This is a genomic window from Roseimaritima sediminicola, from assembly GCF_009618275.1.
Lineage (GTDB): Bacteria > Planctomycetota > Planctomycetia > Pirellulales > Pirellulaceae > Roseimaritima > Roseimaritima sediminicola.
In genome coordinates this window covers 173,014-230,684 of the sequence record NZ_WIAD01000001.1, presented here as the reverse complement: position 1 = coordinate 230,684, position 57,671 = coordinate 173,014, and the positions used below count along the sequence as shown (strand labels likewise).

Genomic DNA, 57,671 nt, shown 5'->3' with positions numbered 1-57,671 from the left:
GACCTGGCGGGCCGAATCCAGGTATTCGCGAACGCCCTCGATTTGCGAGGACACGATTTGCCGGAGCAGTGCCGGGCCCAGGTCGGCCGGCGATTCGACCGGTTCGGGAACCAACGCCCGGACACGATCCAGGTCGATCTGTTTGGCTTCCTCCAGAGCCACCCAGTCGGCTTGGACCTGCGCTGGCAAAGCGTCCAGTTTGGCGCGCAGGGCGACAAGCTCTTGCCGGATCGCTTCGGCCTGTTCGATGGTGGCTTTCAGCCGCGGCAGATCACGCAGCGGGTTGTCGATGCCTCGGGCTTGATCGCGAACGCTGCGAACCTGTTGCTCGACCGCTTCGGCGCGGGCGGCCAGGGCGGCGTACTCCTGCATCCAGCGCTGGCGGATCTGCTCGCTGCGTTTGACCGTCTCCAGGCTGTTGCCGACCGTTTCCAGTTCGCCCTTGGCGTAACTACCCAGATCGCCTAGCAAACTGGAAACCAGCGACGGCTCGTCCGAGGGCGAAGCCGGTTCGGGCGCTGTCTGCGGCAGGTGACCCGAGGAGGCTCGCCGGCCGCCGATGCGAACCCCCGTGATCCGTCCATCACGAGCGACCAAGCGACGATGCAGCAGGGCCGCGCCATCGATCGTCAATTCGACCCGCTGGGCCGCGAAGGCGTTGACGTGGCTCTTGCCCTCGCGGGGGTCGCCGATCTGAAGGTCCACATACTGCAGACGCGGCGGGAACAGTTCGACGCGGGTTCGCGCGATGTCCACTTTCGCACCCACCGCCGACTCCAGCGTCCACACGCTGGCGTACTGCGCCAGCGGGCCCAGAGACCATCGCAGCAAGGCCAGGATGGCTACGACCAATAGAACACGTTTCAATAAGAATCGCCAACGAATCATGCCGCGTTCTCCTGTTGCGAGGTGCGCAAACGGCGGAGCAGATAGTTCAGTGCTTGATTGATCTGAGCGTTGTCGGTGGCCGAAGCCGGAGGCAAACGCTCGGGTTGCTCGTCACCCAGTGGTCCGGACTGCAACCGAATCACGTCGATCTGGGTTTCCACGAGACTTGTGGATGCCGTGCCGAAGCCGGCCGGATCGGTTTCGTCCGTTTCCTTGCTGGGCGGATCGGCGGCGGTCGCCGCAGCGCTGTGGCCGTGCGCTCGGTCGATCCGCTGGATGCGGTCGCCGGACGCGTGCGAAGCCGCCATGTCGACGCCGGTCGATGCGTTTGGCTGGGATACTTCGGCGCTCTCCGCCGCGGCGGTCGGATCGTTTTCACGGGCCGGAGCAAGCCGACGGAACAGCGGATAACTGATCGCATAGGTGGGCAACAACGCGGCGACGCCGATCAGAAAGCTGCCCATCACGATGGTGTTGTTCAGATTGGTCCAGGGCACCAGCGGCAACTGCCAGGCATTGGCCAGCGGACCGGCAAGGTCTGGATGCCGCAGCACGTACTGGCCGAGTGTGTGGGAGTACCCGTCCAGGTGATGGGCGGTGAAGGAGACCACGACGCCGACCAAGGCGACCATCGCGTGGTTTATGTTCAAACAGATCACCAGGGCCACCAGAGCAAACGTTAGCAGGTTGCCATGGGGGATCACGCCCAGCAGCAGGCCGAAGGCCAGGCCCCAGGCCATTTGGTGCGGGTAGTTGCGTCCGGCAACCACGCGTTTGAAATTCAGAACTTGCTTGAACAGCCAAAGGAACATGATGTAGGGCGCCTCCCGCGCTCCAGAGCGTTGGGGACCGATCCAGCCGCATGGATCGATATCGGCACCGCACGTCCCATACAATGAGCACAACCGGAAAAACCGTTAAACTTTATCGCCGAGCGGCGTTGTTTTCGCATCCGCGATGCGCAGCGGGCCAGCGAGCTGGAACGGTTGCGATTCGTCGACCCGCAGGAGACGGTGTGGCTGCCGACGATCGGGGGCGGCCTGCTGATGTACTTTGGAATGTACGGCTTTATGCTGCTGCGAAGGGTGTATCCCGATCGCTGGCGATTGCCCAAACCCGCAACCTGACGCGAAGCTATTCCGCCGCCGCACCGGACAGTGCAGGCGGGGCCTGCGGGGCGGGTTGGTCGAGTGCCCCGAGGTCTTCAAAGGCGTCGAACCCGAGAAACGCCTCCGGCGGGGACGCGTCAGCCATATCGGCCGGAGTTGCTGTATCGGCCGGCGTTGCCGGTTCGGCGGGCAGCGAACCGGTGGGAAAAGTGATTTGGATGGGCGGAGCATCCTGAGTGGGCGAAGCCGCTTGACCGGGCGCATCGCCGGCAGCGCGTGGGCGGGCCGTGCGGTCGCTGGGCGAAGCCGCCTCGGGCAGGGCGGCCACGCGGTCTTGAGCGTCGACCTGGCCGAGGTGTTCCATCAGAATGCGGCGCACCTCCAGAATCGTCTGACTGTTGGTCTGGATGCTGGTGTGGTCGGCCTGCACGACGATCTCGCTCTCGGCGTCCTCCAGATGCGAACTCTCGTACTCGACGATGCCGTCACCGCTGCGGCTGATCCGACCGAACAGGCTTTCCTGATTGATAACGCCCACGACGTTGTGGTACTTCACGCCCGGCGCACGCTCGGCGCGCAGCATGACGGGAAAGATCGGGGAGTCCGGCGCGAGCGAATCGATGGCGTTGGACACGGTCAACAGTTTGGTGTCTTTGAAGAACCCCGGATTCCGGGCGGCCAGCAGGGTGCCGGTGTTGATCGCGATGCTGGGCAGCCGAATCAGCTTGCGAGCGATCCAGCGGGTGTAGTCGTTGGCGAAATCGCTGCCGCGATGCGGGGTGGCGATGGTGACCACGCGGCGGATCGATTGGTTGGGTTTGAAGAACAGCGCGCTGGCCAGTTTGGCTTTCGCCTCGGGCGGTCCTTCCAGTTGCTCGACCGGTTTATTGCTGACGATGTTCCAGAATTCCTGCTCACTTTCGATCGTCTGCATTTTGCTGACCAAACCGCCCATGCTGTGACCCACCAAGACCATCTGATCCATCATCCGGTCGCGCCGCTGGGGATCAAAGGCGGCGCGGGTCGCCGCCAAGTCCTTTCGCATCTGCGTGGCGCTGACCCAGAACGGTTGCCCCGAGGGGTACATGTAGAACCAAAACTGATAGCGTTCGCGAATCTGCGGAAAGGATCGCAGGTCGTTGAACATGTCCATCCATGTCAGCGGGCTGGACCACAGGCCGTGCACCATCACCACCGGGATGCGGTTCGGGTCGTAGGGTTCCAGCATGTACAGCCCGCGCAGGTCTTGCGACTTGGCTGGATTCAGCAGTCCTTCGGTGGCCCGGTTGCGTTTGCGAAACTGGGGGCTGTCTAGGTAGTAGGCCAGCGGCGTGGTCAGATCGGTTTCCAGCGGAGCCCAGTGGTTGGCCAGTTGGACCTGGTTGTGGCTGAGCGGATCAAAGAATTCCAGCACGCAGTGCTTGGGCGGCTGGCCGGGCTGGCGGTCCTCGTCCACGCAGCGCAACAGCGCCGTGACGGCGTAACTGAGCCCTTCCGGGTAGTACTGTTCACGTGGGTCCTGCTGCGGACCAGGTTTTCGAACGGCCAACAGCGGCACGCCCAGGCCGTAGGTCATGTGGCGATTGTTCAGAGTTTCCACTTTGAAGTCGCTGACGAATTCAAAGCGTTCGAACTCCTCGGCCGGCCATTTGCCCCGCGCTACCGCGTCGATGGTGAAGGTGCGGTTGGGGGTGCGGATCGTGTAACTTTGTCCGGGACGCAGCCTGTTTTCGGTGCACAGCAGCCGTAGCGTGTCTTCGAGAGCTTCGTTGTACAGGTCGCAGGCGCTGCGAAACTGAGGGTCGTAGGGGTTGCGTATCTGGTCCAGTTCCGGCGCGAACAGGTACTCGTAACTGTTCGTGATCGTCATCCCGAAATGATGCAGCGCTGCACTGCTGTCGCCGGCGCGTTCGGCCTTTTTGCCTTCGATGTACGACAGTTCGCTGACGGCGAAGATTAATTCCGCGTCTTCGTCGTTGATGGCAAACTCACGCAGGGTTTCCAGCGTGGACGGCGGGTCACGCTCGTAGGCCTCGTTCAGGCCGAACCGCTGCAGCAGTTGATGGGTCCGTTCGCTGACCGCCGGTCCCTTGCGACGCATCAGTTGCAGCTGCGTCGCCAGGGCGTTCTCGCGAACGTTGCGCTTGGAGATGTAACGCGTCGAAGTACACCCGGTGCTGGTCGAAACCAATACCGCGCACAGCAGCACACTGGTCCAAACCAGGCGGCGAGAATCGCGATGCGGAATCCTTGAAAACGTCATGCGCAGCGCCGAAGGTCATCGCTCCCGAGTTGTAGTAGGCGGTCGGAGGGTAGAGAAGGGCTGCGGAGCGTGTCAATGGAGTTCCGCGTCCGCTAGCACCGCGGATCGCGCCAGCGCTAGGCACATTGGCGGCGGATCGTTAGGCTGCACGCCGTCGCGTCCCTGGACCGCCCTACCGCTTGCCTTAATCGTTCTCAAAGGACCTTGCCGCTTCGATGTTTGGAGTGTCGGATCGAGTCGCCCGGCTGTTGCCGTTTTACTACGGTTATTTGATGGTGCCGATCGCCATGGTGGCCCAAATCTGCACCAGCCCCGGACAAACGTTCGCCGTGTCGGCGTTTATGCCCGCGATTCGCGAGAGTCTCGAAATCAGCGATGGCAAGATGGCCCTGGCCTACATGCTGGGAACCCTGTTGGCCGCGTTGCCGTTGTCGGTGGTGGGGCCGCTGAGCGATCGTTTTGGGCTGCGGATCACGACCGCCGCGGTGGGGTTCGGTCTGGCGATCACGTGTTGGCTGGCCAGCTGCATCCAGGGCTTTGCGACGCTGCTCCTGGCATTCATGCTGCTGCGGTTCCTGGGACAGGGTTCGCTGACGTTGTTAAGCGGCAACATGGTCTCGATGTGGTTCCAGCGCAAACTCGGCACGGTGACCGCGTGCATGAGCGTGGGGATGGCCGCCGCCTTTGCCCTGGTGCCGCCGTCGTTGCTATGGAGCATTGATGCGTACGGTTGGCGGGAAACCTATCTGATGGTCGGCGGGTTGGTGGGAGCCAGCCTGCTGCCGCTGGTCGTATTTCTGTTTCGCAACAGCCCCGAAGAGCTGGGACAGTACCCCGACGGCGCGTCACCGCAGCAAGCCGATGCCCAGTCCATCGCCTCCGACGCCGATGTCCACAATCTACCGGCTCACAGCGTTACGTTGTCCGAGGCCGTGCGGCACCGGACCTTCTGGATCATGGCCGGCAGTCTGGCCGTATGGGCGATGGTCGGAACCGGCGTGGTTTTTTACGCCTTGCAAATCTTTGCCCGTCAGAACATTCCGTCGTCCGAGAGCCAGTTGTTGTTCGCCACGTTCTCGTTGGCCATGTTATCGATGCAGGTGACCGGCGGCGTCTTGGCGGATCGGCTGCAGCTGAATTATTTGATGTCTGCCGCCTTCGTCTCGCTGACCGCCGGCACGGTTGCCATTCCGCTGACCACTTCCGCCGTCCACATGCACTTGTTTGCCGTCTTGTTCGGAGCGGGACAGGGCTTGGCGATGTCCGTTTCGGCGACGATGTGGGTCCGTTACTACGGCCGCAGGCATCTGGGCAAGATTCGCGGGACGGTGTGGTGCCTGACCGTGGCCGGCAGCGGTTGCGGTCCGCTGGTGCTGGGGACGATCTCCGATCTCACGCAGAGCTACCACGGTGGGCTGTGGTTGTTCGTGGCCCTGTTGGCACCGCTCAGTCTGCTGACCCTGCTGGCGACGCCACCGCGTAGCGACGTTTCGCTGGCGGGATGAACCGACGCGCTATTGAGCCGTTTGGGCGATAGCCCGCGGTTGCTGATCCACCGGGCGATGCTGGCGGTGCGTCAGCATTTGACTTTTGACTTTGGGGTCTGGCCGTAGCTGAAGTCGCCAGACTCTGGGGCCTTTCGCCGCTTCGGTTTGATCTCTGGCGAGATCGGCTACCTTAAAGTCAAACCTAGACGCGACACTGGGGCTATTCAGCGCTCAGTTTTCCCCGCTCGCGCAAGTAGTCCAGCACCTGTTGGGCCAGTTGATCGGGCGAGTGGCCATCGCCACCGTGCAGGTGGATTTCGGGGGCTTGCGGGGCTTCGTAAGGATCGCTGATCCCGGTGAAATGAGGAATCTCGCCGGCGCGGGCCTTCTTATACAGCCCCTTGGGATCGCGGCTCTCGCAGATCTCCAGCGGCGTGTCGACGAAAACTTCGATAAAGTCTCCGCTGCGGCCCGCGGCTTCGACCAACTGTCGCACCCGGTCGCGATCGCGGCGGTAGGGGCTGACGAAAGCGGACAGCGTAATTAGTCCGGCCGAGGCGAACAGTTGGGCCACTGAACCGATGCGGCGAATGTTCTCCTCGCGGTCTTCCGGGCCAAACCCCAGCCCAAACCGTTTGGCAAACGCGTCACTGTGATCGGCCGCCAAACGATCCGGCGGAGCGCACAGACCGTGCCGGATGTTGTCGCCATCCAGCAGGAATGTCTTGGCGTCTTGCTGAAGCAGGAGCTGGTCGAGGGCGTTGGCGACAGTGCTCTTGCCACACCCGCTCAAACCCGTAAACCACACCACACAGCCGCGTTGCCCGAGCGTCTGTTCTCGCTGGATTCGCGAAACGCTGTGCTCGTGCCAAACGATGTGCGGTTCTGGTTGAGACTGATTCATGGTGTGCGGCTCTGCGGAGACGAACTCGATTAGGGAGCGGCCGGAGGCGGCGGGTTGTTCGCTGGCGGCGGGTTGTTCGCTGGCGGAGGACCGGGCTGGTGGTGTCCGGGCATCGGTGACGCCATGCCACCTGGGGACGGTAGTGGCGGTGGTGGATACAAACCCGGTCCAAAGATGTCGCGGTACAGGACGAACAGAGCGCCGGTCACCAACGGAAGCACAAAGAAGAACGGGATGTAGCAAGCCAGCAGCGCGAGATAGCTGATCACGCCCAGGACCAGCTGCAGCCAGATGATCCCACCCAGGTTGGCGATGGAGGCCCGCCAGCTGTGCTTGATCGCATCGATCGCTTTGTAGTGCCGATCGGCAATCAATTGAAAGGCAAACAGAAACGGCAGGTAGATGAACAGCATCAAGACAAACAGGATCAGCATGAACACTGCCATGGACACGAACATTCCACCCACCGCAGCCTCGGGGTTGTTCTCCGCCCCGCTCATCATGGCCACCATAACGCCGAACATGACCAGCTGGACGGGCAGCACGACCACCAGGCCCAGCAGGCCGGCGGCCAACACCACCAGAAAAGAATCCAGAAAGAAATCAAAACCTTTGAACAGGGTTCCGAATTCCGTCCGTCCGAACTGTTCACGCTGCAAAAAACACAAGTACACGCCGACCAGCAGCGGCCCCATGATCAAGCCAAAGGGAACCAACGAGCCGACGAACATTGCGACGAGCAGAACCCCTACCATCAACAGGTACTGGTCGCCCAGCAGCGCGTAGGCGCGCTGCATTAATTCGATGGGGCGAACCGACACTTTGCGAATGGTGGGATCACCGGGCACCTGGCCCGTGCCGGAGTCGGCAACGGGTTGATAAGGGTTCGACTCGCTCATAGTTTCTCGATGTCTTGGAAGCCGCGAAGGTCGTACGGGATTTGGACGTAGTCTAACACACGGCAGAGCCCGCGGAGGGCGACACCAAACCCGTCGGGGCCGCTGAAGCCGCCGAACTGGCCGCCGCCTTTGACGTGCGGCTCCAGATCCAAAAAGACGCCCTCGACGCCGCGGTCGGTCATCCGCTTGTGTAGCTCGGGCAGGAAGCCGGCCAGGTCGCGGAGGATGGCTTCGTGTCCCGAATCACCGACATCAGCAGGAACGAAGTTCTTCAGCGACGCTTCGTCGACATGGGTGATGCGACCCGAGGGCGACGGATCGGCGTAGTCCTTGATGTGGAACCAGCCCATGCTGGGCTTCATCGCCAAATACTGCTCGTAGGTTTCGTCGGCGGTGAACCCTTGCGTGACGATGTTGGCGGCATCGAAGATCGTCAGCATGGCCGGGTGATTGACGCGCGAATGAATCTCGGCCAACAGTTGGCCGGTTTGGCCGACCAGGTTCGCTTCGACCTCTAGACCAAACGTCAGTCCGTGCGACTCGCAGACTTCGGCGATCTGTCCCAGTTGGTCGCTGACCTGTTCCAGGTGGTCCTCCGGCGACGTGCCCTTGGGATGATAGAAGGCGAATCCGCGGATCAATTTCGTGTCGAACCGGTTGGCCAGTTGGCAAGCACGGTGGACATCTTCGCGAAGATACTGATCGAAGGGAACGTACTTGTTGCTGGTCCCGTCGTCCACGTCCAGCAATTTGACCTTGCCGATCGGCGAACCGATCGAGCTGACCTTCAAACCGTATTCGGTTTGCAGTTTCAGGATCGTGTCGATTTCCTCGTCGTCCAACTGCATCACGTTCTTGACGCCGTTGCCGGCATCGATGAAACGCAGCGAGTAGTAACGCAGTCCCAGGGCGGCAAACGCACAGAACTGTTGCAGGGCGAGTTTGTCGTTGGCGGCTTCGTCGGCAAAGCCGGTCAGCAGGACGGGCGGGCAAGCGGTCATGTTCGGATCAAGGTGGGTTAAGGGGACACGAAGGGAAAGGTTTCCGGTTGTGCCCACAACTTAACCCAATCCACGGCTCATTGGCTACGGTATGCCGGCCGCAGATCCAAGGCGATCACGAAAGCCAAGACCAACAGGATCAGGCCGATCGCCAGCAACAGCACGCGGGCGGCGGGTAAACCGTATCGCCGCTGTACCGCCGCGATCGAACGCAGCCGATACGGACCCTGCCAACGCTGCGTGGCGGCCAGGCAGGCCAGCACGCCCAGGCCGGCCGAGACGGTTGCAACGAGGATCTGATCGGCACGCATGAGAAGTCGGCTAGCCCTGTCGTTCGGAAATGCCCAGCCGCCGCCGGATCGCGCGGGCCTGCGCTCGCGGGACTTCCAGATCCGGGCAGATCGCCGTCGCACGGTCCAGCGCACGCAACGCCGAGCCCAGCTCGTTCCGCTCCAGCCGACACCGGGCCACGCCGATCCAAGCCGGATAATGGAAACGACACAACCAAAGACAACCGCGATAGGCGGCCTCGGCCTCGTCCGGATTGTTCAAACCTTCCCAGCAAATGCCCATCTGATGCATCGCTTCGGCATAGTGAGGCGCCTGGTTGGCCAGGATCATCGCCGGCGGGAGCCCGGCGGCAAATTCGCCGCCATCGTTCAAGTGCATCACCTGCAGCAATTGCTGCCGATGCGCCGGTGCGGCACCGCGTACCAGCGTCGCACGAAACGCATCGTCGGCCGCCAAGCGAACGCCGCGATCCTCGTCGGACAACGCGCGCCCCAGTGTCTCTACAACCGTTCCATCGCCTACGATCCCCAAGGCCAAAGAAGCCGCCCGACGTTCCTCGATACTGCCCATCTGCAACAATTTGGCCAGCGTGCTGGGAAAGTAGGTTTCCGAAACCTGCTGGGCAAAACGCAACGTGTCGGCACTGGCCAGATAACGTCGGTAGGTGGTCACCAATCGAGAGGTGCGAACAATCGGGTTACTCACGGGATGTACGCCTTGGAGGTTCTTGGGAGACTGTGATGCTTCGCCTGCAGATCCTGCGATCGATCACGTCCTGTGCGATCCGTCAAAGGCATCCTACGCAGCCAACCGGCAGCGACAAGTCGCAAGTTCCGTTTTGCCAGACTTGCAAAGGCCCGCTTCGACAGGTCGCCAGGAGCGACCGTTAACCACGCCGTGAACACTCCCAGGTGAACAGGTACCCCCGTCAAGCATCCACTCCCGTGCGTCGTATGGATGCTGAGTCTAATTCGGATTTTGGCCGGCAGCAACCAAGTGGAACGATTCCCCGATCAAGCGATAATGCGGTGTCTTCATCCATTACGTCGAAGTTGCCGCGAGAAACGGAAGCAAGCTCTGCGGGGACGCGGGCACGGCCAGGGATATCGCGGTCGGGGCGCGCCCAGTGGCGTCTCTGGCTGGCGGCAAGCATTGTCTGCCGCCAGCATTTTTAATCCGTGAGACCACACCCTTCGGACACCACCGCGGGTGCCTAAGATAATCCCGCAGTTGGGCTGAACCCACGAGAATCCCGGATGGACCCAATCATTCCTCCCAACCAGAGGACCAGCCCGCAGGGCGGCACAGCCCTTGCCGGCGGTGTCACGGGCTGTTGATCTAATGCGAAAACGCATTGCCTATGTGAGCCGTTTGGGCGATAGCCCCGGTTCTTTGGTGACGAAACACATGTAGCGGTCCCCGAACGAACCATGCCGCAATCATTCCTCCCAACCACAGGACCAGCCCGCAGGGCGGCACAGCCCTTGCCGGCGGTGTCAACCGCCGGTTCGCGTCCCCCAAACCAACAAAAGCCCCGGAGGGGCGACAGGGGAGCGTATCTGTATGAGGTAGTCCTTCGCGTACGGATCGGTGCGGGGTGCGGTTGGCGACAGCCGTCCCTACCGCGATCCCCGGCGCAACCTTTTCTGTAATCGCGCCGCCAATCATCGACGCTTCGCTCCGGTGCAAGACGCGAAGTGATCATCAAAGAGGCCTTAAACGGTTTGATTGCCTTGACCGGTTTGATTGCCTGACCCGTTCGATTGCTCGCCGACTCAACAAGCAACACACTGCGGCACGCCCCGAAGGGGGCCGTCGTGTACCGGGGCGCACGAATGCAAGAACGCTCCAAATGGTAAAGTCGGTTCGGTCGTTCGTCTTCGCCGGACACCGGGCCCGGCGAGACGTTGTCGCTTGATGTACTGCAAGCAGGTAGACTTTCTGGAATGCTGAGCTTGCGGCGGTCGGCCGCTCGTTTACGTTTTGCATCCTTGGCTCCTTGGTGATTGAATTGGTTTCACGCCCCCGTGTTCGACGCGAATGGCTTCGCGGCGGTCGCAATCCGTTGGTTGCGACGCTGCGTCTTCGAGCTGTCGCAATCATTCGGCTGGGCCTGTTGGCGATGGTGTTTGTCCAGGTCGATCCCGCGGGGGCGCAGAGCGTTTCGACCAGTTTGGAGCGGCGCCTGGCCGCGGCGCATCAAAGTCGCTTTAGTGGCCAGTCGCTGCGGGCCACCCTGCAGACGCTCAGCCAGGCGACGAACGTCGACCACTGGCTGGATCGCCGAGTCGACCCCGAACAGAAAGTGGCCGTGGCCGCGGCGGGGCCAACGGTCGAAGGCGCCTTTGCCAGCGTCGCCGAAAGCGTGGGCCTGAGCAGTTTGCCGATCGATAATCTGGTCCTGGTCGGACGCCGCGAGTGGGTCGATCGCACGGGAGCGTTGATCATGGCCGCGGCGGTTGGTGCTGCGCCGGGGGAGATCGAAGGCCGAGCCGGTGCCGCAGTCAGCATGGCCGCGGGTGCCCCGCCGCAATCGATCGCGTGGCCCTTCCTAACGACGCCGGCGGAAGCCCTGCAGACGGTCGCCGAGAAAATGAATGCGTCCGCCGACGGGGTCGACTTGCCGCACGACCTGTGGCCCGCGTTCGAAAACGATGCGATCCGCCCGGCCACCGTGCTGACGTTGATCGGCGCGGAGTTCGACCAGTGGCTGCGCCGCGTCGACGCAGCGATCGGTGCGGAGCCGATGCCCGAGCACGTTGCCGTGGAACAAGCGTACCCGGCAGCGGCCGTCGAAAAGCTCCGCGATCAACTGCGACGAGTGGACCCCGAGGCGACGATTCAGGTCCGGCAAACCAAGGCGGATGTTCGCGGCGGGGCACTGGTGCATCGCGAAATCCAGCGGTCGATCTATCGGTCAAAGCAACGTCGGCGGCCGGTCGCGGGGCCGCCACCGACGCCCTCGCAAAAACGCTTTACGATCAACTGGCAGAACGCTCCGGCGGACAAGGCGCTGGCGTCGTTGACCGGTGCCGGAGGCTGGACCCTTTCGGTCCAGCCCGAAGCGCAAGAGGCCGTGACCCGGCTGATCAACCTGCAAGCCGACGAGTTACCGCTGGATGAATTGATCCAGCAGGTCGCCCGACAGGTCGGGCTGCGAGCGACCTTCCGCGATGATACGTGGTGGATCGAGACGCCCTGATCCCGGTCGCAACACCCCGGCCGCAACACCCTGGCCGCAACACCCCGGTCGCAACACCTCGGCCGGCTGGTGCCCCTGCAATCGGTACACGCTCACCGATCCGCGTACGTCGTCCGAAAGGTACCGCGGGCGATTGGCTGTGCCCCCGGCCGGGCTGCGGACGATGATGACCCAATACGCCGAGATCCGCCGCGGAGTTGGGGATGTTCGGAGCGTCTTTTTTTTGAGTCGGAGTCGGAAGCGATGCGCACAGCACTGCTGTTAATCGTTCTGGTCGCCGGAGGTTGGTACTTCTTCCGGAACTATGAAATCGGAGGACTGGACGCGGTCGAGCTGCGCCCGCGTCAGGCATCCGGTCCGTCTGAGCGCGACGCGGATGATGACCTTCGCGGTTTTCTGACGACCGACAACGGGGCGGTGCTTGGGAACTGGTCTACCACCGACGGCTGGACCGGGAGCGCAGCGGCCGGCGAGCATCTTGCTGCGGAGTCGTCAGGCGTCGCAGCGGACGGGCCGGCCGCCGGCAGAACCGACGCCCAGGCGGTTTCGTTTTTTCGGTTCGGCGCTTCGGCCCCCGAGCAGGATGCCGACCGCACCGCAGCGCCGGCGCCGGAAGATCCGGCTCTGGTGCATCCGGACCGCCGCATCCGCGTCGCCTCCTGGGCCCTGGGCGGGTTTGGCAAAGACAAATTGGCCAAGTCCCATGTGATGGGATGGTTGGCCAGGGTGGTTCGCACGTTCGACGTGATCGCGATCCAGCAGGTTCACGGCACCCAGCGAGACCTCGTGCCGCGAATCGTCGAACACGTCAATCGGACGGGACGCAAGTACGATTTCCTGCTGGCTCCGCCGCGGCGGATTCCCAGCCGTCTCGGCAGCGATCAGGAGCAGTTGGCGATTCTGTTTGACACCGAGCGGGTGGTCACCGACCGCAGCCAGTTCTACACCGTGGCGGATCCCCAGAACGTCCTGCGGCACGATCCGATCGTGGCTTGGTTTCGCGCGATCGGCCCGAGTCCGGAGCGGGCTTGGACGTTTTCGGTGGTCAATGTCCGCGTGGAGATGGACGCGGCCCGGCAGGAGGTCGCGGCCCTGCGAGGCGTGATGCAGGCGGTGACCGAGGACGGCCGCCACGAAGACGACACGCTGATGGTGGGGTTATTCCAGGCCGATGATGCGTATTTGGTACCCTCTCTGAACGAGGCCCGTACGGTGGCCGCGGTGCAGGCCACGCCTACCGACATCTTCGGGCGCCACCAAGTGTCGAACATCCTGGTCGACGGCGTGGCGACCACGGAGTACCTGGGCAGCGGTGGGGTGCTCAATTACCTGCGAATGCAGAACCTGACCTTGGCCGAATGCGAGGAATTGAGTCCGCATTTCCCTGTCTACGCAGAGTTTTCGCCGCTGGAGGGTTTGTAGGACCCGACCCGCCGGCGATAGAATGACTTGCTTGCCCAGCCGCCACGCCTTGCGTTTTTCAATTTTTTAAGCCTGTTTGAAGTCGTCGATGACCAACGAAGCCCCCGAGTCCGACCATTTGTCCTACCACAGCGTGCCGGAGGCGGTCGATGCGATCCGCAATGGCGAAGTGGTGATCGTGGTGGATGCCGAAGACCGCGAGAACGAGGGCGATTTCATCTGCGCCGCGGAATTGGCCACGGCTGAAAAGATCAACTTCATGTTGACCGGACGCGGGCAGTTGTGCGTTTCGGTTCTGCCGGATGTCTGCCGTCGCTTGGAATTGACGCCGGTCGCGTCGCAGAACGACGCGCCCCTGCACACCGCGTTCATGACGCCGATCGATATCGCCACGGCTCGGACCGGAATTACGGCTGCCGAACGCAGCGAAACGATCCGCAAGATGACCGATCCGGCCGCCAAGACAACGGATTTCGTGCGTCCCGGACATGTGTTTCCGTTGTTGGCCAAGCAGGGCGGCGTGCTGCGTCGCGCCGGACATACCGAAGCGGCGGTGGACCTCGCGCGGATGGCCGGGCTGACCCCGGCGGCGTGTCTGTGCGAGATCCTGGACGAACACGGTGACCGGGCCACGCGATCCACGCTGCACGCGATCGCCAAACGTCACGATTTGAAAATCATCAGTATCGAACAGCTGATCGCCCATCGGCGAGTCAATGAAAAGCTGGTCCAGCGGACGGCCGAAGCCGAACTGCCGACCCGCTTCGGAGATTTCCGGATCGTCGTCTACGGCGTCGATTACGAATCCCAAGAACCCATCGCCCTGGTCACCGGCGACTTGGCCCAGCCCGGGCCCGCGCCCCTGGTGCGGATGCACAGCAGCTGTTTCACCGGCGACTTGGTCGAATCGCTGCGCTGCGATTGCGGCGACCAGCTGGAGATGGCCCTGAAGATGATCAGCGACGAAGGACGCGGAGCACTGATCTATTTGCCGCAGGAAGGACGCGGCATCGGTCTGGCGCAAAAGATCCGCGCCTATGCGCTGCAGGATCAGGGGCTCGATACGGTCGAAGCCAACCACGCCTTGGGTTTTAAGGCCGACATCCGCGACTATGGCGTCGGCCTGCAGATCCTGAAGGATTTGGGACTCTCCGAAGTGCGGCTGTTGACCAACAACCCCAAGAAAACCGAAGCGTTCAATCTGCGTGGGTTTGACGTGCACGTGGTCGATCAAGTGCCGATCATTCCCCCGGCCAACGTGCACAACGTCAAATACCTGCAGACCAAGCGGGAAAAAATGGGCCATCAATTGCCCGAAGCCTGAACCCACGCGGCGACGTTACGGGTGCTAGAGCGTTACGGGTGCTAAGCACGTCGCAACATTTCATTCGGCTTTACCCTCCCTCTGGGAGAGTCGGGCTCTTAGGCCCGGAGAGGGTTTTCATAGGGCCCTCCCCGGGCCTAAGAGCCCGACCCTCCCGCTGCGCGGGAGGGTGTTGTCGCGGGGTTTCACCGAAAGATTTATGCCGACGTGCTTAGAGCGTTACGGGTGCTGGGGCGTTGGGCGGCGGAGCGTGCGGGCGGTGATGGCCACAAAGCACAGGGCGATGGCCACCGGCAGCGGCGCCAGGACGAACCCGACCAGGCCGATCAAAAACAGCCAGAAAGCCGGCGCATCGGTCCAACGCTGCAGACGTTTCCAGAACCGAGCGACGGCCAGCAGGACCAACAGCGCCAGGGTCGCAAGCGCGACCGGTTGTTGCCAGGCTTGCAAGCGGAGGGGATCGGTGCCGAGAAAGGTGGCGCGTAGCGTGGCCGCATCGCCGGCATGTCGATAGACGGCCGCGACGGTCCAGCCGGCGGGAATCAGCGGCGAAGCGTCGCCCGGCGGCGTGTTCCATTCGCTGTTTCCCAGCACCGAATCGAGGTAGTCGGCCAGCCGCTGTTCAAGAGGGTCCTGCGCTTGCGGCTCGGGGACTTGCCGTTGGTCGGGCGCTTGTTCGGTGGCGTCCGGCTCGGCGGACGCGGTGGCCGCGGGGTCGGCCGGGGAATCAACAACGGTGCTGGGGTTCAGCTTTTGAAAACGCGCTACCCAGGGTGTGATCCAAGCGGTGACTTCCTCGGCCGGACGGTTGGCCAAGGCATCACGCGATCGTTCCAGTGAGACCAGCACCGATTTCGAAAGTGCTTCGTAACGCTGGTTCAAGGTCGCGGGCCGCCAGGGCGAACGGAGCCGAGTTTCCGTGCTGCCGGCCCGCGAGTTGAAACGCGTGATCCAGGTGTCGCCAACGGGGATGTCCAACAGCTCCGGCAGGGCGACTCGCCGGCCGTCCTGCATCTGCACGTGTCCCAGCAGGACAATCGACTGGGCCAACTGGCTCAGACTCAGCGGCAGCGTCGCCACGGTACCTTGCGGCGTATCCTCCACCGCGACCGGTACGGCCGCGCCGCCGGACCACTGTCCCACGATCTGAAACCCGCTGGGCAGGCGGATCGAAACTTCGTCCAAGTCGGCCGGATAGAGGTCCCAGCGGCAGATCACCAGGGCGGGGCGGTCCTGTTGCACGAAGAACTGGACATCCAGGACGCTGGCTTCGGGCGGCGGGGGCGTTTGGGCGGTCGCCACCATGGTGGCCGACCAACCGCCGGCTACTTCCACACGCCGGTAGCCGGGACGCGGTTCGAGGAAAGCCGTTTCTGCGGCCTCCTCGGGGCTGCGCCGCGGACCGGTGATTTCCCAGTCGATCGGCGTCTGGTCGATTTGTTCGGGCACGCTGACGACGACTCGCCGCGGTCCCTCGCCCAGGACGCGGACGTGGGGCACCGAAACCTGACTCAGGTCTCCGCCGACCAAGCGGCCGCGCACCCGGATCTCGTGCCGCGCCTTGGCCGAATCGGAAGGAAGGATTCGCAGCAGTCGTTTGGCGGGATCGGCAGCCGGTTGGCTGGACCAGGAGTCGGCGCTGCTGACCGATACGTCTTCGCTCCATCGCGACGGGATTTCGACGGTCAAAAAATCGACGCGGCCGCGCAAGGGACGCAGCTTGATGACCGTTTCCATGGTCCAGCGTCCGCCCTCGAAGGCCAATTCGGTCATCTGGACCGTGGCGGTTTCGGTGGGGTTGGAGGTCACTTCGAAGCGTCCGTTCAAGCGGCCGTTGCGGACGGCGGCAAGGTCGCCGGCGGGAACCTGCCAGGCCCACAGGGGAATGATGCTGCGGGTCAGCCGTTCGCTGTCGGGGACGCTTTGCGGTACGGCCGTCAGGGCCGGTTCCTTCAACTGGGCGACCGCGACATCGGTGCTGCGAGCCATGCTGTAGTTACCGCCCAGCGAGGCGGCGCCTTCGAGCTGGACGAAGGGGGGCGCGAAACGGCCGTTGGCCGGAACATCCATCGCCGCCGTCAGCCGTACCAGGTGCCGCTCGGGCAACGTCCATTCGGGCAGGGAGACCAGGGTTTGCTGGCGGTCATGACGGACCACCGTGTCCACCTCGACACCGGCAACGCGGACCGACTGAATTCGCATCGCTCGGGGGACCACTAATTGCATCGGAGGCGGGGCGCCATCGCCCGGACGGATGACCGCCTGGTATTCCAGGTGCAGTTGCAGGGGATTGTTCGCATCATCGGCTCGGATTAATAACTGTTGGGATTGTTCGCACTGCCAGGAGGCCGGCGCAGCGGTCGACAGCAGCAGGTTCGGCAAGCGGTCCTCCGCGACAACCGCTTGTTCGATGACGTCGACACTGGAATTCCAGCCGGCCAAAAAGCGTTCGATCGGCATCGGCACCACCAACCCCGTGTCGGCGATCCGCAGCGTCTGGTTGGGGGCGTGGTTGATGGCGATGAAGGTCGGGCCCAGCGGCGTGGAACCCACCACTTCGACCGGCGGGAGAGCGTACTGCCGCAGGGAGGCGTCTTCGTCGTAGACCGGCAGATCCGCGGTCTGCTCTTCCCAGGCCAGACGGATCGGCGGTCGCTCGGGATTGCTGGAGCGCAGCCGCAGCCGCCCCGCCTGATCGCCGTCCTCTTCTGTCGAGGGCACCACGGTCCACGAACTCGACAGCAAAGTAGGCACCTTGCGGGAACCGAACTCCAGCAGGATCTCGTCGCTGGTATCTCCCAGAATCGCTTTGACATCCATCAAACATTCGCAGACCACGCGGTCGGCGCTGGCCTGAACCAGGAACCGCCGGACCAGCGGTGGCGAGACCGTATCGGAATCGTTGCCGCTGGGACGCCACCGCAGCGACAGCACGTCGGTCGGCCCCAGTTCCGCCGACAGATCACCCATCATCGGGTCCACGCTCGAAGCGCCCAGAGCCGCCGGGGCGGCCAGGAAGTCGACCATCGCGTCGGCATCGAACGCCAGCCCACTGCTGTGGATCGACGGAATCGACAGCTCGATCTCGTAGACCCCGTAGTCGTCGACCGCGATCGGTGCGTCGAGAACCATCCGCAGCATGGTGCGGCCTGGTTTCGGTAGCTGTAGCGCGACGGCGTTCTCCTGGGCCGACCAGCGGATCGAGCGGGCCAGTCCGTCGCTGAGGATATCGATCTCGCGAACCATCTCGGGGGCGAAGGGCAGGCGGATCGGCCGGCCCACCGAATCGGTTTCCAGTTCCAGACGGACCTCCAGCTTGGCCGCCGAACCGCGCGAGCTGAGGCTGCTGGCACGCACCCGGTAGTCGGCCCGATGGTACCGAACCGCGGGCATGGCGGCCGGGGCGGAGGCGCGGCGGAACAAGCGGCTGTACAGTTGATCGGGAATGTAAACGTGCGTGCCCGCGACTTCCCCTTGCTCATCGACGGGAATCAAGATCGAATAGACCGGTGCGGCCGATGTCGTTTGGCCCGGCGGCGGTGCCCCCGGCGATGGCTCCTCGGCCTCCTGACCGTGTCCGATCACGCCGCCGGCACTGCACAACATCCAGGCCAACAGCAGCGAAGCGGACGTCCGCGGATAGGAGAAATCCAACTCGCCACTGGACCCACTGGGCTCCAAGAACCGATCACTCGGGTCGCGGAGCGAAACGGCCAACAGCGCGGCGACCAGGGCCGGCGTGGTCACAAAGCCGATGATGACCAGGAACCAATCGGGCCAGCCCACGGCCACCGTCAGACTCAACGCGACGACGAGAAACGTCGTGGTCACGGAGCAACGCGACAGCGCCCAGCAGACCGCCAGCACAAACAACGCAATCACCGCCGCGGCGGCCCAGGCCAATTCCGAGGATAACAGCCATTTCTGCTGCGTGCCGTCGACCGACTGGCCGGCTTGAGGCTGCAGGAAAGACCCCAGGGGCGTGGTCGCCTGGGCGGCCAGCGCCGGCATCCGCCAGGGGCGAATGTTGGGAGCGAAAGTATCGACCGCGGGCCACATCCGCCAGTTCTTCTTCAGCACGACTCCGGAAGCCTCCAGCTCGGGCGGCTCGTATCGACGAACCAGGCCACTGGAGGTCGCGGCCGAATCGAACCGCAGTTCGACGTGACTGGGCAGGCCGGACGCTGGAATCGTCAACGATCCGGCCGACGATTCCAGGGCTTCGATGTTCTGCGGTTCATCGTTGACGACGACCTCCAACAACCGCAGGCGAGCCCCGTAACGGATCCGCAGAGGCTGCATCCCGTCGGTGTGATAGCGAGCGATGACCGCATCGCCCCAGCGAACCGAAGCGATGACATCGACATTTTCTTCCCACAGGATGGCCGGCACCAGTTCCGCGGTCGCCGGGGTCACCAGCACGCGAGCCGGATCATTGGGTTGGTAACGCAGGCGTTGGGTTTGCGGCGCGTCCTCGCGGCTGGGAACCCGTTGAACCGGGCCGTCGGAACGTTTGACGTGCAGGCTGGCGTCCACTTCGGCGATCAACGATTGATTGACAGAGATCGAGGCCGCATTTTCGTCTGCCGATACCTGATTGATCGATGGTAGATCAATCGTTTGCACTTGATCGACCGGGTAGTGACGCCGCGCGGTCAATTGCAGGGTGCCACGTTGTTCAGCGGGCAGGGCGACCAGATACGCTTCCTGTTGATCCTCGCTGTCGGGTTGCGGCTGCGGCAGGCTCCAGCCCGATCCGGTGCCTTCGGCCAACGACCAGGTCAGGGGCGGTCGGCCGTGTCGGTCGCCGCAACGAATCAGCAATTGTGTGCTGACTGCGGACGGCGACTTGCACGAAAACGTCAGCACCTCGGTGATTTCATCGCCGTCGCTCGAGACGCTCAGACGCAGGTCGGCATCGATTTCCGGCAACGGCCGTTCCAGTTCCAATCGCGGCGTCGTGCCGTTGGACAAACGAAACAGCAAACTACCGTCGTCCAGGGGGCCGAGCAATTCCTGCAAGTTCGGTGGCAACTCGTTGGCCTGCACCAAGGGGCCGCGCAGCACGGTGCCGGCAGCCCAGCGAAAGCTCTGCGGCGGCACGACCGCCGCCACGCTGCGGGTACGGCAATCGCGAATGCGGGCAAACCAGGTGGCGTGAATCGTGCGCGAATTATTGCCGTCGACCGAACGCATGACGCGTTGGCCGGTCACCTGCAGACGCAACACGTCGTCGCTGATGTCGGCCGCTTCGGGCCAAATGGTGACCACGTCCTGATTGCCGGCGACATCGATAACGCGTCCTGAATCGGCGATCTGCAGCGACTCGACTCGCCAATCGGGTTCGAATTCCAGTTGAATGGGGTCGCGGTTCTGGGCCACGACGATCGCCGCTTTCCAGGTGGCGTGGATCGTTCGGTCCTCCACCGACAAACGCAGCACGGCATCGGCCGAGCAGGCGTCCTGGCCGTGTTGGATTTGAATCGCGGGCGGCTGGAAACTCGCCCCCATGGCGCCGTCCAAAAGCACGGTCCGCGAGCCGTTTTCGCTCATCACCGTGGGGTGCAGATGCCAGGTCGGTGGCGTGTGCAGTTCGGTGATCCGGATTTCCGGCTCGCTGCGAACTTGGACCTGCACCACCGGGGTGGTCACCAGGATGCGACGCTGCAAGAACTCGGGCCACGGCAGACGAAAGGCGGCCCCCGGCAGGTTTTCGGCAACGCCCTCGATCGTCAATTCGATCGGCACCGCGACGTTGGATCGCGGCCCCGGCACCGGATCGGTCCATTGCACCCGCACCTGTTGTTCGTCCACGACCTCGGTGTACGGCAGGGATTGATCCCCCAGCCGCACGGCCGTGGTACGACCGCGGTTAAGCAGCACTGGCGGAAGCCGTTCACCCGGCATCGCTTCGATCGTGAGGTCGGCCGTCCAGCGTGTGCTTTCGGCCGAGACCTGGTAACGCATCGATTGTCGGCGGACCACCAACGGCGGACGCGTCTCGGTAGAGCTTTCCTCGGTGATCGTCAGTTCCACTTCGGCCAACCCGCCCAGTTCCAAGCGGTACCAACGACGCGGCGTGTCGCCGGATAAACTGCCGACTTCGGCCGGCGGACTGGCCAACTCCCTCGCCACCCCGCGGTCGACATGCAACCGGCAGGTCTCGGGCAGGTGCAAGAACATCTGGCTGCGCGAGCAGCGCGGAATCTGCAACAGGAATTTTACCGATTCGTCCGGCAGACGAGTCCCCGCCAGCGACCAAGCCACGTCCAGTTGCGCGCTGCCGGTCAGCGCGATCAGGCTGTGTCCATCGGGGTCGGTCAACCAACGCGTCGGCAGATCCCCGTCGACCGGCAGGGGTTGTCCGTCGGTCAGGGCCCAGTTGACCGTGCCCAGGTCCAGATAGGAAGGTTGGTCGCCGGAGTACTCGATGTCCAGCGTCGTCTGGTCGGAACGCAGGGCCAGGGACTGTGGGTCGTAACCCACGCGGTACAGAACGCGATGGAGATGCGGTTTGGATTCGTTTAATTGTTCGGCTCGCTCGCGGCGCTGCTCGAGCAGGCGTTCCAATTCCTCGGCGACGACCGGCCGGTAGTCGCTGGGCAATAGCGAGGCGGCTTGGTTATCGAGGACAAAAATGCGGCGGTAATGCAGCTCCGGCGCCTGGCTGACCGCCGGCGACTGGGCCCGAGCGGTCGACGGTTTCCACAACGCCAACGGTCCTCCCGCGGCCGACAACATCAGGACGGCAAACAGCACGCGGATCGAGACCCGCTGGCCGAGCGATCGCGGCGACAGGCCTTGGGTATCGCCCCGGCTCACGCGTCGTCTCCACTGTCGATGGCCACTTGCAAGGAACGGGTTTTCGTGGAACCCGACGAGGCCTGCGCCGCGCCGCCGGTCGACAGCGAATGGGTCGAACCTTCGCGCGACGAGCGTTTGCTGCTGTCCAGAATCCGCGCGTGCGGACGACTTCTCAACGCCGCGCGCACGCCCATCATCACGGCTACCAAAGCCATCGCCAGCAACGCCAACTGGCCGACCAGAACCGCTGCATCAGGAGCCAGCAACGTCAATCCGCACAAGCCCACGGCCGCGATCACCACGGCCAACGGATGACGCATCCCTGGAACACTGACCACCAGCGTGCTGATCAACAACACGCTCCCGCCGACGATCGCCCAAATCACCGCGCGGCCGAAGGAAACGGTCCGGAAGGACGTGGCATCGTTGCCGAGGAACAGATAACGATTGCCGATGACGACCTGTTCGCGGATCGTTCCCCCGGCCCAAGCGGCCAGTTTGGCTTCGCTCTGACTGGCGACGCGGCGAATCCGCCAGCGATCGAATTTCCAGCTCATCGAACGCCCCAGTGTGGGCGACGCCCACACCACGTGTTGGTCGGCCGGCACGATCACGTTCCAGTACACCTGACCGACGCCGACGGGCAATTGGATCGCGGGCCGCAAACGATCGCCCAGCGAAGACATGTCGTGGGCGTACCAGATCTGCAGGTCCAGCGTATGTTGCGAGCGATCGGCCGACAGCGGAATATCCAGAGCCCCGTCGATGTTGCCGATCTGTGCCTGGGGCTGGTCGTCGACCTTCAGCACGACGGCCAGGTTGTCGAGATCCTCGGGCAGGCCCAGCCGCAGATTACCGGAACCGGTGACGGTCGCCAGCAGCCGTTCGTAACGGCCCCCGCGACCGCACTGGGTGGTCAGCACCACGCGGTTCATCACCAGTCGCTGTTGCTGCAGCGCCCGCGGCCGCAGGCGGATCAACAGAGGCCGCGAAGGCAACGAATCCAAACTCAACTCCGACGTGGCTCGGCCCGCGATCTCGGTATCGACGTCGATCGTTGGCGAGCCGCGCAGCGAGATCGGCACTTCGCCCAGGGTGGAAACGTCGCTGATCGCCGGCCGCGGCAAACGCAGTTCGACCTCCGTCGGCAACGTCGCTCGCGGATCCAAGGTGCGGACGTGGCGAAAGCGGACGCGGTGTTGGTCGTTGGCCAATTGATCCGACAACAACAGGATTTGACCGTCATCGGTGGGCTGCAGCACGGCCGGTCGGTCGTCGACCGTCACGGTCCAGGCTTCCCAGTCTTCCTCCGGCGACAATTCCAGCGGAATCTGACCGGCCAACCCGCGCTGGGGACGGAGGTCCCACTGAACCAAGGTCACCAAACCGCCCTCTTCCAGCGACACCGAGGCATTGGACTGGAGGGTGATTCGGGGGCGGTCGTTTTCCAGGAATCCGACCAGCCGCGCGTCGGGAGCCAGCGTTTGGACATCGAACCGCAGAGCCGGATCGCTGGCCGTGGCGGCTTGGTAGCCCGGTTGTTGGTCGATGTTCATCGAATCGGCCAAGTCGACGACCAGCGTCAGACCCGGCTCGGTGTTGACCGTTAATTCGCCTCGCTGGATCAGCATCCCGCCGTCTTCGGAAACGATGTGCGGCAAGGGCAGCTCGATCCGGTTCTCGTCGGCCGGGATCGTGCGGACCGCGCGGATCACCAACGCCGCCTCTTCGGTGGTGTTCGCACTGCTGGTCAGAGACGACAGGTCGATCTCCTCCAACGTCCCGTCGGCCGAGGATTCCAGCGGTTCGCCGCTGCCTTCGGTCTCGATCGACTGGACGGTCCAGCCCTGCATCTGGATCGGCATCGAACGACCGTCGGTGGCCGCGCCGCTGATCCGGACCACCGTCGTTAACTCCGCCAACGTCTGCCGGATGCGCACGTCAAACTGGGGTACGACCTGCAGTCGACGCTGCCGGGCGGCCAGCCACAGGGGCAATTCGAAGGGCACGCGATCGAAACTAAAGCGATAGGTGTTGGGCGTTCCAGCCGGCCGGCCCACACCGGGCAAATTGCGCACCCAGGGGCGTCGCAGCCACCGCAGACGGTAATCTTCGTCGCTGCGGACTTCCACTTCGCCGCTTTGAATGATGGCCCCAATCACGTGCAACCCGCGCAGTACCAGCGGGTTTTCCGCGTCGACCTGTCCGGTCGTGAATTCAATTTCGAACTGCAGTTTGATTTCGTCGCTGGGCGAAACGGTCGACGGGATGACCCGGAATCGCTGGCCGTTCTCCAGCACCATCGCTTCGCCCAGCGGCACGATCTCCGAACCCAACTGTTCCAGCAGACGCACGTCCGCGGGCAATTCGAATTCGAAGGGAGCCAGGTCGCCGCGAAGGTTCGTGACCGTCAGGTCAACCGAAGCCGTTGGTTTGTCTTCGATGCTGAGCCAACGCAGGGCCCACATCGATTTGGCTTCCAGCACCTGCCCCACACCACTGGTCTGGTTGGCCGGTCCCCAGTTCAAGCGAAAGTTGCCACCGCTGCTCTCGACCACCAATTCCGTGCGCTGATTCTGCTGTTCGCCGACGCGGACCACTTCATCGCCGCGGCCTTCGGTCGAGGCGGTCAGATCCTCGCCGGGCACATCCAGGTGAATCGTCGCCGGCGCGGCCGGCAGGCGGAACTCGATCGAAGAACGGCCGGCGGAACGGATCCGAGCGGCCACCCGCATCGTAATCTCGACGTCTCGGGGCTTGTCGGTGCTGATCCACAGCACGTGCCCGCTCTGCGGATCATCGAAGTCGATCTGGAACTCCTCGACGCCCGCCACGTCGGCCGGTGCGATCAGATGAAAATTATCCATCCCCAGCGGAATGCCGATGCTCCGCGGCTGCTCGGCATCGACGTGCAGTTTTACCTTGACGGTCAGGTCCGCCCGATTCGCTTCGGTCGAACCGGTGACCTCCAGCGAACGGAAACTGTACGGGCGATCGGGCTGGGCGTAGCCTTCGTCAAGATTCTTCAGCCGCTCCAGTTCCTCGAGCGTCATGCCTGGCATGATCACACGGTTGCCGGCTTCGTCCAGGAAATAATAAGCGTCGGTGCTCAGCGCCGAGCCCAGCAGATCGGGTTTATCGGTCGGCAGCGTCGGTTCGTCGGCGAAAAGCGCACCGGTCACCGCCGCGCATCCGGCCCAGAGGGCGAACGCATACAGAAAAGCGGTAAGAACGCGTCGAGCCGGCATCAGATAAGGAAACAAGATGAGGAGTGCTCGGCGGGCGGTCACGGCGAGCTTGCAGAGAGCCAACACAACTTGGGTCAACTCTCTATCTTACGCAACCAGACAGGTCCGTTACAGCGACCAAGACCGTATGGCGAGAATCCCGTCCCAAAGCGCGTCGCGCAAACGGCCTAAGCCCCAGAACCGGCACGGCGAGCTTCATTGTACCAACGCCCGCAGTGGGCCCGCCGAGCTCATTTAATTTCGCTCGATGGAAAAGAGACGCCAAAATCACAGACCTCGACGGATTTGGTCGTAGCGATAGATTCGCTGACTCTCCTCCACCCCGGAGCCTGGCGAGCCTGAGCGAGTCCGGCTTCGGCGGAGAGTCCCGCCAAAGACCCTTCACCTCCGGTCTCCGCCGGCCTCCTGTCGCCGCCGGCCTGGACAGTCACTACCTGCCCAAACCGGCGGGGAGAGGGGGGCAACGTCAGGATACATTGGATCTGCTTGGAGTCAGCAATTATTCACGATTCTCGGCTGGGACAGCCGAGCTACTTTGGGTCTCGGCTGGGGACAGCCGAGCTAGTATTGCGAACGCTACGTTACGCGACCGGTTTCTGGATCGCTTTCATCTCTTTGGCCACGTCGCTGCCGTCGGGGGTGGCCGGGTTGTCCAGATCGAACCATTCCTTCTGGAACTCGAGGTAGCCGCCCTTGCCTTTGGCTGCGTTTTCGAGGGCCACGTTCGTACCCAGGGCGATCACGGCGTCGCCCATAGCGACTTCCGGATAGCAGCGGGGACGGTTGTCCGGATCGGGGTTGCGGATGCAGTACGCCCAGTGTTCGATCTCTTCGCGGTAGCCGCGGCTGACCGGACCCGATTCGACGCTCTGCGACAGCGGAGCGGCAAAGTCGCCGCTGGCGCTGGTGTCCAGCACCGCTGCGCCGCCGCTGGACTGGGCGACGCCCACCTTGGCCGACGGGTTGCTATCGCGATACAGCAGCACGTCGACTTCCTTGTCCAGGATCAGGGTTCCCTTGGTGCCCAGGACGACTTCGCCCCAGCCGCCAAAGCCGTTGCCGTTGATCGTCGAATAGGAAACCACGACCTTCTTGTTCGGGTCCTGTTCGTAGGGCGGAACCGCACCGGCCGGATAATTCAGAACGCGGTCTTTGTAGCCCACGTCGAACGAGGGAGCGTACTCGGGGCCGGGGAATTCGAACATGCAGTACACATGGTCGTCGGCATCGCGGTCCTGCGGCATCAGGTGGCGGCCGCCGACGGCATGCACGCTCAGCGGATGCACTTTCTTGCCATCATCACGCAGCGAGCTGAGGAAGATGCTGACGGCGTCCAGTTGGTGGCTGCCCAGTTCGGCCATCAAGCCGCCGCCGGTGCGGTTGAATAAACGCCAACGATGCAGCTCTTCCATGGGCGTCACCAGGTAATCGCCGACGTTGTACTGTTCGTAGCCGTAGGGGGCCGGATCGACCAGTTTGTCCATGTCCCAGGCTTGGTAGTACGCGATTTCCTGCCGCAGTTGCTCGATCCGGCCAAAGTCTTGGCGTTTGACATCCGGAGCGGTCAACTTGGCCAATTCGCGTTGGCGGTAGCGCAGATCGCTGGCGATGCGGTCGTACACCTTGCCTTCGACGGTGGTTTCGCCACCGGGCAGAGGCATTTTCCAACTGTCGCCGCCGGGTTTGTTGCCGCGGTGCCACTGAGCCCGGATGTGATGCAATTGGCCCAGCAGGCCCCAACGAATCAGGTTGACCGCGTTGTCGTATTTGATGTTGTAGTGACGTTGGTGACCGGTGGCCAGGTGCAAGGGATTGCCCTGTTTGTCGGTCAACTCGTACGACATCTGGCCCATCGCCTTGCACTGGGCCACGTTGTGGGCCATCAGTTTTTCGGTCAGAACGTGCAGCCCACGGTTCATCGCTTGGGCGGCGACCGGGGCGTGCAACCACAGCGGCAGGGCGATGATGACCGCTTCGATATTCGGGTCATCAAGGCAGGCCTGGATGCCGCCGTTGGTGCTGTCGTAGACCTTGATTTCTTTCTCGGCCTGGGCCTGGCTGTTGTAACCGTAGACGCTCATCAGGCCCGGCCGCCGCTTCAGCGCCGACTGGGTCGACCAATCGCCGTGGAAGGCGCGGTGGATGCTGAAGGGACGGATGTCGCAGATGGCTTTGACGGTCACGTATTCGGGGTTACAGCCGCCGATCAGGACGTTGCCCTCGTCACCGGTACCGATCACCGCGACGCGCACCGGATCCTTGACTTTGCCGTAGCCAAAGTAGGCGGCACCCAGGCCACCGGCGCCGACAACGCCCGCGCCGACGACCCCTTTGAGGAAGTCACGACGATCGACCTCGGGGCCTTTTTGAAAATAAGCGTCGACCGCGCGATAGTAGTTCGCTTTGCCGATATCGCGTTGTTCTTCCGATAGCTTGTCCATTTTATTCCTCCTCAGACGGCCAGAACCGTCGAACCAAGGCGTGGAGAACGAAGTCCAGTCCAGCAAATCGGCCGGCACCAGTGCCCGCCAAAACCAGGCAAGCCATCGCTTCGATCAATTGATAGTACGTCGAACCCGGTCCCGAAGTGGGCGGGTATTGCGAGAGAAACACCGAGAACAGAAAAGCGGCGGCGGCCAGCGACACCGCGGGCGTCAGCAGCCCCAAAATCAAGCAGATCCCGACGACCAAGTCGAAATAGGGGATCCAGCGATTGATCTGTTCCAGTTGCGTGGGCGACACCTGTTGATCGCCGGGTTTGTACAGCCGGAGATAGCCTCGCCTTTCTTGTTGTTCGGTGGCCAGGTCGTTGACCGCCTTTTCGTATTCGGTCCAGATCGTGTCAATACGAACCAGGATCGGAACCGCCAAACGTTTCCATTCCGTTTGAATTGTATCACGCTGGCCAGCCAAACTGCTGACTCCATCGCGTGCGGGGTCCTCGAGTAACTGTTTCACGCGGGCTTGGCCCAGTTTGTATTCTTCGATTTCCGCCGCGTTGGTTTCCAGTTCGTAGGTGATCTGCTTGATCGCCGACACATAGGCTTCCTTGGCGGCCAGTTGCTGGGCTTTGTCGAAACCGTAGTGCCGAATGGCGCGCTCGCGATAAACCGCCAAGTGCGGCTTGGTCACTTCCAGGTCCAACCGAGCCATGCCCTCGCGGTCCGGGACCAGCCGATGGAATTGTTCGGCCAGCGGTCCACTGGCGTTCGCGAAGAAAGGCTCGGCACTCCAGCTGCCGGCGCGTTTGTCGACGCCTTCACTGTAGAAGTGCCAACCGATCGTGACGCGAAGCAGCACGAGCATCAGCACGCCGATCGTGCCCAGAAAGCGGGGGTAAGCTCCCCAGCCGACAGCCAGCCGCAAAGGAGAGAGAATCAGTTTGGTAAACAATCGGGACTCCGCGCAAATTCAGAGGTCAAATTGAGGCAGAGAGGGAGTCTGCGCCGACCAGGCGATCGATCACTGTCGCCGGTACGGACACCCGACCCCCTCGGGCGAGCCTTGATGTTTCCGCTGGTGCGAGCGGAACAAAACGGGGTCGCCGGGCGAGGAAGGGTATAGGAAGGGCCGTGAACCACCGTCGAAGGGCGTTGATCTCATTATGAACTGATCCGGCGATTTCGCCAACCGACAGAACCAGAAAAGATGGCGAAAACTGAGCGTTGCCCCCCGCTTTGGCATCCACTTCGCTACGGGCGCGCATGCCGCCCCAAGCCGCATCCCCGAGCCGCCCCGCATCCGCCCGTTGCCCAACGGCTCACGTCAGCAATGCGTTCTCAAATACATCGACAGACCATCGCCCCGCCCGCTCGGCCGGGCCGCCGAGGGCCGCTTTCTTCCCCCAGCCGGACGGGCTCGGAGGTTTTCATTACAGCGACTGTACCGATTATGCCGATCCTGTGCATTGCAACGAATCTCTCGCCAGTCTCTATCCGTTACCACTACGGGTTTCCTCGATGAATTATGAATCGATTGTGCAGCGGTGCTGTACGGCAGTGATGCTCTGGGCCGCCGCTCTGGGAGTCAGCGCGACGCTGAATCCGGCCCAGGCCCAGCGTCCCCTGGCGGCCCCGGGCGCACAGCCTTTCCCCGCTTCGCCACTGGCCGCGCCCCCGGCGGCGAATTCCCCGGCGGCGAATTCCCCAGTGGCGAATTCCCCGGCGTCGAATCTTTCGGCGGCGAATCTTTCGGCGTTGAATTCCCCGGCGCCGAATTCCCCGGCTGGGGCTGCCGACGAGCAGCCGGTCCTGCGGGTGATTCCGGTGCCGCCGCTGCACGTGCCCACGGTGGGCACGGCCGTGGGCCTGCGTTATCGCAATGCTCCGGGCGTTCAGATCTCGCCCGATCGCCGCGAAGGACATCTGTTGGTCATGGCACCGGAACGCTTGCAGGAGCAGATCGCGGCCGACGTGGCGCGGTTGCTGCCGCCCGATGCCGGTGGAGTCCAGCAAGCGGGCGGACAGCAAGCGAGCGGACCGCAAGCGGGCGGGGTGGCGATGCCGGTCAGTTTCGGACCCGGCAGCGCCAAGATGTCGCTGCACCGCGTGGGCTGGCAACGCTTTGAAGATCACCTGATGGCCGTCGTGGGCCGCCGTCTGCCGGTCACCACCCAGCGAAACGGCGAAGTCGCGACGTTCCGCTTGGTCGACCAACCCTTGCAGGGAACGACCGTCGAAGTGGACCGCCGAGAGAACTCCGTGACCGTGTTCGCGCCGAAACCGGCGATCCCGGGCTGGCAGAAAATGGTCGGCTCGCTGGACCAGACCGACCTGCCGGCCGGCAGCGTCACCGAACTGGTTCGTATCGAGAATGCGGAACCCGGCCCGATCCAACGCGCCGTGCGGTTGTTGGGAAGTTTTAAAGAAGGCGAGACCGCCGGAGTGACCCGTATCGCCGACACGCCCCTGGCCGTAGCGGTCCAGCAATCCGCCCAGCCGCCGGCCGGTGGTGCCGGCGCAGGCAACGCGGGCAACGGCGGAGAGGACGCCGGCGGGGACGATCAAGCGGTGGCCGTAGCGGTTGCCGGCGATGACGAGCAAGCCGGCGTGGGGTTGATCGGTGACGTGCAGATCCAGTTCGTCCCGGAGCTGGGAATCATCGTCGTCAAAGGTTCCAAACGCGATGTGGCACGCGTGATGGATGTGATCAAACAGATTGAAGACAAAGCTCAGGACACGCAGCCCGAGGTGGTCGTGTATCCGCTGGAGCACGTCAACAGCGGAGCGATCGAAGCGTTGCTGAGCCAGTTGTACGAGGAGGTCCTGTCGGCTCGCCAAGGCGACGTCAGTATTACCTCCCTGGATAAACCCAATGCGCTGCTGCTGATCGGACGCCCCGAAGCGGTCAACGCCGCCAAGGAATTGATCGGCAAACTCGACCAACCCGTGCCTCCGGCTACCCAGCTGCGGGTCTTCCGGCTGGAGCACGCTTCGGCGCTGGACGCCGAGGAAAAGGTCACGGAATTCTTCGTCGATTCCCCCGGCAGCGATGAACTGCGTCCCGGCCTCGGCGTGCGAGCTCGTGTGGTTTCCGATTACCGCACCAACTCGTTGATCGTCCAGGCCGCACCACGCGACCTGCTGGAAGTGGCCAAACTGGTTCAAGACCTGGACGTGGCCGACATCCCGGCGCAGAGCGAACTGCGGATCATCCCGCTGCGAAACGCTCTGGCCGAAGACCTGGTCGAAGTGATTCGCGATACGATCTCGGGAACCGAAGAAACGCAAAACGAAAACGTCAACACGGCGTCCACCTCGTTGTCCATGGTCACCCTGGACGCCGAGGGCAATCGCGTGCTGAACTCGGGGATCCTGACCGGCGTGGTCGTTACGGCCGATGCCAACGCCAACGCGATCGTGGTCCGCGGGCCCAGCAACAGTTTGCCGTTGATCGAAGAAATGGTCCGCCAGCTGGACCAAACGCCGGGCACCGAGTCGTTGGTGAAAGTGTTCACGCTGGAAAACGGCGATGCCCAACAATTGACCGCGGCGTTGCAGCAATTGTTCGGCACCGAAGCGACGACCGGCGGCGTGGGCGCGGCCAACCTGATCGGGCTGCCGCAAGCCACGGCCGCAACCGAAAGCTCCTTGGTGCCGCTGCGGTTCTCCTCGGACATTCGAACCAACAGCATCATCGCCACCGGTTCGGCCAGCGACCTGGAGGTGGTCGAGAGCATCCTGTTGCGACTGGACACGACCGGCTTTGCCGACCGGATGTTCGAAGTGGTCTGGCTGCGAAACCAATCCGCGGCGGACGTTGCGGCTGCCCTGCAAGGATTCGTCCAGGGGCGCCAACAAGGCCTGCAGATCATCCAACAAGCCCAGCAGGGTGGCCTGAGTCCCTTCGACGCGCTCGAGCGGGATGTGGTCGTCGTGGCCGAACCGGTCAGCAATAGCCTGGTCATCAGTGTGGCCCCGCGGCTGTACAGCACGATCCGCCGGATGATCGATCAACTCGACCGGCGGGCTCCGATGGTGCTGGTAAAGGTGTTGATCGCCGAGGTGCGGCTGAGCGATGGGTTCGAGTTCGGTACCGAACTGGGCCTGCAGAATTCGCTGCAGTTCGACCGCGGCATCGCGGCGGACAGTCTGCCCGCCGCGAACGCCTCCAACCCGCAAGGAATACCCGTGGGCCCGGCGCCCCCGTCAAACCCCGGCTTTAACTTTAACAACAACGGGGCGGCCAACCAGAACAGCGTCGGCCGCGGCACGCTGGCCGAGCGGGTGGTGACCTCCTTTGCCACGGGAACCAGCAGTTCCGCGTTCGGCTACGGCGGATTCGTGCTCAGCGCCGCCAGTGACTCGGTCAGCCTGTTGATGCGGGCGCTGCAGGACGCGGGCCGACTGCAGATCCTCAGCCGGCCGCAGTTGATGACGATGGACAACACCATCGGCGAAGTCCAAGTCGGTTCGCTGGTGCCGCGAATCACCAACGTCACGACCACCGGTGTCGCCGGCACCACGTTCGCCACCGAGGACTTGCAGGTCGGTTTGATCCTGCGGGTCAGGCCGCGAGTCGGTCGCGATGGCTTGATCGTGATGGAAGTGGACGCGATCCGCTCGGCCTTGGATACCAGTTCACCGGGCATCCCGGTGGGCTTCAGTCCGACCGGCGAAGTGATCACCAGCCCGCAGATCCAGCAGACGCTGGCCCAGTCGGTCGTGACCGCCTACTCCGGGCAAACGGTCGTCTACGGAGGATTGATTCAGAAGGAACGGTCGCAGATCAGCCGCCGCGTGCCCTATCTGTCGAACATTCCGATCCTCGGCCACCTGCTGCGGTTCGACCGTGAAACCGAGGTCCGCAGCGAGTTGTTGGTCGTGTTGACGCCGATGATCATCAGCAGCGAAGAGGACCTGGAATACGTCAAGCAGGTTGAATCGTCGCGGATGAGCTGGTGTCTGGCCGACGTCGTCGAGATGCACGGCGATGAGGGCCTCAGCGGTGGACACGGTCTGTGGGGACCGGCCCTGGCGCCGGTGATCTATCCCGATCTTCATCCCACGATCGACGACATCGAATCGATCTATGTGCCCGGTGACATGCCGGTGGAAGCGTACCCACCGCACCACGGTCTGCCGCATCACGGTCCCGTGCCCGGCCCGACCGAGGCTCCCCTGCCCCCGGTCGTCGACGAGACGCCGCGGATCCAGCCCGCACCGGAATTCGGGCCGGCGGCGCAGATCCAAGCAGCGCCTCAGGGCGGTTTGACGCCGGCCGGAGGCCCTGGCGACGGCAGGCCCGCCGGAACTGCACCGGCGGATGGCGGAGGCGGCGGAGGCGAGATGGAATTGCCGGCCGCCGGCAATTGGCCTCGCGCCGCACCGGGCACACCACCGCAGGCCCAGTCCCTGGTCGCGCCGGCTCAGTACACGGCCGCAGGACCGGCCGGTTATCGCCTGCCCACCCAGCCGGCTCAGTCGGCTCAGTCGGCTCAGTCGGCTCAGGCCGCCCCGACTGCAGCGTCGCCGGCGACCAGCGCTCCGGCGACCAGCGCTCCGGCGAACGGCAACGCCATGTATCCCTATCGCAGCGCTCCCTCGGCGATGCGCCGCTGATCCCTCTTGCTCACGTTGTTTCTCTTCGGCCCGCCACCGCCTTGCCGGTGACGGGCCGGTGCGTCCTGCTGAACTTCGGAAACGGATGTCCGTCACCCATGAATACACGACGAACCTACCGCAGTGCTCTGGCCCTGGTCCTGATCGGATCGGTTGCGATGAGTGGCTGTGCCGCCATCAAAGGCGAAAAATCGCTGAAGGAATCCCTGCCGTTTATCGGCAACAAGGAAAAAAAGCCCGACCCGTATCCCAATCCCTCCAAGATGGCCGTGACCTGGACGCCGGACGTCATCTTCCGCACCGGCGCAACGCCGACCCGCGGTTTCGGTGGCCGCGTGTTTTTCTACGATGAAAAGACACGCCCGGTGCCGGTCGAAGGCGAATTGGCGGTGCAGGCCATCCGAACCGCCGAAGGCCAGGAGCCGGAACTGAAACGCTATGCGTTCACCCCCGAGCAATTCACCCAGCACTACAGCCCCACGGACCTGGGAGCCTCGTACAGTATCTGGATCCCCTGGGACGCGGCCGACGGTGAGGAGACCAAGATTACGCTGGTGCCCTCGTTTAAACCCAAGGAAGGTTCCATCATTCAGGGAACGTCTTCGGTCGTCGCCCTGCCCGGCAAACGCAGCCCGCGCCAGCCAGCGTTTGAAGTGCCTCAGTACGATGCGTTGGCCGGCGCCGATGGACCCTACGGCGGCGGCGCCTGGAGCCTGGGGAATATGAACGGGGCGCCGGGCAATGGTTTGACCACGACCACGATCCCGGTGCACGGTGGGTTGCCGCGGGGCCGCGCGACGCAGCCTCCGCACGGGGCTCTCAAAGCCCAGGAACTGTTGGCCAAACTGCAGGCGGGACGTTTGCAGCCCGAAGACCTACAGCCTCAAACCCCGGCGGATCCGGCGGCCGCTTCGCCCGCGGTCCAGCCCGCGGTGGCCCATCAGATTGGCCCGGTCACCGGCGTCGCGCCCGCTTCGGCCCAACAGTCGGTGACGCCCACCGCGATCCCCACTTCGGCCATCGACCCGGCATCGCGAAAGTATCCGCTGCCGCCACACCCCAGTGCCCGCCGAGGCCAGCGGCGTGCTGATCAGGGCATGCTTCGACGCTAGCAGGCTCCGCCATGCCTGCACCAGCCGCCGGCTGCTTCGGCACCGGCGGCCAATGGCGGGCCGGCCGCCCGCCCGCCGCGCCTGGCTCAGCTGGCTTTCAGCTTGGCCGCTTCGGTTTCCAATTTGGTGATCTCCGATTCCAGTTCTTCGATCTCACTGGGATCATCGGCCTGTTGCTTTGCACCGGTCAAACGCGGACGCAGCGTCTGCAGTTTCTTGTTGATCACATCCAGGCGCTTTTTAGCTTTCTTGTCCATTTGCAGTTTTGTTAGTGGCGAGTGGCGAGTGGCGAGTTTGGTTCGTGCTCGTGCTCGTGCTCGTGCTCGATTTAAGAATTGAGATTTGCTGGCTCCGGGGGATTCTATGGTTGGCGTGCGAAGATTGGGACCCAGCAGCCACGCCAGTGGCAACATGCGGTAGCGATTTCCCCAGGCTCGCGCCTGGGGCTACCACAGACAATCGCTCCGCGATTCGGGAATGCTCGTCTCCGTACATAGATTCCGCCGCAGCCAGGGAATTTGCAATTTGCTCCCCGCCGCTCTTGGACAAGCACTACTTGCCCAAGGCCGACGGGGAGACGCAGGTAGACGTTAAAAGATACGCGGCTGGTGCAGCGGACCTCTAAGCGAACGGCTTGTACTTGCCGGGCACCGGCACGGGGTACTGGCCGTTGTCGTCGGGCTGGACCGGGGCCTGCTGGTCGAAGGACTTCAGCGAGTCGAAGTCGGCCAGCGACTGGTTGCTGTTCATGGCGTCTTCCCACTTGACGACTTTGCCGCTGTAGGTGGCCATGCGTCCCAGGATCGCGGTCATCGTGCTCTTCGCACCGTACTCGCCTTCGTTGGGAATTTCGCCGGCACGCAGGGCGGCGAACAGGTCATGGTGCTCTTCCTGGTGGCCGCCGCCGCCGCCTTTGCTCTGGAAGATCAACTTGCCGTTGTTGTCGTAGATCTTGCCGCCGGAGACGTCGCAGTAGCCCTTGGTGCCGGCAACGTGTTCGGAGACGTTGTTCCAGCAACCGCGGATGTGCCGGCACTGGCTGAACATCTTCGGCTTGTGAGCTCCGTCGTAGGTGAATTCGACCATGTGATGGTCGAAGATCTGGCCGGTATCCGGTCCGGTACGCACTTCGCGTCCGCCCTGACCCTGAGCTTCGATCGGGTAGCCCTGCATGACCCAGTTGATCACGTCCAGGTTATGGATGTGTTGCTCGTTGATGTGGTCTCCGCACAGCCAGTTGAAGTAGTACCAGTTGAAGGTCTGGTAGGCCAATTCGCTCTGCTCGGGTTTGCGGGGACGCACCCACACGCCGCCGCCGTTCCAGTAGCAACGTGCCGAGATGATGTCGCCGATCTCGCCGTCGTGCAGCCGCTGGACGGTTTCACGGTAGCGGTCTTCATGGTGCCGCTGCAGGCCGACCGCGACGGCCAGCCCTTTCTCCTTGGCCAGTTTGTTGACTTCCAGCACACGCTGGACGCCGGCGACGTCGGTCGCGACCGGTTTCTCCATGAACACGTGTTTGCCGGCGTTGATGGCGGCGTCGAAGTGCAGGGGGCGGAAACCGGGGGGCGTCGCCAGAATCACCAGGTCGCAATCCGATTCCATCACGCCTCGATAGGCTTCAAGGCCCGTGAACTGCCGTTCTTTGGGCACGTCGACCTTATCCGGGTGTTCGCCTTTGACGGTTCGCAGCGCGTCTTCCAGCTGGTAGTCGAACGCGTCGGCCATGGCCACCACGCGGGTCTCGCCACCGTCGGTATTCAGCGCCTGGATCGTGGCACCGCGGCCGCGACCGCCGCAGCCCACCAGGCCGACCTTGATCAAATCGCTGCCGTAGGCGTGGGCTCCGCGGGCGACGCTGAGGTTATTGGCCGCGATGGCACCACCGGCCAAGAGGGCGCCGGAGCCTTTGATGAATCGTCGCCGCGAGGGTTCCGAGGTCGATGGTTGGTTCGTATCGGCAGCGGATGGAGTCGGTTTATCCATGATGAGCTTCCACTCTTGGGAGGAACAAAGAACGAATGACGAAATTGGCTAAGTCGTGAAAAAACACACTCGGCGCCGCGTGAAGTCGGCGAGTCAGCCATTGCGGGGCCGCCGTCAGGATAACGGATACGGTCGCCGGCGACAATCAAACCGCCTGACGCCAGGCACGTCGCAACATTTCATTCGGCTTTACTCTCCCACTGGGAGAGTCGGGCCCTCCCCGGGCCTAAGAGCCCGACCCTCCCGCTGCGCGGGAGGGTGTTGTCGCGGGGTTTCACCGAAAGATTCATGCCGACGTGCTTAGTGGATTCTATGGTTGGCGTGCGAAGCTCGGGGCACAGCAGCCACGGCAGTGGCGACATGTGGTAACCCCCAGACGCGAGCCCGGGGTGCCGCCCCCACACCCTCTTCTTCGTCTCGGCTGGGACAGCCGAGCTGCTTTGCCGCAGGTGCTTTAGAGGTCGCCTTCTTCGCGGCGATAGGGTTCCATGACCTTGGTGTTCCGCTCGACGCTGATGATCGTCGTGCGTTGCCGCATCCCATCGCGGCTGGTGGCCACCACCGGCAGGACCTGTCGACGGTCGGGCAGTTCCATGCGAACGGTGAACGTTCCGTCCGGACTTAGCTTGACCGGTTCGCCACCGAGTGAAACGGCGGAGCCCTGGGCGGTGGAGCCGAAGACGATCAGTTCGGCGTCGACTTCGAAGGGCAGTTCGCGTTCGCGGCGCAGAGCCACGTCGGGCGATTCGCCCATCGGGCGGCCGTTGGGCGTTTGCATCGGCCGCTTCAACCGCTCTTCAAAAACGTCTCGCAGATCCTTGGCCGTACCTTCGTTGTGGCCGCCGCTGAGCGAGAACACCCGTTCGTAGTCTTCGGCGATATCCTGCCAGTGGCCATCGATCGGATCGCACGACCCCGGCGCCGGAGTTTCCACAATATTACTGCGGCACAGCGCGTAGAACCGTTGTTCGCTCTGCTCGCGGTCGACCGCGTAACCGACGATCACACGGAACCGTGTCGGTTCGCCGAGGACGTCGATGTACCAGTTGTTAACGCCCCCGTGGATCGGGATGTCGCGAACCTTCTGCTCGGCCGCATTGGCTGAGGCGTCGGTGATCGAGACCAGTCGCAGGACGGGTTTGGCCATGTGCCAGTGTTCACCCAGGGCCGCTTGGGCGCGTTGGACCGAAGCTCGTGTGACTTCCCAGGCGGCCTGTAACCAGAAGGCATCGCGGACCATCAGGATGGCGCGATCCTTGTTGGGCTGGGCCGGGGTGTTGGCGGCGCGATCGCCGGCGGCCGCTTTGCCGCCGACCAGGACGTGTACCGAGAGGTCCTTCAGCCGTTCGCGCATCGCCTGCTTCTCGCGCAGTTTCCGCAGCGACGCGGGCGAGAGCTTGCTGGTCTTCTTGGCGGGTTCTTGGGTGGCCGCACGCTTGGGGGTCGGTTTGCGGCGCGACGATTTCTTGTCGGTCAGGGCCGACGATTTCACCTGCGGTTTACTTTTGGCCGCCGCGCTGCGCTTGCCTCCGGCGGTCTCGCCGGCGCGGCGGCTCTTCGCTCGCGTCGCACTGGCTTTTGGCGCGACCCGGGATTTCGGCGAGACCCGGGATTGTTCGCTGGCCGCGGGCTTGCGGGCCTTGGCGGATTTGCTGGCCGATGCCTTGGGGGCCTTGGAGGTCTTGCCGGCTTTGGCGGTGACGGTTCGGCCACCGGGGGCCGCCTTGCCGGCCCCGCTCTTGCTGGCCGCCTTGCCATTACCGCTGGCTTTGGCCGCCTGCCGCCGCTGGCGCCGCTGGAGTTTTCGCAGGGCGTCGATCAGTTCGGCTTTACGCATCGCGTGCCAGCCGGTGATTTCGTGCTGGCGAGCCAGGTCGGCAAGGTCGCGTCGAGTTTGGGTTTTCAGCTCGGCGGTGGTAATCAAGAGGTCGCTCCCAGTGGCGCTAAAGGTGGGGGTTGAATCCAGGTTCAACGACAGCGCTTTTCAGCATCGGCGAAGGAGAGCCAGCCCCACTGCGAGGAGGCCTTACGGGGCCATGCCTTCCTCAGATATTATGCCAAGGGTGTCAGATTACTTCTAGTCTCTAAGTTTTAAAAACCTGTCAATGTAAGGCTGCATGCCTTTGACCGGCTCAGGCTTCCTATTAATGGATGCCTGTTTTCCGTTCTGGTGGGTGGTGTTCGGGCGTGCACTTGCCGTTTCATTTTGCCTGTTCCGGCTAGGTTGTCACACTGGTCGGGCGGCCGGTTGCCGGCCGGCGCTGCGGCGAAACGTCGCGAAGGCTGGTTTGCGGGCCAGCAGGCAGGCACGGTAGGAGCATCCTTTTCCGGTGGAGGTATGACGGCATGGCGCGAAACGACGACAAGCGAGGGGTGCCGGCCGGGCGCCTGGCTGGGTTGGGGATGGAGTTGGCCGGAGTGATCCTGGTGGGCACGGGGCTGGGCTACGTGGTGGACCGGTTCGTGCTGGGGGCCGCACAGCCCTGGGGTCTGATCGTGGGGTGCCTGCTGGGGTTTGCCGTGGGGATGGCCAATCTGGTCCGCGTCGGTCGCGGCCGTTAGGTGATTTGTTTTGTTATTTGGTTTTTGTTTTTCGGAATGGAATCTGTTCACGAGATGTCGTCTGCGACCAGTCCGATCGAGCCGCTACGGATCGCCGTTGCGATGCTGGTGGTGTGGTGTCTCGTCGCAGGTGGCCTGTTCACGCTAGCATCTGTCTGGCCGGTGGTGCAGGATCTGTGGCTGGCTCAGGCGATCGGCGTGGTTTCGATCGCGATCGCGGGCGGCGCTTTGTGGCCATTGGTCGTGGCGCGTCGGGCGATGCAGTCGCAAGAAGGCGGTGCGGTCCTGGCGGCCATGATGGTCTCGCTGGCTGTACGGAGTTCGCTGACAATTTTATTCGTAATTTTGATGTCAAATTGGGGCACGGCCCCTCGACAAACCGTTGGGCTGTGGACGATCTTCTGGTACGCGACATTGCTTGCAACCGAAGTGATTGTCGTGGCCCGATCTTTAATCGCATTTAATCGCATTCAGTCGCCCTAGTCTGCTGAGCGACACCGATCCCATTTTGGTGGTGTCACGGAGTCAGTTGTTCGATGAGATTCGCGTTGCTTGAAAAAATTTCGCCCCTGTTGGCGGCGTCCGATGGCGGCAGTCACGATCCGGTCGATCACGTTTTGCCGCATCCCTTGCACGGGGATCCGTTTTTCACGGTGAACGTGCCGGGGGTCGAGGGCGACGTGCCTGCGCTGCACGTGTACGACGGTCACTACAGTTTCTACATCACCAATCACATGTTGATGACGCTGGTTTCGGCCGTGGTGGTGGTGTTGGTGTTCTGGTGGGTGTCGCGGCGGGTGCGGCCCAGCGGCGGCGGGATCGACGCGGTGCAGACGCGCGGCCGGGTGGCGCAGTTGTTCGAGACCATGTGCGCGTTTGTGCGTGACGAGGTGGCTCGGCCGAACCTGGGCGAGTTGACCGACAAGTACATCCGCTACATCTGGACGATCTTTTTCTTCATCCTGTTCGCCAATATCCTGGGGCTGGTTCCGTTTGGGCCCTTGGTGCAGGCCGTGGCGGCCCTGGCCGGCGATGGCGAGTACAAGGAATACGCCCACCTGTCCCACTGGGGCGGGACGGCGACCAGCAGCATCGCGTTGAACGCGGTGCTGGCGGGGTTGTCGTTTGTCGCGATCATCGCGATCGGCATTCGCGAGAGCGGTGCCAAGGCTTTCTTCAGCCACTTCAATCCCGTGGGCTGGGATGCCAAGATGTTGCCGATCGGTTTGGCGATGTACGTCTTGGAGTGGATGGGGTTGATCATCAAGTGCGTCGTGTTGTGCATGCGATTGTTTGGCACGATGATGGCGGGTCACTTGGTGATCGCCGCGTTTGTGTTCCTGATCTTCGCGGCGGCCAACGTCAGCACGGGATTGGGCTACGGCGTGGGGCTCGCGGTGCTGCTCGGTTGTACCGCGCTGACGCTGTTGGAGTTGTTTATCTGCTGCTTGCAGGCGTTCATCTTTACGTTCTTGACCGTCCTGTTCATTTCGGCCGGTGCCGTGCATCACGACGAGCATCTGGCCGACGAGGCGGATCCCATGAGCGACGAGTCGCAGATGGATGTCGACAAAGTGATCGACCCGGCGCGGCTTGGGCCGGCGGTGTAGTCGCGCACGTTTAGGTGTAGTCGCGCACGTTTAATCGCACACGTTTCATTTACCTTTTGGCTTCGGCCGTATACCCAGACTGCATCGCTGTCGGTGCAGGCACACAACCAGGAGCGAGTAGAGAGATGTTTGAATTCGCATTGACCATGATGACCTTGGCTCAAGATACCGTCGTCGCCGTGCCCGAATGGGGCAAGGCCGGAGTCGCATTTGGAATGGGATTGATCTTGATCGGTGCCAGCATCGGAATCGGCCGCATCGGTGGTTCGGCGGTGGAAGCGATGTCGCGTCAGCCCGAAGCGACCGGTTCGATCAGCACGAACATGCTGATCGCTGCGGCTCTGATCGAAGGGGTGACCGTGATCGCGTTGATTTTGGCGTACACGCTTTAATCCGCTTGCGCACCCGTTGTACTAAGGTGATCGATATGTCCAAGTTCAAGTGGTTGTTTGGGGTGGTGCTGCTGCCGCTGGCGTTTGCGGCTCTGTGCGCTGTGCCGGCCCGGGCCGCCGACGAGGTGGTCGCGGCGGTGGAGGTCGACGCCGATGGTGTCGCGACCGATGCCGGTGAGGCCTACGAGGACGCGCATGCTCATCCCAAGGCCCCGTTGTTGAATTTCGATATCGGCGCCGCGATTTGGAACCTGTTGATCTTTGGGGTGACGTTTGCCCTGTTGGCGTTTTTCGTCTGGCCGCCGATCCTCAAGGGCTTGCAGGCTCGCGAGGAACAGATCCGTACGGACCTGGAAGGTGCCCAGCAGGCGCGTGTCGCCGCGCAGGCTTCGCAGGCCCAGTTGGATCAACAGATCAGCGACGCCCAAGGCCAGGTGCAGGCGATGTTGGCCGAAGCCCGGCGGGATGCCGAAGTGGCTGGTCAGCGGATCGTCGAAGAGGCCAAGGCCGAGGCGGAGCGTCAGCGGACTCGAGCGATCGCCGATATCGAAACGGCCAAGAAGGTCGCCCTCTCGGAGATGGCCGGGCAGACTTCAGAGATCGCCATGACGCTTGCCAAGCAGGTGGTCGGACGCGAGCTGAAGCCGGATGATCACGCCGAGTTGATTCGGCAGAGTCTGGAGCGTTTGCCCAGCCGCAACTAGCGGTTCGGCCGTCCTTGTTCGTCGGCCCGGCACCGCAGTGGGTGTCGCCGTCGTTTGCAGTCCGTTATCCCTCGCAAGACAGCGAAGCACGAATCGATGCAAGAGTCGATTAAACACGATACCGTCCTCGATACCGGAGCCGAACAGTTGGGCGCGACCTACGCCGCCGCGCTGTTGGGGGCTGCGTCCTCGGCCGGTGCGGTCGATGAGGTGCTGGAACAATTGTCGGAATTGGTCTCGGTGACGCTGCGAGAGCACGCATCGCTGGCCGCCGCATTCCGGTCGCCGCGGGTCAGCATCGAAGAGAAGCAGCGGGTGCTGGATCGCTTGTTCGGCGACCAGATGCATCCGGTGTTGTTGCGGTTTCTGAAAGTCGCGGCGGTGCGTGGTCGGCTGGGATACCTGCCGGCGATTCTCCGTGCGGCCCAGGCCCAGCAGGACGAGCTGTTGGGGCGTGTCGTGGCGGAAGTTCGCTCGGCGGTCGCCTTGACCGACGAGCTGCGTGAACAGATCCGTGCGCGGCTCTCGCAGGTCTTCGCCAAGGATGTCCGGCTGGAAGAACGCGTCGATCCGGAGGTGATCGGAGGCGTCGTGATCCGCGTCGGCGATACCGTCTTTGACTCCAGCGTCTCGGGACAGTTGGAGTCGATGTCCCGGCGTGCCAGTGCCGGTTTCGCCCGGCATTTGCGCGAGCGGTTCGATCAATTCACCACGGCCACGTAATCACCACGAAACACTACGCCACTATCAACCAATCAACCATCTTTCACTTCCGTCTTGACGGTAGGGAAACAGGCCAATGAAATTCAATTCCGATGAAATCGCTTCGGTCCTGCAGCAAGAGATCGAACAGTTCGAAAACAGAATCGATGTCCGTGAGGTCGGGACGGTCTTGGAAGTGGGCGACGGGATCGCCCGCGTGTACGGCTTGTCGGGCGTGATGGCCGGCGAGATGGTGCAGTTTCCCAACGACTCGATCGGCCTGGCGTTCAACCTCGAAGAAAACAGCGTCGGGGTGATCATCCTGGGCGATTACCTGACGATCGAAGAGGGCGACGAAGTGCGCGCTCTCGGGACGCTGTTGAGCGTGCCCGCCGGCGACGCCGTGGTCGGCCGCGTGCTCGATCCCCTGGGCAACCCCCTCGACGGCAAGGGCCCGGTGCAGACCGACGTCACCCGCCCGGTCGAAGTGATCGCCGCCGGGGTGGCCGAACGCCAGCCGGTGACCGAGCCGCTGCAGACCGGCGTCAAAGCCATCGATGCGATGACGCCCATCGGTCGCGGGCAGCGCGAGTTGATCATCGGTGACCGAAAAACCGGTAAGACCGCCGTGGCGATCGATGCGATCCTCAACCAGAAGGATACCGGCGTCAAATGCTTCTACGTCGCCGTGGGCCAAAAGGACAGCTCGGTGGCCGGGATCATCGACGCCCTGCAAAAGCACGGCGCGATGGACTACACCACGGTGATCGTCGCCGGTGCCAGCGCTCCGGCCCCGCTGCAGTACATCGCTCCCTATGCGGGTACGGCGATGGCCGAAGAATTCATGTTCAACGGCCAGCACGCCTTGATCGTCTACGACGACTTGTCCAAGCAGGCGACGGCTTATCGTCAGATGAGTTTGTTGATGCGTCGTCCGCCCGGCCGCGAAGCGTTCCCCGGCGACGTGTTCTACTGCCACAGCCGTTTGCTGGAACGTTCGGCCAAGCTGTCCGATGAACTCGGCGGTGGCTCGCTGACCAGCCTGCCGATCATCGAAACGCTCGAAGGCGAAGTCTCGGCCTACATTCCCACCAACGTGATCTCGATCACCGACGGCCAGATCTACCTCCAACCCGACCTGTTCTTCTCGGGCGTGCGTCCGGCGATGAACGCCGGGATCTCGGTCTCGCGCGTCGGTGGAGCGGCTCAGATCAAAGCCATGAAGAAGGTGGCCGGCGGTCTGCGACTGGACCTCGCCGCGTTCCGTGCTCTGGAAGCCTTTGCCCAGCTGGGGACCGACCTCGACGCCGATACCCAGAAGCAGCTCGACCGCGGCTACCGCATGGTCGAACTGCTCAAACAGCCTCAGTACCAACCGCTCAGCGTTACCGAGCAGGTGTTGGTGCTGTATGCTGGAACGCAAGGTTACATCGACGACGTTCCCGTCAAGGCGGTCCAGCAGTGGGAAGCCGACTTCCTGCAGTTCGCCCATGACAAGCATTCGGGGCTGCTGACGGAGCTGGCCGACAAGGGTGAATTGACCGACGAGATCGTGACCAAGATCAAGGGTCTGATCGCCGAGTTCAAGAAGACCTATAAACCGGTCGTGGAAGAATAGTTTCCACCGTCGCTTCGAATGAAATCGGAACCCCATCCGACCTCCTTTTGGAGCCGAACACGTGAGTAACATCCCGAACGAACCACCGCCCCCCGGGGCGGGATTGCCGCCGGAGGACGCCTTTCTGTCGTCTTCCGGCGCGCCGACCGCCGACGAAAAAAACCTTTCCATGCTGGCGCACCTGAGCGGTTTGCTGGGGATTGTGATCGGCGGGGTGCTGGGGTTTTTGGGTCCACTGATCCTGTGGATCTGGAAGAAAGACGAATCGCCTTACATCGAACGGGAAGCACGCGAAGCCCTGAATTTCCAGTTGACGCTGTTGATTATCTACTGCGTCACGGTCGCGATCGGGATGGTCACCTGCTTTGGCATGGTGTTCATCTTCGTGCCGGTGATCCTGCAATTGGTTTTTGGAATCACCGCGACGATCACCGCCAGCAAGGGAATTCCCTATCGCTATCCCTTTAACATTCGCCTGATCACCTAACCAATCAACGTACCAACACCACCATGGCCAACGCTCGCGCACTGGATAAACGCCGCAAGTCGATCCGCAATATCCGCAAAATTACGCGGACGATGGAGTTGATCGCGACGGCTCGCTACAAGAAAGCCATGGACCGAGCGGCCGCGGCGACCGCCTACACCCGGCAGATCACCGCGATCGTGTCCCGCCTGTCGCAGGCCGGCCTCAGCGTGGAACATCCGTTGCTCGAACCGCGGGAAAACCCCCAGCGGGCCAAGCTGTTGGTCCTGTCCAGCAACCGCGGGTTGTGCGGCGGATACAACGGCGCAATCCTGCGAACGGCCAGTGAACGGCTCGACCACCTGCAGAGCGAGCTGGAAGGCGTCTCGTTGGAGGTCAGCGGCAAACGCGGGATCTCCGGAATGCGCTTTCGCGGCCGGACGGTCGATGCCGAATACACCCAGTTCGACGACCAGCCCAAGTACGACGAAGTCGCGGGAATCGCCGAACGCTACCTGGCCCAGTACATCGCCGGCGAAATCGACCGCCTGGACGTGGCCTACACCAAATTCGTCAGCACCAGCAAGCAGATCCCGGTTATCGAAACCCTGTTGCCGCTGGGAACGCTTGGCGATGACGAGCCGAGCGAAGCGGTCGAGGCGGGCAGCGGCGATTACGAGTTCTTGCCTTCGGCCGAAAGCATCCTCGAAGAAGTCGTTCCGACCAGCTTTAAGGTGCGTTTGTTCAAATGCTTCCTGGACGCAGCGGTCAGTGAACAGATCGCCCGAATGGTCGCCATGAAGAGTGCTACCGAGAGCGCCGGCGAGATGATCAAACAACTGTCGATGACCTACAACCGCGCCCGCCAATCCCAGATCACCGGGGAGATCATGGAGATCATCGGCGGCGTGGAAGCGATGAACAACTAGACGATTTCAGATTTGAGATTATTAGATTTCAGATTTCAAACCCCCCGAACATTCCCTTTTCCGACTCCCGTACCAACAACCAACCAGCTGAACGATGTCTACTGATACCGCACAAAATGTCGGCCGCGTCACGCAGGTGATCGGATCGACGTTTGACGCCGAATTCTCCGAAGGTCACCTGCCGGAGATCTACAACGCCGTGACCGTCCAGTCCGAGCACAAAGGAGTCAAGCTGGACATGACCGGTGAAGTCCAGCAGCACCTGGGCGGCAACCGTGTTCGCTGCATCGCGCTGGGCAGTACGGACGGGATGATGCGTGGCATGGACGTGGTCGACACCGGCAATCCGCTGACCGTGCCGGTCGGCAAGGCCACCCTGGGACGCGTCTTCAACGTGTTGGGCAAACCCATCGACAACCGCGGCGACGTCGACGCCGACGACCACTGGCCGATCCACCGCGAGGCGCCGCCCGTTTCGGAACTGTCGACCAACACCGAAGTCTTTGAAACCGGGATCAAGGTCGTCGACCTGCTGACCCCGTTTGTGCGTGGTGGTAAAGCCGGTTTGTTCGGCGGAGCCGGACTGGGCAAGACGGTGATCCTGACCGAGTTGATCGCTCGGATCGCCAGCAGCCACGGTGGTTACAGCGTGTTCGCCGGCGTCGGCGAGCGGACGCGCGAAGGCACCGACCTGTGGCTGGAAATGCAGGACACGGCCATCGGCGATACCGGACGCAAGGTCATCGAACAGACCTGTATGGTGTTCGGCCAGATGAACGAACCGCCGGGTTCGCGTCTGCGAGTGGCTCTTTCGGCGCTGACCATGGCCGAGTACTTCCGTGACACCACCGGGGCGGACACCCTGCTGTTTGTCGACAACATCTTCCGCTTCTCGCAAGCCGGTTCGGAAGTGTCGGCGTTGCTGGGCCGGATGCCCTCGGCCGTGGGTTACCAGCCCACGCTGGCCACCGAAATGGGGGCTCTGCAGGAACGGATCACCTCGACCAATAAAGGGGCGATCACCTCGGTGCAGGCCGTGTACGTGCCGGCCGACGACCCCACCGACCCGGCTCCGGCCACGGCCTTCAGCCAGTTGGACGCGTTCATTTATCTGGAACGATCGATTTCGGAAAAGGGCATCTACCCGGCCATCGACCCGCTGGCCAGTAACAGCCGTATTCTCGATCCGCAGTACGTCGGCGATCACCACTACACGGTGGCCCGCCGCGTGCAGACGATCCTCCAGCGGTACCGCGAACTGCAGGACATCATCGCGATTCTGGGCGTCGACGAATTGAGCGAAGAGGACAAGATGATCGTCCACCGCGCTCGCCGTCTGGAACGCTTTATGTCCCAGCCCTTCCTGGTGGCCGAAGTGTTCACGGGCAAGCCCGGTGAAATCACCCCCATGGCCGACACGATCCGCAGCTTTGAAGAAATCTGCGACGGCAAGTGGGACCACCTGCCCGAACGTGCTTTCATGTATGTCGGTGCGATCGAGCAAGCCGAAGAGCAAGCCAAGAAGATGGCCCAGGAGGGCAATTAATCCATGGCTATCCGTTGCCTGGTCGTTACGCCAGAACGTACCGAAGTGGATCGCGAAGTCGATTTCATCACGCTGCCCATGTTCGATGGTGAACTGGGCGTGGGAGAGAACCGCGCCGCGATGATCGGACGTTTGGGCTATGGCCGCGTCAAATTAAAAACCGGCGGCGAGACGACCGAGTACTACGTCGACGGCGGGTTTGCCCAGGTCGAACAGAACACGGTATCGATCCTGACCGGTCGCGCCGTGCCGGTCGACCAATTGGATAAGGCCGACGCCGAAAAGGCGCTGAACGAAGCGTTGTCCATGCCCGGCGACAACGTGGACCTGTTGTCGTTGCGAGAAACCGCTGTGCTGCGGGCTCGCGGTATGCTGCGAGCGGCCAAGTAAGGAACCTGCCTCGTGTTTACCGGACTGGTGGAAACGCTCGGCCGCGTCGTCGAGACGATCGATCAAGATCCGGGCCGGCGGCTGCGAATCGATTGCGAACAAGTCGCCGATGGATTGGCCATCGGCGACAGCGTGGCGATCAACGGCTGCTGCCTGACGGTTGTCGCGCACAGCGGCACGATGGCCGATTTCGAAGCCGGCACCGAAACGCTCTCGCGGACCAACCTGGGGCGATTGCAGGCCGGTTCGCCCGTGAATCTGGAACGGGCCCTGGCGGTGGGCGACCGCCTGGGCGGACATTACGTCAGCGGCCACGTCGACGCTCTGGGGTCCTTGGACCGCCGCGAAGAGGAGCCGCCCTGGGCCAAGCTGTGGTTCAATGTCCCGCCGCCGCTGACCCGCCAGATGGCCGCTAAAGGCAGCATCACCATTGACGGGGTCAGCCTGACGTTGGTCGATGTGACCGATACCCAGTTCAGCGTGGCTCTGATTCCGCATACCCTATCGGTAACGACGCTCGGGCAGGTCCAACCCGGCGATTCGGTGAACATCGAAACCGATATTCTGGCGAAATACGTGGGACGCTTTTTGGAAACCCAAGACCGATGGCCCAGCGACAAACCGCATCCTACCTGAACGAACGCTTCGCCGCGGCGGGCCTGCGCCCGCTGACGCGTTTCGGACAGAACTTCCTGATCGATCTGAATCTGCTGGACCTGATCGCGCGTTCGGCCGAAATGCGTCCCGACGATGTGATCCTGGAAGTCGGCACGGGCATGGGATCGCTGACGACGCGGCTGGCCGAAGCCGCCGGAGCGGTCGTTACGGTCGAGATCGATGACAACCTGGCGGATCTCTCGCAGGATGAGCTGCAGCAGTATCCCAACGTCAAGCAGTTGCACTGCGACGCGCTGAAGAACAAGCATACGCTGGCACCGGAGTTGATGGACAGCGTCCGCGAAGGACTGTCACGACTGGGCGAAAAGGCACGCTTCATGCTCGTCGCCAACCTGCCGTACAACATCGCCACGCCGCTGATCAGCAACCTCTTGGCCGGCGACCCGCCACCGGATCGCATGGTTGTAACGATCCAAAAAGAGATGGCCGACCGGATCATCGCCACGCCGGGTTCCAAGGACTACGGGGCGCTCAGCGTCTGGGTGCAGGCTCAGTGCCGGGCCGAAGTGGTACGCGTGATGTCGCCCAAAGTGTTTTGGCCACAGCCCAAAGTCGAATCAGCGATTTTGAGGATCGACTTGCAACCGCAGCGGCGCGGCGCGATCGCCGACCTGAAATTCTTTCATCAGACGGTGCGGGCGTTGTTCTTTCATCGCCGCAAACTGCTCCGCAGCGTCACCTGCAGTGCGTTCAAGGGCCGGCTGAGCAAAGCGGAAGTCGATCAGACGCTCGAGCAAGCCGGTTACAGCGGCAGCGAACGCACCGAGCAATTGACCGTCGAACAGATCATCACCCTGACCGAGCACTTGCGGCAAGCGGTCACAAAGTAGCTCGGCTGTCCCAGCCGAGAACCGACCGGTCGGCGCAAGGTAGCTCGGCTGTCCCAGCCGAGAACCGATCCGTCGGCGGGAAGACGAGTTGGAGATGAGAAGGAAGAAAACGATTCTGTACGGTGAGAGGTTCCGCCGGAGTCAGGGGATTTGAGATTTGCTGGCTCTAACGGATTCTGTGTAGGGCTCAGAGCGGTAGTAGGCAAAGTTTTCTCCCCTCTCCCCCGCTGCGCCGCGAGCGTCAGCGAGTGAAGCAGTGGTGGGAGAGGGGCCGGGGGTGAGGGGGCTCGGGTGCAACGGAATGACTCATAACGTACGATCTCCAGGGCCGTGCACCGCATCAAGATACGGCCATGGTGCTGTTGCTCTGCATTCCCCCTCACCCCCGACCCCTCTCCCCCGAAGCCTGGCTCGTTTGGGCTCGCCAGGCTTCGGGGGAGAGGGGAGAAATCTTTTCTTATCGTACATAGAATCCGTTAGAGCTAGGAGATTCGAGATCTCAGATCTCAGATCTCAAATCCCTCCGCCCACTCAAACGGTCGCCGAGGCAAATTGCTCGCAGGCGGCGGCGATGCCCTCGGCGTGCAGGCCGTGCTGGGCCAACAGATCGCCTCGCTCGCCGTGTTCGACGAACGTGTCGGGCAGGGCCAAACGCTTGACGCGCCGCGTGTCCAGCCCCAGGTCGTTGGCTTCTTCGAGGAACGCGGAGCCAAAGCCGGCCACGCCGGTCCCTTCTTCGACGGTCACGACGAACCGCTGATCGGCCAGGCTGTCCTGAACCATCTGGCGGTCGATCGGTTTGGCAAAGCGCGCGTTGACCACGGCGATGCTCAACCGGTCCGACAGGGATTCGGCGGCCGCGATCGCGGCTTCCAGCAGCGCTCCGAAGACGACGATCGTCCCGTCGGAGCCTTCGCGAATCGTTTCGCTGCGGCCCAGCTCGATCGGCTCGGGCATGTGATCGAGGTCAAAGGCCGAGGTCTTCGGATAACGAATCGACGAAGCGTGCGGGTGCTCCAGGGCGAACTGCAGCATCGGTTCCACTTCGCCGGCATAACCCGGGGCCATCACGGCCAGGTTGGGGAACAGCCGCATGTAGCCGATGTCGTAGACGCCGTGGTGGGTGGGCCCGTCGGGACCGGTCAAACCGGCGCGGTCGAGCGTAAAGACGACCGGCAGGTCCTGCAGGGCCACCTCCTGGAAGATCTGGTCGTAGGAACGCTGCAGAAACGTGCTGTAGATGTTCACGATCGGCCGCATCCCGGCTTTGCACTGTCCGGCGGCAAAGGCCACGGCGTGCGATTCGCAGATGCCGACGTCGAAGAAGCGCGTCGGGAAACGTTCGCGAACCGGTTCCAGTTTGGTGCCCTGGCACATTGCGGCGGTCAGCACGGTGACCTGCGGATCGTTCTCCATCGCCCGCTGGATCGCGTCCCGCACGTAGACGGTGTAGGGCGGTTTGCCGCTGCCGGCACCGGCCACCGGGCGGCCGTCCTGTTGGCGAAACGCCGGCGGAGTGTGAAAGAACACGGGGTCTTCGGCCGCCGGTTTGTATCCGTGCCCCTTCTCGGTCACCACGTGCAGCAGCACCGGGCCCTCGAGCGTCTTGACCATGGCCAGGTATTTTTTCATCAGGGCGATGTCGTGGCCGTCGATGGGACCGATATAGCGGATCCCCAGTTCCTCGAACAGCATCCCGCCCAACAGCCCCGCCTTGACGCCTTCTTTCATCTGTGCCAGCAGGCGTTCGGCCGGATCGCCAAACAGCGGCACGTGATTTAGGGCCTTGGCGACTTCGGTCTTCAAGCCGGTGTAGAACGGATTGCCGCGCAGCCGGTCCAGGTAGCCCGCCATCGCACCGACACGTGGACAGATCGACATCTTGTTGTCGTTCAGGACGACCACGAAGTCTTTTTTCAGAAACCCGGCATTGTTCAGCGCTTCGAACACGATCCCACTGGGAAACGCGCCGTCGCCGATCACCGCCACGCTTTTGCGGTTCGGCTGGCCCAACAGATCGTCGCCGCTCTTCAGCCCCAGAGCCGTGCTAACGCTGGCCCCGGCGTGACCGGTCATGAACAGATCGTATTCGCTCTCCGCCGGGTTGGGGTAACCCATCAGCCCGCCCTGGGTGCGAATCGACGAGAACTGATCGTAGCGGCCGGTCACCAATTTATGAGGATAGATCTGATGACCCGTGTCCCAGATCAACCGGTCGCTGCGAAAATCAAAGGTCGCGTGCAGCGCCAAACACAGCTCGACCACGCCCAGATTGGAGGCAAAGTGAGCCGTCCGCGTGGCCAGCAGATTGCACAGCACGTCCCGGATTTCCGCCGCCATCTGGGTCAATTCGGCGTTGGAAAGGTCCTTGAGCGGTTCGGCCGATTCGAGCTGGGAGAGCAAAGGATGCATGGTGAACGTCAAATCCGTTGGAGTACGTATTGGGCTAACCAGTTTAACCGCCAAGCCGGCGATCCGAATAACCCCAGGGCCTCAACCGCCTGATGAATTAATTGGTCCGCGTGCTCGCGAGCGGCCGCTTCGCCCATCAGTGCAGGGTACGTTAATTTACCTCGCTGGACATCCCGACCGGCCTGTTTGCCCAGTTTTTCCGCTGCCCCGGTGTGATCCAGCAGATCGTCGATGACTTGGAACGCCAGTCCCAGGGCGTCGCCATAGGCCTCGAGGGCGGCCCGCTGGGCCGGCGTGGCGGCGGCGCTTAGAGCTCCCAGTTGAAGGGCCGCATTGAACAGGGCCCCGGTCTTGCGGCGATGGATGGCTTGCAGCTGCGACAGCGTGTGGTCCGGGGCGTTCTCAGCGGCCAAGTCGTCCATTTGCCCTCCCACCAGGGCCGTATCGCCGGCGGCGGTGGCCAGCAGGGCCACCGCGGCCGCCGCTTCGCTGCGGGGCTGGAAGTGTTTGGCCAGCGTTTCGAAAGCCTTGGTCAACAACGCGTCACCGGCCAGGATCGCCGTCGCTTCGTCGTACTGGATGTGGCAGGTCGGGCGGCCGCGGCGCAAAGCGTCGTCGTCCATGGCCGGCAGGTCGTCGTGGATCAACGAGTAGGCGTGGACCATCTCCACGGCGACCGCGGCCGGCATCGCTTCGGCAACCGCGCCGCCGCAGGCTTCGGCCGCCATCATGACCAGAGCCGGCCGCAGACGCTTGCCGGGCGCCAGCAGGGCATAACGCATGGCAGAGCGCAAACGCGGCGGACAGCCCTCGGCGGCCGGCAGAGCATTGTCGAGCGCCGCGGCGATCAACGGCAGGAAATCGGCTAACGCGTCGCGATCGGGCGTTTCCGTGGCGGACATGGATCGGGTTGACCAAAGAGAGCGGACCAAAGCAAAAAGACTCGTCACTTTATAGCTGCAAAGCCAGCAGCCGCGAGGGGGGGGGAGGACGCCGCACCTTCCGTCTCCGGCCTCCCAGCTCTACAATCGCCCTCGGTTCCCACCCGCTGCGAACGCCCCCGTACTACTTCCTTTTTCCCAATCTTTGCACGAGTCAACCCGTGGCCACACCGGACCGACAAACCCCGCCCGAGAACGACCTCTCCGATCCGCGAGCCGCCCGGCGGCACAAGCTGGGATTGATCGCCGAGCGCGGCATCGACCCTTGGGGAGCTCGCTTTGATGACCGTCGGTTCATCGGCGATGTGCGGAAAATGTCCGATCAGGTGCGGTTTCAAACGGCCGACGGCCAGACCCGCGAGCTGCCGGATTTTGACGCCGGCGATGTCGACTACCGCCAGTGGAAGGCGGACAACGGCCCGGGTACCGAGACCGGGCCTCAGGTGCGCGTCGCCGGACGCATCATGCTGAGCCGGCCGGCGGGGAAATTGATTTTCCTGACGATCCGCGACTGGACCGGCGACATCCAGATCTTCATCGGCAAGAAGCAGGTTGGCGAGCAAGATTTTGAACTGGCCAAGCTGTTCGACTTGGGCGATTTGATCGGCGTCGATGGGCGGCTGGGCCGGACCAATACGGGCGAGTTAACCGTGTTTGCCGAGAAGCTGCATTTCCAGGCCAAGATGCTGGACGTTCCGCCGGACAAACACGCCGGTTTGAACGATCCCGACCTGAAGCAACGCATGCGTTACGCCGACCTGGCGTTCAACGATGGCGTGCTGCAGACGTTCTTGGACCGCACCAAGATCGTGAAATCGATTCGGCGGACGCTGGACGAGGATCGGTTTTGCGAAGTCGAAGGGCCGACGCTGCATACCATCGCCGGCGGAGCCGCCGCCCGGCCGTTCGTCACGCACCACAACGCGCTGGACATGAAACTGTTTCTGCGGATCGCGCTGGAGCTGCACCTGAAGCGTTTGATGGTCGGCGGCATCGAACGGGTGTACGAACTGGGCCGCGTGTACCGCAACGAAGGCATCAGCGTGCGGCACAATCCCGAGTTCACGATGCTGGAAGCCTATCAGGCGTACGGCGATTACGAATCGATGATGGATCTGACCGAACGCTTGATCTGCAACGCCATCGAAGCCCTCGATGGTCGGTACCAGCGGCCCTTTGGCGACAAGACGGTGGATTTCACTCCGCCCTTCCAGCGGCGGACCTACGCCGATCTGTTCCAGCAGTACGCCGGCGTCGACCCCGGCGATGCCGAAGCGGTTCGCCGCTTGGCCGACAGCATCGGGCTGGACACCGCCGACAAACACCCCGACGTGGTCAAGAACGAGGTCTTCGAGGCTCGCGTCGAAGACGCCCTGGAGGGGCCGATCTTTGTGATCGATTATCCGGCCAGTATCTGTCCGTTGACCAAACGCAAGGCCGACAATCCCGAGATCGCCGAACGCTTCGAATTGTTCGTCTGCGGCATGGAACTGGCCAATGCCTATACGGAACTGAACGATCCCGACCTGCAGGAACAGTTGTTCAAAACCCAATTGGAGGGGATGGAAGAAGAGGATTCGATGGCCCACATGGACCGCGACTTCGTGCGGGCCTTGCGGCACGCGATGCCGCCGGCCGGGGGGTTGGGCGTGGGGATCGATCGGCTGGTCATGCTGCTGTGCGGACAGAAATCGATCCGCGACGTGATCCTGTTTCCCGTCCTGCGTCCCGAATAGTCTCTGTTAGAATAGAGAGTCGCCTAGAGTCGCCTAGAGTCGCCTAGAGAGTCGCCTTTCGCTCCGCGAAAGTAGTGAAAGATAGTGACAAGCACGTCGCAACATTTCATTCGGCTTTACTCTCCCTCTGGGAGAGTCGGGCCTATGAGCCCGACCCTCCCGCTGCGCGGGAGGGTGTTGTCGCGGGGTTTCACCGAAAGATTCATGCCGACGTGCTTAGATAGTGATAGATAACTCCCTACAACTTTCGCGGAGCGAAAGGCGACACTGCGACACTGCGACACTGTGACACTGTGACACTGTGACACTGTGACAATGTTTTTTCTGGTCCTGTTCGAAAGGTTTACTGCAATGGTTCGACGCGTGCCCGTGGTGTTGCCGTTGGGTTTGATCGCCCTGGCAACGATTGTCTTGTTCAGCCGTCTGCAGACCGCTCCGGCCACCGAACCGCCCGCACCCGAAACCGACCGGAACGCCCAGCGATTGGTCGCCGAGACCCGCCCCGGCAGCTCGGCCGAGGGGCGGTGGGTGCCCCTGTTCAACGGCAAAGACCTCAGCGGCTGGACACCCAAGATCCGCTACCACGCGGCCGGTGAGAACTTTGCCAATACCTTCCGCGTCGAGGACGGGCTGCTGAAGGTGCGCTATGACGGCTACGACCAGTTCGACGAAACCTTCGGTCATCTGTTCTACGAAACGCCCTATTCGCACTACCGTCTGCGAGTGGAATACCGCTTTGTGGGCGAGCAGTGTGAGGGCGGGCCGGGCTGGGCGCTTCGCAACAGCGGCGTCATGATCCACGGCGAACGGCCCGAGCAGATGTCCAAAGATCAGGACTTTCCGGTATCGATCGAGGTCCAGTTGCTCGGCGGTGACGGCAACCGCAACCGCACGACCAGCAACCTGTGCACGCCCGGTACGAACGTCGTGATGGACGGAGAATTGATCCGCACGCATTGCATCAGTTCCTCGTCCAAAACCTATCACGGCGAGCAGTGGGTAACGGCCGAGATCGAAGTTCGCGGCAACCAGGTCATCCGGCACCTGCTCGATGGTGAGAACGTTTTGGAGTACAACAAACCACAGTACGACCCGCGTGACGCGCACGCCAAAGAACTGGCCCAGCAAGCCGGCGGGCTGATGCTCAGCGGCGGTACGATATCACTGCAGTCGGAAAGCCATCCTTGCGACTTTCGCAAGGTCGAAATTATGGTTCTCGAAGACGATCCAAAACATGCAGGCAAGGCGATGGACGACAAACAGCAGCGAGAACGACGCAACAGTTACAACACGCTGACCCCCGAAGAAGCGTTTGTGATCATTCGCAAAGGCACCGAACGGCCCGGGACGGGCGAGCTGTTGCACGTCAAGGATCCCGGCACGTTTGTCTGTCGCCGCTGCAATGCCGCCCTGTATCACAGCGAAGACAAGTTCGAAAGCCACTGTGGTTGGCCCAGCTTTGATGACGAAATCGATGGGGCCGTGCGGCGGCAAACCGATGCCGATGGCCGCCGGGTGGAGATCCTCTGCAAGAACTGCGATGGTCACCTCGGCCACGTCTTCGAAGGGGAACGCTTTACCGAGAAGAACACCCGTCACTGTGTCAATTCGCTGTCGATGAAGTTCATCCCCGAGGGCGAAACGTTGCCCCCGATGATCGTCGTCCAGGACACCGCCAACAAGGATTGAACCCCTTTCTATGAAGGCTTTAGTCAAACGGGAGGCGCAACCCGGTTTATGGCTCGAGGACGTGCCCCAGCCGACCATCGGTATCAACGATGTCCTGATCCGGGTCGAACGAACCGGGATCTGTGGCACCGACGTCCACATCTACAAGTGGGACGACTGGGCCGCGCGAACCGTCCCCGTGCCGATGGTTGTCGGCCATGAATTCGTGGGCCGCATCGTGGAAGTCGGCAGCAACGTCACGGACTTCCATCCGGGCGAACTGGTCAGTGGCGAAGGGCATGTGGTCTGCGGCCGCTGTCGAAACTGTCTGGCCGGACGCCGACATCTGTGTGCCGATACCGCCGGGATCGGCGTCAATCGACCAGGGGCGTTTGCCGAATACATCGCCCTGCCGATGACCAACGTCTGGCATCACGATGAGAGTATCGATCACGACGTCGCGGCGATCTTCGATCCGTTCGGCAATGCCGTGCACACCGCCCTGTCGTTTCCCCTGTTGGGCGAAGACGTGTTGATCACCGGCGCCGGCCCGATCGGTTGTATGGCCGCGGCCGTCGCACGCTATGCGGGCGCTCGCGCGGTGGTCGTCACCGATGTCAATCCCTGGCGGTTGGAACTGGCGGCCAAGCTGGGCGCGACCCGGACGGTGGACGTACGCAGCGAACGGCTCGGCGATGTCCAGCGCGAGCTGGGCATGCGCGAAGGCTTCGATGTGGGGTTGGAAATGTCGGGCAATCCCGACGCGTTTCGCGACATGCTCCAGCAGATGTGTCACGGCGGCAAAATCGCCATGCTGGGGATCCCCGAAAAGGAGATGGCCATCGACTGGAACACCGTCGTCTTCAACATGTTGACGATCAAGGGAATCTACGGTCGCGAAATGTATGAAACCTGGTACAAAATGACGGTCATGCTGCAGGGCGGACTGGATCTCGCGCCCGTGATCACCCATCGCTTTGCCGCCGAGGACTTCCAGCAAGGGTTCGACGCCATGCTGTCGGGACAATCGGGCAAAGTCATTTTGAATTGGAATTAAAGGACCCCCTGGTGTACGGATCGTTTCAACAACATTTGCGTGAACAGACCGAGGCCATTCGCGAGGCCGGAACCTTCAAAGCCGAGCGGTTGATCGAATCGCCGCAGAACGCCCACGTCCGCGTCGACGATTCGCATTCGGTGCTGAACCTGTGCGCGAACAACTACCTGGGCCTAGCCCAACATCCCGAAGTTATCGCGGCCGCCGCCGAGGCTTTGCAGCAGTGGGGCTACGGCCTTGCTTCGGTGCGTTTCATCTGCGGGACTCAGACGATCCATCGCGAACTGGAGCAGCGGCTGAGCACGTTCCTCGGGACCGACGATACGATCCTTTACAGTTCCTGCTTTGACGCCAACGGCGGGCTCTTTGAGACCCTGCTCTCGCGCGAAGACGCGGTGATTTCGGACCAGTTAAATCACGCGTCGATCATCGACGGGATCCGCCTGTGCAAAGCCCAGCGGTATCGCTATCGCAACAACGATATGGCGGACCTGGAGGCCCAGTTGAAAGAGGCGTCGGGCGCACGCTTTCGCATGATCGCCACCGACGGCGTGTTCTCCATGGACGGCTACATCGCCAACCTGCCCGAGATCTGTGACTTGGCCGACAAGTACGACGCCCTGGTCATGGTCGACGATTCGCACGCCGTGGGTTTTATGGGCGAAGGCGGGGCGGGCACGCATCAACATCACGACGTCGTCGAACGCATCGATATTCTGACCGGCACGCTGGGTAAGGCGCTGGGCGGAGCGAGCGGCGGATACACCAGCGGCCGTCAGGAGATCATCGATCTGCTGCGCCAACGATCGCGTCCCTACCTGTTCTCCAACACGCTTGCCCCGCCCATCGTCGGTGGTTCGCTGAAGGCTCTGGAATTGATCGGCAGTTCCAGCGAACTGCGAGATCGTTTGACCGCCAACACCAAACAGTTTCGCGAAGGACTCAGTCAGGTCGGTTTCGAACTGTTGCCCGGCGAGCACCCGATCGTGCCGATCATGCTCGGTGACGCCGCTCTGGCCGCGCGGTTTGCCGAACGGATGCTCGCCCGAGACGTGTACGTCATCGGCTTTTCCTACCCGGTTGTCCCCGAAGGCAAAGCCCGCATCCGCACCCAAATCTCCGCCGCTCACACCACCGGCGACCTAGACATGGCGATCGAACAGTTTGCGGCGGTCAAACAGGAGCTGGGAATCTAGGCGTTCCGGAATCTGGGAAGCTGAAATTCACCGGTTCGCTGCGGCGTTGGTATGGCGTTTGCCTGTTTCATTGGCGTTTCCTCCAGACGCCCATGAAAGGCATGCGAAATGAACGAGTACAACCCGCAGATTGAAAAGATCCTTGACGACCTTGCAGAGATGTCTTGCGAGGCGCTTCAGGGCAAGCAGGTCGACGTCCTCCGGTTGGCCGAACCGATGCTGAAGAACCTGTTG

42 protein-coding genes (2 of these 42 only partly in view) are annotated in these 57,671 nt (G+C 62.7%); 25 read left to right on the top strand and 17 right to left on the bottom strand.

What is annotated here, in order from left to right; all coding sequences use genetic code 11:
• A protein-coding gene (locus tag GE027_RS00735; protein WP_153555249.1) for a TIGR03545 family protein crosses the window boundary here: on the bottom strand, nucleotides 1-888 show its 5' portion. The gene continues 876 nt to the left of window position 1, outside the view; only the first 888 of its 1,764 coding nucleotides appear in the window; the start codon lies at nucleotides 886-888; its stop codon lies off the left edge, out of view.
• Nucleotides 885-1,700 (bottom strand): TIGR03546 family protein, encoded by an 816-nt coding sequence (locus GE027_RS00730; protein WP_153555248.1) that lies wholly within the window; start codon nucleotides 1,698-1,700, stop codon nucleotides 885-887. Before GE027_RS00730 ends, GE027_RS00735 begins: the two co-directional genes overlap by 4 nt.
• 174 nt (nucleotides 1,701-1,874) lie before the next feature.
• Here GE027_RS00730 and GE027_RS00725 point away from each other — a divergent pair, with 174 nt between their 5' ends.
• Nucleotides 1,875-2,015, top strand: a complete 141-nt coding sequence (locus GE027_RS00725) for a hypothetical protein (RefSeq protein WP_153555247.1) — start codon at nucleotides 1,875-1,877, stop codon at nucleotides 2,013-2,015.
• A 7-nt stretch (nucleotides 2,016-2,022) separates the two neighbouring features.
• Here the strand turns inward: GE027_RS00725 and GE027_RS00720 are convergent, their stop codons facing one another.
• Nucleotides 2,023-4,260, bottom strand: coding sequence for an esterase/lipase family protein (locus tag GE027_RS00720; RefSeq protein ID WP_153555246.1), 2,238 nt, complete (start codon nucleotides 4,258-4,260; stop codon nucleotides 2,023-2,025).
• Between the two features lie 224 nt (nucleotides 4,261-4,484).
• On the opposite strand from GE027_RS00720, the gene GE027_RS00715 reads away from it, so the two are divergent.
• The gene (locus GE027_RS00715; protein ID WP_162006515.1) at nucleotides 4,485-5,765 is read left to right on the top strand and encodes an MFS transporter; all 1,281 of its coding nucleotides are present in this window, start codon (nucleotides 4,485-4,487) and stop codon (nucleotides 5,763-5,765) included.
• 202 nt (nucleotides 5,766-5,967) lie between these two features.
• Here GE027_RS00715 and cysC read toward each other — a convergent pair whose 3' ends face one another.
• From cysC to GE027_RS00690, 5 genes are all read right to left on the bottom strand, one after another.
• Nucleotides 5,968-6,651 (bottom strand): adenylyl-sulfate kinase, encoded by a 684-nt coding sequence (gene cysC / locus GE027_RS00710; protein ID WP_153555244.1) that lies wholly within the window; start codon nucleotides 6,649-6,651, stop codon nucleotides 5,968-5,970.
• A gap of 29 nt (nucleotides 6,652-6,680) precedes the next feature.
• On the bottom strand, nucleotides 6,681-7,550 hold the full coding sequence (locus GE027_RS22985) for a DUF2189 domain-containing protein (protein WP_153555243.1): 870 nt from the start codon (nucleotides 7,548-7,550) through the stop codon (nucleotides 6,681-6,683).
• Complete coding sequence (locus tag GE027_RS00700) at nucleotides 7,547-8,551, bottom strand: sugar phosphate isomerase/epimerase family protein (RefSeq protein WP_153555242.1); 1,005 nt, start codon at nucleotides 8,549-8,551, stop codon at nucleotides 7,547-7,549. The genes GE027_RS22985 and GE027_RS00700 overlap by 4 nt, the downstream gene beginning before the upstream one ends.
• Before the next feature lie 77 nt (nucleotides 8,552-8,628).
• Nucleotides 8,629-8,862, bottom strand: coding sequence for a hypothetical protein (locus tag GE027_RS00695; RefSeq protein ID WP_153555241.1), 234 nt, complete (start codon nucleotides 8,860-8,862; stop codon nucleotides 8,629-8,631).
• A 10-nt stretch (nucleotides 8,863-8,872) separates the two neighbouring features.
• A complete protein-coding gene (locus GE027_RS00690) occupies nucleotides 8,873-9,547 on the bottom strand; it encodes a HEAT repeat domain-containing protein (protein WP_153555240.1) in 675 nt (224 codons plus the stop codon).
• 1,297 nt (nucleotides 9,548-10,844) lie between these two features.
• Here GE027_RS00690 and GE027_RS00685 point away from each other — a divergent pair.
• The 3 genes from GE027_RS00685 (at nucleotide 10,845) to ribA (ending at nucleotide 14,790) form a co-directional block, all read left to right on the top strand.
• Nucleotides 10,845-12,044, top strand: a complete 1,200-nt coding sequence (locus tag GE027_RS00685; protein ID WP_153555239.1) for a hypothetical protein — start codon at nucleotides 10,845-10,847, stop codon at nucleotides 12,042-12,044.
• A gap of 243 nt (nucleotides 12,045-12,287) precedes the next feature.
• Nucleotides 12,288-13,466, top strand: a complete 1,179-nt coding sequence (locus GE027_RS00680; protein ID WP_153555238.1) for an exonuclease/endonuclease/phosphatase family protein — start codon at nucleotides 12,288-12,290, stop codon at nucleotides 13,464-13,466.
• Nucleotides 13,467-13,554: 88 nt separating this feature from the next.
• Complete coding sequence (ribA, locus tag GE027_RS00675; RefSeq protein ID WP_153555237.1) at nucleotides 13,555-14,790, top strand: GTP cyclohydrolase II; 1,236 nt, start codon at nucleotides 13,555-13,557, stop codon at nucleotides 14,788-14,790.
• 219 nt (nucleotides 14,791-15,009) lie between these two features.
• Here the strand turns inward: ribA and GE027_RS00670 are convergent, their stop codons facing one another.
• The 4 genes from GE027_RS00670 to GE027_RS00655 form a co-directional block, all read right to left on the bottom strand.
• Nucleotides 15,010-21,612, bottom strand: a complete 6,603-nt coding sequence (locus tag GE027_RS00670; protein ID WP_153555236.1) for a hypothetical protein — start codon at nucleotides 21,610-21,612, stop codon at nucleotides 15,010-15,012.
• A complete protein-coding gene (locus GE027_RS00665; RefSeq protein WP_162006514.1) occupies nucleotides 21,609-24,842 on the bottom strand; it encodes a hypothetical protein in 3,234 nt (1,077 codons plus the stop codon). The genes GE027_RS00670 and GE027_RS00665 overlap by 4 nt, the downstream gene beginning before the upstream one ends.
• A gap of 581 nt (nucleotides 24,843-25,423) precedes the next feature.
• Nucleotides 25,424-27,283, bottom strand: a complete 1,860-nt coding sequence (locus GE027_RS00660; protein WP_153555234.1) for a Gfo/Idh/MocA family protein — start codon at nucleotides 27,281-27,283, stop codon at nucleotides 25,424-25,426.
• A gap of 1 nt (nucleotide 27,284) precedes the next feature.
• The gene (locus GE027_RS00655) at nucleotides 27,285-28,235 is read right to left on the bottom strand and encodes a DoxX family protein (RefSeq protein ID WP_153555233.1); all 951 of its coding nucleotides are present in this window, start codon (nucleotides 28,233-28,235) and stop codon (nucleotides 27,285-27,287) included.
• Between the two features lie 566 nt (nucleotides 28,236-28,801).
• Between GE027_RS00655 and GE027_RS00650 the strand changes: the two genes are divergently transcribed.
• Together GE027_RS00650 and GE027_RS00645 are read left to right on the top strand one after the other, a co-directional pair.
• Complete coding sequence (locus GE027_RS00650; RefSeq protein WP_153555232.1) at nucleotides 28,802-32,902, top strand: secretin N-terminal domain-containing protein; 4,101 nt, start codon at nucleotides 28,802-28,804, stop codon at nucleotides 32,900-32,902.
• 98 nt (nucleotides 32,903-33,000) lie between these two features.
• Nucleotides 33,001-34,014 (top strand): hypothetical protein, encoded by a 1,014-nt coding sequence (locus GE027_RS00645; protein WP_153555231.1) that lies wholly within the window; start codon nucleotides 33,001-33,003, stop codon nucleotides 34,012-34,014.
• Between the two features lie 86 nt (nucleotides 34,015-34,100).
• On the opposite strand, the gene GE027_RS22980 is transcribed toward GE027_RS00645, so the two are convergent.
• The 3 genes from GE027_RS22980 to GE027_RS00635 all read right to left on the bottom strand — a co-directional run bounded on the left by GE027_RS22980 (nucleotide 34,101) and on the right by GE027_RS00635 (nucleotide 37,924).
• On the bottom strand, nucleotides 34,101-34,271 hold the full coding sequence (locus GE027_RS22980) for a hypothetical protein (RefSeq protein WP_202617289.1): 171 nt from the start codon (nucleotides 34,269-34,271) through the stop codon (nucleotides 34,101-34,103).
• 364 nt (nucleotides 34,272-34,635) lie between these two features.
• Nucleotides 34,636-36,000 (bottom strand): Gfo/Idh/MocA family protein, encoded by a 1,365-nt coding sequence (locus tag GE027_RS00640; RefSeq protein WP_153555230.1) that lies wholly within the window; start codon nucleotides 35,998-36,000, stop codon nucleotides 34,636-34,638.
• Between the two features lie 454 nt (nucleotides 36,001-36,454).
• Nucleotides 36,455-37,924: a DUF4912 domain-containing protein gene (locus tag GE027_RS00635; RefSeq protein WP_153555229.1), complete on the bottom strand. Its 1,470-nt coding sequence runs from the start codon at nucleotides 37,922-37,924 to the stop codon at nucleotides 36,455-36,457.
• 422 nt (nucleotides 37,925-38,346) lie between these two features.
• Between GE027_RS00635 and GE027_RS00630 the strand changes: the two genes are divergently transcribed.
• The 13 genes from GE027_RS00630 to rsmA all read left to right on the top strand — a co-directional run bounded on the left by GE027_RS00630 (nucleotide 38,347) and on the right by rsmA (nucleotide 48,427).
• Nucleotides 38,347-38,562: an AtpZ/AtpI family protein gene (locus tag GE027_RS00630; protein WP_153555228.1), complete on the top strand. Its 216-nt coding sequence runs from the start codon at nucleotides 38,347-38,349 to the stop codon at nucleotides 38,560-38,562.
• On the top strand, nucleotides 38,563-39,045 hold the full coding sequence (locus GE027_RS00625) for a hypothetical protein (protein WP_153555227.1): 483 nt from the start codon (nucleotides 38,563-38,565) through the stop codon (nucleotides 39,043-39,045). It begins immediately after the preceding gene.
• A gap of 65 nt (nucleotides 39,046-39,110) precedes the next feature.
• A complete protein-coding gene (atpB, locus tag GE027_RS00620) occupies nucleotides 39,111-40,172 on the top strand; it encodes a F0F1 ATP synthase subunit A (RefSeq protein WP_237607140.1) in 1,062 nt (353 codons plus the stop codon).
• 125 nt (nucleotides 40,173-40,297) lie between these two features.
• Entirely contained in the window at nucleotides 40,298-40,564 is a 267-nt protein-coding gene (gene atpE, locus GE027_RS00615) for an ATP synthase F0 subunit C (protein ID WP_153555226.1), read from the top strand.
• 35 nt (nucleotides 40,565-40,599) lie between these two features.
• Entirely contained in the window at nucleotides 40,600-41,268 is a 669-nt protein-coding gene (gene atpF / locus GE027_RS00610; protein WP_153555225.1) for a F0F1 ATP synthase subunit B, read from the top strand.
• A gap of 96 nt (nucleotides 41,269-41,364) precedes the next feature.
• The gene (atpH, locus tag GE027_RS00605) at nucleotides 41,365-41,991 is read left to right on the top strand and encodes an ATP synthase F1 subunit delta (protein WP_153555224.1); all 627 of its coding nucleotides are present in this window, start codon (nucleotides 41,365-41,367) and stop codon (nucleotides 41,989-41,991) included.
• A gap of 76 nt (nucleotides 41,992-42,067) precedes the next feature.
• Nucleotides 42,068-43,588 carry a F0F1 ATP synthase subunit alpha gene (gene atpA / locus GE027_RS00600; RefSeq protein WP_153555223.1) on the top strand — a complete coding sequence of 507 codons (1,521 nt, stop codon included), beginning with the start codon at nucleotides 42,068-42,070 and terminating at the stop codon, nucleotides 43,586-43,588.
• Between the two features lie 61 nt (nucleotides 43,589-43,649).
• Nucleotides 43,650-44,075, top strand: a complete 426-nt coding sequence (locus tag GE027_RS00595; RefSeq protein ID WP_153555222.1) for a DUF4870 domain-containing protein — start codon at nucleotides 43,650-43,652, stop codon at nucleotides 44,073-44,075.
• Nucleotides 44,076-44,098: 23 nt separating this feature from the next.
• Nucleotides 44,099-44,983, top strand: coding sequence for an ATP synthase F1 subunit gamma (gene atpG, locus GE027_RS00590; RefSeq protein WP_153555221.1), 885 nt, complete (start codon nucleotides 44,099-44,101; stop codon nucleotides 44,981-44,983).
• A gap of 94 nt (nucleotides 44,984-45,077) precedes the next feature.
• On the top strand, nucleotides 45,078-46,529 hold the full coding sequence (atpD, locus tag GE027_RS00585; RefSeq protein ID WP_153555220.1) for a F0F1 ATP synthase subunit beta: 1,452 nt from the start codon (nucleotides 45,078-45,080) through the stop codon (nucleotides 46,527-46,529).
• A 3-nt stretch (nucleotides 46,530-46,532) separates the two neighbouring features.
• Nucleotides 46,533-46,919 carry an ATP synthase F1 subunit epsilon gene (gene atpC, locus GE027_RS00580; protein ID WP_153555219.1) on the top strand — a complete coding sequence of 129 codons (387 nt, stop codon included), beginning with the start codon at nucleotides 46,533-46,535 and terminating at the stop codon, nucleotides 46,917-46,919.
• 12 nt (nucleotides 46,920-46,931) lie between these two features.
• Complete coding sequence (locus GE027_RS00575) at nucleotides 46,932-47,555, top strand: riboflavin synthase (protein WP_153555218.1); 624 nt, start codon at nucleotides 46,932-46,934, stop codon at nucleotides 47,553-47,555.
• Nucleotides 47,525-48,427: a 16S rRNA (adenine(1518)-N(6)/adenine(1519)-N(6))-dimethyltransferase RsmA gene (gene rsmA, locus GE027_RS00570; protein WP_153555217.1), complete on the top strand. Its 903-nt coding sequence runs from the start codon at nucleotides 47,525-47,527 to the stop codon at nucleotides 48,425-48,427. Before GE027_RS00575 ends, rsmA begins: the two co-directional genes overlap by 31 nt.
• A 531-nt stretch (nucleotides 48,428-48,958) precedes the next feature.
• Here the strand turns inward: rsmA and dxs are convergent.
• Both dxs and GE027_RS00560 read right to left on the bottom strand, forming a co-directional pair.
• Entirely contained in the window at nucleotides 48,959-50,839 is a 1,881-nt protein-coding gene (gene dxs, locus GE027_RS00565; protein WP_237607139.1) for a 1-deoxy-D-xylulose-5-phosphate synthase, read from the bottom strand.
• Nucleotides 50,840-50,847: 8 nt separating this feature from the next.
• Entirely contained in the window at nucleotides 50,848-51,741 is an 894-nt protein-coding gene (locus GE027_RS00560; protein WP_153555215.1) for a polyprenyl synthetase family protein, read from the bottom strand.
• 200 nt (nucleotides 51,742-51,941) lie between these two features.
• Between GE027_RS00560 and lysS the strand changes: the two genes are divergently transcribed.
• The 5 genes from lysS to GE027_RS00535 form a co-directional block, all read left to right on the top strand.
• Nucleotides 51,942-53,516 (top strand): lysine--tRNA ligase, encoded by a 1,575-nt coding sequence (gene lysS, locus GE027_RS00555; protein WP_202617288.1) that lies wholly within the window; start codon nucleotides 51,942-51,944, stop codon nucleotides 53,514-53,516.
• Between the two features lie 351 nt (nucleotides 53,517-53,867).
• Nucleotides 53,868-55,205, top strand: coding sequence for a methionine-R-sulfoxide reductase (locus tag GE027_RS00550; RefSeq protein ID WP_153555214.1), 1,338 nt, complete (start codon nucleotides 53,868-53,870; stop codon nucleotides 55,203-55,205).
• Nucleotides 55,206-55,215: 10 nt separating this feature from the next.
• On the top strand, nucleotides 55,216-56,241 hold the full coding sequence (gene tdh, locus GE027_RS00545; RefSeq protein ID WP_153555213.1) for an L-threonine 3-dehydrogenase: 1,026 nt from the start codon (nucleotides 55,216-55,218) through the stop codon (nucleotides 56,239-56,241).
• Between the two features lie 11 nt (nucleotides 56,242-56,252).
• Nucleotides 56,253-57,437: a glycine C-acetyltransferase gene (locus tag GE027_RS00540; protein ID WP_153555212.1), complete on the top strand. Its 1,185-nt coding sequence runs from the start codon at nucleotides 56,253-56,255 to the stop codon at nucleotides 57,435-57,437.
• Between the two features lie 108 nt (nucleotides 57,438-57,545).
• On the top strand, nucleotides 57,546-57,671 hold the 5' portion of the coding sequence (locus GE027_RS00535) for a hypothetical protein (RefSeq protein ID WP_153555211.1). 225 nt of this gene lie beyond the right edge of the window; the window shows 126 of its 351 coding nt (coding positions 1-126); the start codon lies at nucleotides 57,546-57,548; its stop codon lies beyond the right edge, outside the window.

What these genes read in the sequence shown, in the direction of transcription:
- GE027_RS00730 (WP_153555248.1), bottom strand. Translation starts at nt 1,700, where the DNA reads ATGTTCCTTTGGCTGTTCAAGCAAGTTCTGAATTTCAAACGCGTGGTT.
- GE027_RS00720 (WP_153555246.1), bottom strand. Translation starts at nt 4,260, where the DNA reads ATGACGTTTTCAAGGATTCCGCATCGCGATTCTCGCCGCCTGGTTTGG.
- cysC (WP_153555244.1), bottom strand. Translation starts at nt 6,651, where the DNA reads ATGAATCAGTCTCAACCAGAACCGCACATCGTTTGGCACGAGCACAGC.
- GE027_RS22985 (WP_153555243.1), bottom strand. Translation starts at nt 7,550, where the DNA reads ATGAGCGAGTCGAACCCTTATCAACCCGTTGCCGACTCCGGCACGGGC.
- GE027_RS00700 (WP_153555242.1), bottom strand. Translation starts at nt 8,551, where the DNA reads ATGACCGCTTGCCCGCCCGTCCTGCTGACCGGCTTTGCCGACGAAGCC.
- GE027_RS00695 (WP_153555241.1), bottom strand. Translation starts at nt 8,862, where the DNA reads ATGCGTGCCGATCAGATCCTCGTTGCAACCGTCTCGGCCGGCCTGGGC.
- GE027_RS00680 (WP_153555238.1), top strand. Translation starts at nt 12,288, where the DNA reads ATGCGCACAGCACTGCTGTTAATCGTTCTGGTCGCCGGAGGTTGGTAC.
- ribA (WP_153555237.1), top strand. Translation starts at nt 13,555, where the DNA reads ATGACCAACGAAGCCCCCGAGTCCGACCATTTGTCCTACCACAGCGTG.
- GE027_RS00665 (WP_162006514.1), bottom strand. Translation starts at nt 24,842, where the DNA reads ATGCCGGCTCGACGCGTTCTTACCGCTTTTCTGTATGCGTTCGCCCTC.
- GE027_RS00660 (WP_153555234.1), bottom strand. Translation starts at nt 27,283, where the DNA reads ATGGACAAGCTATCGGAAGAACAACGCGATATCGGCAAAGCGAACTAC.
- GE027_RS00650 (WP_153555232.1), top strand. Translation starts at nt 28,802, where the DNA reads ATGAATTATGAATCGATTGTGCAGCGGTGCTGTACGGCAGTGATGCTC.
- GE027_RS00645 (WP_153555231.1), top strand. Translation starts at nt 33,001, where the DNA reads ATGAATACACGACGAACCTACCGCAGTGCTCTGGCCCTGGTCCTGATC.
- GE027_RS22980 (WP_202617289.1), bottom strand. Translation starts at nt 34,271, where the DNA reads ATGGACAAGAAAGCTAAAAAGCGCCTGGATGTGATCAACAAGAAACTG.
- GE027_RS00640 (WP_153555230.1), bottom strand. Translation starts at nt 36,000, where the DNA reads ATGGATAAACCGACTCCATCCGCTGCCGATACGAACCAACCATCGACC.
- GE027_RS00630 (WP_153555228.1), top strand. Translation starts at nt 38,347, where the DNA reads ATGGCGCGAAACGACGACAAGCGAGGGGTGCCGGCCGGGCGCCTGGCT.
- atpE (WP_153555226.1), top strand. Translation starts at nt 40,298, where the DNA reads ATGTTTGAATTCGCATTGACCATGATGACCTTGGCTCAAGATACCGTC.
- atpF (WP_153555225.1), top strand. Translation starts at nt 40,600, where the DNA reads ATGTCCAAGTTCAAGTGGTTGTTTGGGGTGGTGCTGCTGCCGCTGGCG.
- atpH (WP_153555224.1), top strand. Translation starts at nt 41,365, where the DNA reads ATGCAAGAGTCGATTAAACACGATACCGTCCTCGATACCGGAGCCGAA.
- atpA (WP_153555223.1), top strand. Translation starts at nt 42,068, where the DNA reads ATGAAATTCAATTCCGATGAAATCGCTTCGGTCCTGCAGCAAGAGATC.
- atpG (WP_153555221.1), top strand. Translation starts at nt 44,099, where the DNA reads ATGGCCAACGCTCGCGCACTGGATAAACGCCGCAAGTCGATCCGCAAT.
- atpD (WP_153555220.1), top strand. Translation starts at nt 45,078, where the DNA reads ATGTCTACTGATACCGCACAAAATGTCGGCCGCGTCACGCAGGTGATC.
- atpC (WP_153555219.1), top strand. Translation starts at nt 46,533, where the DNA reads ATGGCTATCCGTTGCCTGGTCGTTACGCCAGAACGTACCGAAGTGGAT.
- rsmA (WP_153555217.1), top strand. Translation starts at nt 47,525, where the DNA reads ATGGCCCAGCGACAAACCGCATCCTACCTGAACGAACGCTTCGCCGCG.
- dxs (WP_237607139.1), bottom strand. Translation starts at nt 50,839, where the DNA reads ATGCATCCTTTGCTCTCCCAGCTCGAATCGGCCGAACCGCTCAAGGAC.
- GE027_RS00560 (WP_153555215.1), bottom strand. Translation starts at nt 51,741, where the DNA reads ATGTCCGCCACGGAAACGCCCGATCGCGACGCGTTAGCCGATTTCCTG.
- GE027_RS00550 (WP_153555214.1), top strand. Translation starts at nt 53,868, where the DNA reads ATGGTTCGACGCGTGCCCGTGGTGTTGCCGTTGGGTTTGATCGCCCTG.
- tdh (WP_153555213.1), top strand. Translation starts at nt 55,216, where the DNA reads ATGAAGGCTTTAGTCAAACGGGAGGCGCAACCCGGTTTATGGCTCGAG.